This is a genomic window from Roseovarius confluentis, assembly GCF_002917925.1.
GTDB classification, from domain to species: domain Bacteria; phylum Pseudomonadota; class Alphaproteobacteria; order Rhodobacterales; family Rhodobacteraceae; genus Roseovarius; species Roseovarius confluentis.
Genome location: NZ_PPFE01000003.1, coordinates 283,645 through 338,036 on the forward strand (window position 1 = coordinate 283,645; position 54,392 = coordinate 338,036).

Here is a 54,392-nt window from a genome sequence, read left to right on the forward strand (position 1 = left end):
GAGTGCGCGGCGGATCCGGGCGATTGCCGCAGAACTGGCGCGTGTGGCTTTCGAAGAAGAAATCGTGCTGGACCGCGAATGGACGGATTTCCGGGGCGAGACCCACAAGACGATGGTGGGCCGCCCGGTCAGTTTCCACGCGATGCGGGGGATCAGCGCCCATTCCAACGGGTTTCAGACCTGCCGCGCGCTGCACCTGTTGCAGATCCTTCTGGGCAGCGTTGAAGTGCCGGGTGGCTTCCGCTTCAAGCCACCTTATCCGAAACCGGTCAGCATCCATCCGACGCCGCATAGCAAGGTGACGCCGCATCGTCCGCTGGACGGGCCGCATCTGGGCTTCGTGCGGGGGCCAGAGGACCTGGCGCTGAAGGAAGATGGCAGCCCGGCGCGGATCGACAAGGCGTTCACCTGGGAAAATCCCATGAGTTCGCACGGGTTGATGCACATGGTCATCAGTAATGCCCACGCGGGCGACCCGTACAAGATCGACACGCTTTTCATGTACATGGCGAACATGTCCTGGAACTCTTCGATGAACACGCGCGGCGTGATCGACATGCTGACGGACAAGGACGAGGCTGGCGAGTATGTCATCCCACGTATCATATATTCGGATGCGTATAGTTCCGAGATGGTCGCCTATTCCGACCTGATCCTGCCTGACACGACCTATCTGGAGCGGCATGACTGCATCAGCCTGCTGGACCGCCCGATTTGTGAGGCGGATGCGGCGGCCGATGCCATCCGCTGGCCCGTCGTGGAGCCGGACCGGGATGTGAAAGGGTTTCAGACGGCGCTGATTTTGTTGGCCAACAAGATGGGGCTGCCGGGATTCACCAACGAGGATGGCAGCGCCAAGTGGGCGGATTATGCCGATTACATGGTCAACCACGAGCGCAAACCGGGTGTCGGGCCGCTGGCCGGGTGGCGGATGGGGGAGGATGGGCCGCAGCATGGCCGCGGTGCGCCGAACGCCTCACAGCTTGATAATTATATCGAGAATGGCGGGTTCTTCGTCAGCCATATCGCCGAAGAACATGCTTATATGAAACCGTGGAACATGGGCTACCAGGAGTGGGCCGTCGGCATGGGGTTATATGACAGCCCGCAGCCTTTCATTTTCGATGTCTATGTGGAAACGATGAGGAAATTTCAGCTGGCCGCCGAGGGACATGGGGAACGGCAACCGCCCGAGCATCTGCGCGAACGGATCAGGGCGACGCTGGACCCGCTGCCGATCTGGTATCCGCCGTTCGAGGACGGGCATGTGGACCCGGTGGAATACCCTGTGCACGCCCTGACACAGCGACCGATGGCGATGTATCACTCGTGGGGTTCGCAGAATGCGTGGCTGCGGCAAATTCATGGGCGCAATCCGCTCTACCTGCCGACCAAGATATGGGAGGCGAACGGGTTTGCCGATGGCGACTGGGCCAAGGTTACGTCGACGCATGGCGAGATCACGGTGCCTGTGGCGCATATGGCCGCGCTCAACGAGAACACGGTCTGGACATGGAACGCGATCGGCAAGCGCAAGGGCGCCTGGGCGCTGGAAAAGGACGCGCCAGAGGCCACGAAGGGGTTTCTGCTCAATCACCTCATTCATGAGTTGTTGCCGCCCAAGGGTGACGGGCTGCGCTGGGCGAACAGCGACCCGGTGACGGGGCAGGCGGCGTGGTTCGACCTGCGGGTTAAGATCGAGAAGACGGCGGCGCCCGAGGAGGTGCACCCGACATTCGCGCCGATCCGGTCGCCGGTGGGGACCGGGCCGGACGAGCTGCGCTGGAAGGTGGGCAAATGAGCGCGGGAATTTTCTTACAAGAAAATTGGCAAGACTTTTCGAAAAGTCTTGGGCGGAAAATGCGTATTTTCCGGCCCATTTTCCGCGCGGAAAATGGGTGCGCGGAGGGGCGGCGGTGAGCGGTAGGGCCCTGACATTGATCGCCATACTGGCGTTCGTGATCTTCGTGGTCGGGACCTTCGTGTGGTTCGTCGGCAAATGGAATTCGAGCGAGGACGCGCCCCAAAGCGGTGGCGTCCCAGCCAAGACAGAGGAGCGGCAAGCATGACGACGCTTCCCGAAACGACGCAGCGCAAGATGGGGCTGGTGATCGACCTGGATACCTGCGTCGGCTGCCACGCCTGCGTGGTGAGCTGCAAGGGATGGAACACCGAGAATTACGGCGCGCCGCTGAGTGACCAGGACCCATATGGCGACGACCCGCGCGGGACGTTCCTGAACCGGGTGCATTCCTATGAGGTGCAGCCCCTGGCCGAGAGCGGGATGCCGCATCCGGCGGCGCAGCTCATTCACTTCCCGAAATCCTGCCTGCATTGCGAAGATGCACCATGCGTTACGGTATGCCCGACCGGCGCCAGCTATAAGCGGGTCGAGGACGGGATCGTTCTGGTGAACGAGAGCGATTGCATCGGCTGCGGTCTGTGTGCCTGGGCCTGTCCCTATGGCGCGCGGGAGATGGACGCGGCGGAAGGCGTTATGAAGAAATGCACGCTGTGCGTCGACCGGATCTACAACGACAACCTGCCCGAGGAGGACCGGGTGCCGGTCTGCGTGCGGACCTGCCCGGCAGGGGCGCGGCATTTCGGCGATCTGGGCGATCCGGAGAGCGACGTGTCGAAACTGGTCGAGGAGCGCGGCGGCATGGACCTGATGCCCGAGCAGGGCACGAAGCCGGTGAACCAGTACCTGCCGCCGCGGCCCAAGGACCAGGTGATGGCGGCCCCGGAGGCGCAGATCGACGTTCTGGCGCCGCTGCTGGCCCCCGTGGCTGAGGAGCCGAAGGGGTTTATCGGCTGGCTTGATAAAGCGCTGGAGAAGATCTGATGCATCCTGCACCGTCCGTTATCGTATTCACCACGCTGTCGGGCCTTGGGTTCGGCCTGTTGTTCTGGCTGGGGCTCGGGGTCATCGTGCCCACCGGATGGGTCGCGTTCACGTTCTTCGTGATTGCCTACCTGCTGGCGGTGGGAGGGCTGATGGCCTCGACCTTTCACCTGGGACACCCGGAGCGGGCGTTGAAGGCGTTCACGCAGTGGCGGTCGTCATGGTTGAGCCGTGAGGGTGTGTCCTCGGTCGCGGCGCTGGTGGTGATGGCGGTCTATGGCGCGGGGCTGGTGTTTTTCGACACGGCCTGGATGTTGGTGGGGGTGATCGGAGCCGTGCTGTCGGCGGTGACGGTGTTCACCACCTCGATGATCTACACGCAGATGAAAACCGTGCCGCGCTGGAACACGCCGCTGACGCCGCTGTTGTTCATGGCGATTGCGCTGGCGGGTGGCGCGCTCTTGGCCGGGCAGGTGGCGATTGCGCTGATCCTGATGCCGGTGGCTGCCGCCGTGCAGGTCATCTGGTGGCTGCGCGGGGACAAGGCGCTGGCGCAGAGCGGGACGGACATGGCCACCGCGACGGGGCTGGGGAGCATCGGCACGGTGCGGGCGTTCGAGCCGCCGCATACGGGCAACAATTATCTGCTAAGGGAATTTGTCTACGTGGTAGGGCGCAAGCACGCGCAGAAGCTGCGGTTGATTGCGCTCTTGTTCGGCTACACGGTGCCGTTCGTCCTGCTGCTGGTGCCGTTTTCGCATATCGCGGCGCTGGTGGCCGTGCTGGCGCATCTGGGCGGTATCGCGGCGTCGCGCTGGCTGTTCTTTGCGGAGGCCGAGCACGTGGTGGGGCTCTACTACGGCAAGCGCTAGGCTTACAGGCGGTCGCGGCCCGGCTGCGGATCGGTCAGGCCCCATTCGTCCGTGGTGGGGTCGATCCGGCGTTCGCGGAAGCGCACCCAGCGGGCGCGGATGGCCCAGACGAGGGCGGCCAGCAGCGTCAGGAAGATGATGTTGAACCACGGGATGATGGTGACGTCGGGGCCGTCGACACGTTCGATCGAGATGGCGTTGGGGAAGATCGAGAAGAATTCGTTGCGCCAGCCGTAATGGGTGATCGACACCCATTTGGGGGATTCGGAGGTGGAGCGCAGGTCGGCGGCCTCGGCCTGAAGGTTCGACGTGTCGAACTTGAAATAGGGCGGCCAGCCCCAGCCGGTATCCTCGTTGCGGTAGACCATGACGCCGCCATCGGCGAGCCGGGTCTGGATGAAGAAGATATCGCGGTTGGCCGTGCCCTCGGCGTCGCCGCTGCCCACGTTCGACCAGAAGATCGAGTTCTCACCGAAATCGATGCGTTTCTCGTAAGTGTCGGTGACGCGCGCGATGTCGTGCTGTGGCAGGGTGTAGTGCAGGAAGCCCGCGACCAGCAGCCAGAAGGCGGCAACGAAAATCCATTTGATATAGTGCATGATCGTTCGCTCCTTGATGCCGGGGCGGGCGCGGCAAGGACGCCGCGCGAAGGACCGCCCCCGAGTGCGTCGATCCGTGTTATCCTGTGGATCGGGACCGAACACAACCAACAGGAGTCGAGATAATGTGTGATATCTGCGTGATGCAAGCGGTGAAGGAAAAGATGTTGTCACGCCGACAGTTGTTCGGCGTCGGTGCGGCGGCCGGGGCCGCGGCTGCGCTGGGCACTTTCGGTGCGCCGCGGGCGATGGCGTCGGGGCATGATGCGGTCGAGGATCTGACTCATGCCTACGGGCCGGATTTTCCGACCTATTTCGGGGCGCCCGGGATCTCGATGGAGCAGAAGTTCAATTTCGCCGACAACGGCTTCAACCTGATGGAACTGACGGTGAACGAGCATACCGGCACGCATGTGGACGCACCGCTGCACTTTTCGGAGGATGGTGCGTCGGTGGACGAGATCCCTGTGGGAAGCCTTGTGGCGCCGCTTTGCGTGATCGATATTGCCTCCAAGGCAGAGGAGGACGCGGATGCGCAGGTGACGCCGGATGACCTGCGCGCCTGGATCGAGGCGAACGGCGAAATACCGGATAATGCCTGTGTCGCGCTCTATTCGGGATGGGGCGCGAAGGCCGGATCGGACGCGTTCCGGGGCTTTGATGGCGACAAAATGCACTTCCCGGGATTCCACGTGGAGGCGGCGCAAATGCTGGTCGAGGAAACGGGGGCGCAATCCATCGCGTCCGACACGCTGTCGCTGGATCACGGGCCGTCGGCGGATTTCGCGGCACATTACGCCTGGCTGCCGACCGGGCGCTTCGGGATCGAATGCATTGCCAATCTCGACAAGGTGCCTGCCAGCGGGGCCACGATCGTGATCGGTGCGCCGAAGCACATGGGCGGCACCGGGGGGCCGGCGCGGATCTTCGCGTTGATCTGAAATGAAGATGCCCCGGCGGTAGGGCCGGGGCGCTTGGTTCAGCCCACGACGTTGAACTCCGGCCCGTAGGGATAGCCGGTGATGTTCTCATGCCCGTCCTCGGTGATGACCAGCACGTCGTGTTCTCGGTATCCGCCGGCGCCGGTCTGGCCTTCGGGGATGGTCAGCATCGGCTCCATCGAGATGACCATGCCGGGTTTCAGCACGGTGTCGATATCCTCGCGCAGTTCCAGCCCGGCCTCGCGGCCGTAGTAATGCGACAGGATGCCGAAGCTGTGGCCATAGCCGAAGGTGCGATATTGCAGAAGGTCACGCTCGGCCAGGAAGGCGTTGATCTTGTGCGTGACCTCGGCGCAGGAGATGCCGGGCTTCAGCAGGGACATGCCGTATTCGTGGGTGGCGACGTTGGCCTGCCAGATGGCGAGCGAGGCGGCGTCGACCTCGCCTGCGAACATGGTGCGTTCGAGGGCCACGTAATAGGCCGAGACCATCGGGAAGGTGTTGAGCGAAAGGATATCGCCGCTTTGGAGCTGCCGGGCCGTGACGGGGTTGTGGGCACCGTCGGTGTTGAGGCCGGACTGGAACCAGACCCAGCTGTCGCGGTATTCGGCATCGGGGAAGCGGCGGGCGATTTCCAGTTCCATCGCGTCGCGCCCCGCCATGGCGACGTCGATTTCGCGGGTGCCGATGCGGACCGCGTCGCGGATGGCATGGCCGCCGGCATCGGCGATGGCGGTGCATTGGCGAATGAGGGCGATCTCGGCGGGGGACTTGGCCATGCGCTGGGTCATGGTGTGACCCGCGATGTCGATCATGTCGCTGGGGACAAGGTAGTGGCCGAGCTTCTCTCGCTGTTGGAGTGTCAGGTGATCGGATTCGTAGCCGATCACCCCGCCGGTGCCGGTGACGGAGCGGATTGCGCGCCAGTAATTGTCGCGCTGCCAGTCGGTGTAGGTGATGTTATCACCGTAACAGCGCCGCCAGGGCTGGCCTGCGTCGATGCCGGCCGAGATGGTGACGCTGTCGGTCGCCGTGACGACAAGGCCGTAGGGCCGCCCGAAGGCGCAGTAGAGGAAGCCAGAGTAATAGGCGATGTTGTGCATCGAGGTGAAGACGGCGGCGGTGACGCCGGATTCGGCAATGATGCGGCGCAGGCCGGCGAGGCGCTGGTCATACTCTGACGCGGAGAAAGGCAGCGGGGCCTTTTCGCCGTTGTGGAAACGGTAGAATTCGGGGCGGGTGCCCGTGACGTCGGTCTGGGTTTGGGAAGCAGTCATTGTGTGACCCTCCTTGAGCAAGAAAGGTCCCGGCGTTCAGGACTGTTGGGATATGAGACCCGGGTTTGGGGCGACGCCATCGCCCGCGGGTCTGACGCTGTTCTTGCAGAGCGGGGCAGGTCTGGCAAGATGGTCTGCGACAAAAAGAGGACGGGAACGGACCATGACGGCAAGACCGGGAAAGCGGAACCTGATCACGGATGTGCCGGGAATACTGGTGGGGCAGGCCGACGATGCGGCGGTGAAGACCGGGGTGAGCGTTGTCGTGGGAGACGAACCTTTTACAGCTGGTGTGCACGTCATGGGCGGGGCGCCGGGCACGCGGGAGACAGATTTGCTGGCGCCGGACAAGGTGGTGGAAGCGGTCGATGCGCTGGTTTTGTCGGGCGGGTCGGCCTTTGGACTGGATGCGGCGTCGGGGGTGGCGGACGGGTTGCGTGACGCGGGGCGGGGCTTTGCCGTGGGGGACCAGCGCGTGCCGATCGTGCCGGGGGCAATCCTGTTCGATCTGCTGAATGGCGGGAGCAAGGACTGGGCCGAGAACCCGTACAAGCGGCTGGGGCGGGAGGCGCTGGCGGCCCGGGGAGAGGCTTTCGAGATTGGGAGTTTCGGGGCCGGAGCGGGTGCGGTGACAGCGGATTTCAAGGGGGGCTTGGGCTCGGCCTCGGTCGTGCTGGCGTCGGGTGTGACGGTGGGGGCCTTGGTGGCGGTCAACGCGCTGGGGTCGGCCGTGGCCGGCGAGCGCGGCGAGTTCTGGGCGGCGCCGTTCGAGATGGGCGACGAGTTTGGCGGGCTGGGCGTGGCGCGTGATTTCGGGGATGTGCATGAACCGAGGACGAAGCTGGGACAGCATGCGGCAACGACGATTGGAGTCGTGGCGACGGATGCGAGCCTGACGCAGGCGCAGTGCTCGCGGATGGCGGTGGCCGCGCATGATGGGTATGCCCGGGCGCTGGTGCCGTCGCACACGCCTATGGACGGGGATCTGATCTTTGCCGCGGCCACGGGACGGGCCGAGGCGCCGGACGTGGCGGGGCAGTTGGCGCTGGGCCATGCGGCGGCAACCTGCGTGGCGCGGGCGATTGCGCGGGCGGTTTTCGCGGCGCGTCCCGCCGAGGGTGATGTGGTGCCGTGTTGGGCGGAGCAGTTCGGACAGGGATGAGACGCTGGGGCGCGTGGGTTTTCACCCACCCTACGCAGGGCCCTCGCGTGGGGCTCGTGGCGCGCGGCGGGTTTTGAGTATTTTCGGCAAGAAAAAGCCGGGGCTGGTCAGCCGAGGATATCGCGCATCAGGGGGCTTACCGGGTCCTTGAGAGCGTCGATGATGTCGAAGTGGTGACGGCCCTTGTCGATGCGGAGGGGACAGGACCAGGCGTCGGCCTGCCAACGGGCCTGATCGAGGAAAACGGGGCGTTCGTCGGCGCCGACCCAGATGTGAGTGGGGATATCGAGGCGTTCTGTCATGAGCGCGGGGCTTTCGGCGGTGGCGGTGTCTTCGGTCAGCTGGAACTGGGCGTTCATCGCGGTGTGCAGGAGCGGGCGCAGGTCGGAGACCGGGGAGATCGGGGTGATGGTAGTGATCCGATCTGTGACATCGATGGGCAGTAGGCCGGGTTGGATCATGCGCGAGACGAGGTGACCGCCGGCGGAGTGGCCGGCGAGGGCGAGGGGACCGGGCTCACTTTCGGCGATATTCTGGATGGCGCGGGCAATCTGGGTGGTGATGTCGGCGATGCGGACGTCGGGGCAGAGGTCGTAGGAGGGCATGGCGACGGACCAGCCGCGGGCCAGAGCGCCGGTGGCGAGGTGGGACCAATAGCTGCGGTCGAAGCGGAGCCAGTAGCCGCCGTGGACGAAGACGAGGGTGCCTTTCGGCGCCGTTTCGGGGCGGAAGAGGTCGTAGGCCTGGCGCGGGGTATCGCCGTAGGAAACGCCGAGATCGTTGCGGTCTGTTGTGCGTGCCTCGCGGAAGGCTGCCGCCTCGGCGGCCCAGCGGGGCGGGTAGCTTTCGCCGTCCGGGATGTGGGGGACGTTGGCGTAGGCGTCGTCGTAATCCATGATCTGCTCCTTCGGGCTGGCCCTAGACATTTTCTGCCCCAGATGCTTTGCCAAGACGAGACGTTTTTGCCGGAGGATGCGCCATGCTCGATACTGCCACCAACCTGAAATCGCTTTTGAAGGACCCCGATCTGCTGGCCGAGAGGGCCTATGCCGGGGGTAAGTGGATCGATGGTGCGGACGGCGCCACGTTCGAGGTTGTGAACCCGGCGCGGGGCGACGTGATCGCCAATGTTGCGGACCTGGACCGCAAACAGGTGGCCGACGTCATTGCAGGCGCGGCCAAGGCGCAGAAGGAATGGGCCAAGTGGACGGGCAAGGAGCGGGCCGCGGTGCTGCGCAAGTGGTTCGACCTGATGATGGAGCACCAGGACGACCTGGGCACGATCCTGACCGCAGAGCAGGGCAAGCCGCTGGCCGAGGCGAAGGGTGAGATCGCCTATGGTGCGTCCTTCATCGAGTTCTTCGGCGAGGAGGCCAAGCGGGTTTATGGTGAGATGATCCCCGGCCACCAGCGCGACAAGCGGATCATGGTGCTGAAACAGCCGATCGGGGTGGCCGCATCCATTACGCCCTGGAACTTCCCCAACGCGATGATCACGCGCAAGGCGGCGCCTGCGCTGGCGGCGGGCTGCGCCTTCGTCGGTCGTCCGGCCGCCGAGACGCCGTTGTCGGCCACGGCGATGGGTGTGCTGGCCGAGCGGGCGGGCATTCCGGCGGGGGTGTTCAACATCGTGACCTCTTCGCGGTCGAGCGATATAGGCAAGGAGTTCTGCGAGAACCCGAACGTGCGCAAGCTGACCTTTACCGGATCGACCGAGGTGGGGCGTATCCTGCTGCGGCAGGCCGCCGACCAGGTGATGAAATGCTCGATGGAGCTGGGCGGGAACGCGCCGTTCATCGTGTTCGACGACGCCGATGTGGATGCCGCCGTGGAAGGCGCGATCATGTGCAAGTTCCGCAACAACGGGCAGACCTGTGTCTGTGCCAACCGGATCTATGTGCAGGCAGGGGTGTATGATGCCTTTGCCGAGAAGCTGAAGAACCGGGTGAGCCAGATGAAGGTGGGCGACGGGCTGGAGGACGGCACCGAGCTGGGGCCGCTGATCAACCCGGAGGCGTCCGAGAAGGTGGTCGAGCATATCGAGGATGCGAAATCCAAGGGAGGCACTGTCATCCTTGGGGGCGCGGATGGCGAGATGGATGGCAATTTCTTCAAGCCGACGATCCTGACGGGTGTGACGCAGGATATGAAGGTGAGCCAGGAAGAGACGTTCGGGCCGCTGGCGCCCTTGTTCAAGTTCGAGGACGAGGATGACGTGATCGCCATGGCGAACGACACGATCTTTGGCCTTGCGAGTTATTTCTACGCCAAGGACCTGAGCCGCGTCTACAAGGTGGCCGAGGCGCTGGAATACGGGATCGTGGGGGTGAATACCGGTATTATTTCGACGGAGGTCGCCCCGTTCGGCGGCGTGAAGCAGTCGGGCCTTGGCCGGGAAGGCAGCCATCACGGGATCGAGGATTTCCTGGAGTTGAAATATGTCTGCATGAGCGTGTGAGGCGCGGCATGGAGGACGGGTTTCACGGGGTCTTTCCTTACCTGGTGTCGCCGCTGGATGGCGAGGGCCGCGTCAATCGCGCGGTGCTGACGCGGTTGTGTGACGACCTGATCGACGCGGGCGTGCATGGTCTGACGCCGCTGGGCTCGACGGGGGAGTTCGCCTATCTGAGCTGGGAGCAGAAGCGCGACATCGTCGAGACGGTGGTGGCGGCCGCCAAGGGCCGGGTGCCGGTGGTGGCGGGTGTCGCGGCGACGACGACCCACGAGGCCGAGCGGCAGGCGCGGGAATTCGCGGCCATGGGCTGTGACGGGATCCTCGCGGTGCTGGAGGCGTATTTTCCGGTAAGTGATCGGGGCATCAAGGACTATTTCACCGCCATCGCCGCGGCGGTGGAATTGCCGATCGTGATCTACACCAACCCGAATTTCCAGCGCAGTGATCTGAGCGTTCCATTGATCGCGGAATTGGCGGAGGTGGAGAATATCCGCTGTCTGAAGGATGCGTCGAGCAATACGGGGCGGCTGTTGTCGATCATGGACCGGGTGGGGGACAAGCTCGATATCTTTGCGGCGTCGGCGCATATCCCGGCCTGCGTGATGCTGATCGGGGGCAAGGGCTGGATGGCCGGTCCCGCCTGCATCGTGCCGAAGCAGAGCGTGAAACTGTATGAATTGTGCAAGGTCGGACAGTACCAGGCGGCGATGGAGTTGCAGCGCGATTTGTGGGCGCTGAACCAGGCGTTCGCGAAGTACAACCTTGCGGCCTGCGTCAAGGGCGGGCTGGAATTGCAGGGGTATGAGGTGGGCGAACCGCTGCCGCCGCAGGACGGTCTGAGCGACGAAGGCCGAGCCGAGTTGAAGGCGGTGCTGGAGCGGGTCGGGGCTCTGTAGGGGGCGCGACACGTCGGATGAGATCCCGTCACGGTGGGATGAAATCCCACCCTACGCGCGCATTGATGGTGCGAAATTTTTTTCGCGGGCCGCCAAGGATTGACGACCGGGCAGCGTCCTACAATCGTGATGCGCATGACTGTCAGTGACGAAACCCTGGCCACAGCTGCCGCCGATGGCGATGCGGCGGCCTTCTCGGCTTTGGTCGAGCGGCACTACGATGCCGTGTTCCGGCTGTCCTTTCGGCTGACCGGCGCGAGGGCGGAGGCGGAGGACCTGACGCAGGATGTGTGCGCGGCGCTGCCGGGGAAGCTGGGCGGTTTTCGTGGTGCGTCGAGGTTTACCACTTGGCTGTGGCGGGTGGTGGTGAACGCGGCCCATGACCGGCGGCGCAGGGCGGCGGTGCGAGCGAGATACGCGGAAGGTTGGGGCGACTGGGAAGTGGACCGGCGGGCCGCGGACGCGGAGGTGGCCGAGGCCGTCGATTGGCTGACGCAAGCGATGCGCGCCCTGCCGGAAGAGTTACGGGACACGCTGGCGCTGGTACTGGACGACATGAGCCATGCCGAGGCGGGCGAGGTGCTGGGCATCTCGGGCGGCACGGTGGGGTGGCGCGTGTCGGAGGCCAAGAAACAGTTGCGCGCGATGCGCGCGAGAGAGGAGGACGCATGAGCGACGACCTCGATGACCTGAAGGCCATGATGCAGGCCGCGACACCGAAGCCGGATGCCGAGAAGAAGGCGGCGGACATCGCTCTGGCGCGGAAAAACTTTGCCGATCTCCAAGAGGCGCGGGATGGCGCGCGTCAAACTTCTGATCGCCCGAAAGCGGGCCTGTTCAGAGGAGTGACGGACATGTTGATGCGGATGAATACGCGCGGAGCGCTGACGGCGACAACGGCGCTGGTGGCGCTGGGGATGGTCGTGGTGGTGCCGGATTGGCAGAACGCGCCGGCGCTGCGGGGAACGCAGCCTGTGGTGACCGAAGCGGATGACGGTTTGGCGGACGCGGGCCTGCGCAGGGAAGCGCCGGTGCCGAATGCCGCAGAGGAACTGACGTTGGATGCCGCCCCCGCGGAGCCTGCACCGACCGCCGAAGCACCGAGGCCTGCGCCGGAGCCGCAGATGGCAAAACCCGAGTTGGGCGCAGAGACGCGGCGGCAGGCGGCACCATCTGCGGCGCAGTCCATAGCACCGCGCGAGCTTGAGGGATATGCCGGAGGGGCGGCCAACACCACCACGGTCGGACGGATCGCGCAGCCGGATGCCGATGCTGCGACGGCTCTGCCTGAAAGCGATACCGAAGCGTTTCCCGAGGCGGAGCCGAACGCGCTGAAAATCACGGCGGAAGAACCGGTTTCGACATTCTCGATCGACGTAGATACGGCATCGTATGGTGTGGTGCGTTCGTCCTTGCGAGCGGGAACCCTGCCGCCGAAGGAAGCGGTGCGGATCGAGGAGATGGTGAACTACTTCCCCTATGACTACGCCGCGCCCGAAGGCGATGCGCCTTTCGCGCCCACGGTGAGCGTGACGGACACCCCTTGGAACCCGGACACGCAGCTGGTGCATATCGCGATCCAGGGAGAGATGCCCCCCGTAGAGGATCGTCCGCCATTGAACATCGTGTTTCTGATCGACACGAGCGGGTCGATGCAGGCGGCGAACAAGCTGCCTCTGTTGAAGCAATCGCTGGCGCTGATGCTGCCGCAGTTGACCGAGCGGGACAGCGTGGCGATTGTCACCTACGCGGGCAGTGCGGGGCAGGCGCTGGCGCCGACGGTGGCGACGGAGCGGGAGACGATCCTGGGCGCGCTGGACCGGTTGGAGGCCGGGGGCTCGACCGCCGGGCAGGCGGGCCTGCAACAGGCCTATGCGCTGGCCGGGGAAATGCGCGGCGAGGGGGACGTGTCGCGGGTGATCCTGGCGACGGACGGGGATTTCAATGTCGGGATCAGCGACCCGGAGGCGCTGAAGGAGTATATCGCGCAAGAGCGCGAGAGCGGCACCTACCTGTCTGTAATGGGCTTTGGGCGCGGCAACCTGGATGATGCGACGATGCAGGCGCTGGCGCAGAACGGGAACGGTCAGGCGGCCTATATCGACACGCTGTCCGAGGCGCAGAAGGTGATGGTCGATCAGGTGAGCGGGGCGCTGTACCCGATTGCCGATGACGTGAAGATCCAGGTGGAGTTCAACCCGGCGGCCGTGGTCGAGTACCGGCTGATCGGGTACGAGACCCGTGCCTTGCGGCGCGAGGATTTCAACAACGACCGGGTGGATGCGGGCGATATCGGGGCCGGTCACCAGGTGACGGCGCTTTACGAGATCACGCCGGTCGGATCGCCCGCGCAGATGGGTGACCCGCTGCGTTATGGCGCGGCGGAGACGGTGCGCGCAGAGGCTGACGAGCTTGGGTATTTCAAGCTGCGGTACAAGGCGCCCGGCCAGGATGACAGCCAGCTGATCGAGCAACCTATTGTCGAGAGTGGCGAGGCCGTGACGGAAGCGCGCTTTGCGGCGGCGATTGCCGGGTTCGGGCAGTTGTTGCGCGATGAGACGTATCTTGGCGATTGGGGCTATGCGGAGGCGATTGCGCTGGCCAACGGCGCGAAGGGCGAAGACCCGTTCGGCTATCGTGCCGAGGCGGTGCAGCTGATGCGGTTGGCGGAGAGCCTTTCGCGGTGATCAGCGTTGCGCGGAATCAAGGCCGCAGGCCGCCGCGCTATCGCCGCCCCCCCCCACCCAAGGGACGGCGATTTTGCTGTGCTTTGCCCTTCGCTCGACTGTCCGGCGGATTTTGCTGCGATAAAGTGCGTGGAACGAGTGACGGATCGCCACCCCGGGGTTCGACGACAGCGCGGCCTCAAACGAAAAACGCCCCGTGGCAACCACGGGGCGTTTCGCGTTCTAGGATTTGTCGTTCAGTTGACCGTCTCGGCGTCAACGACATCCTTGTGGGTGGATGTGCCGCTGGCGATCTCGATGCGGCGGGGCTTCAGCCGCTCGGGCACTTCGCGCACCAGCTCGATATGCAGCATTCCGTCGGTATGCGTCGCACCGGTGACCTTGACGTGGTCGGCCAGCTGGAACTTGCGTTCGAACGCGCGGGTGGCGATGCCACGGTGCAGGTAGGTGCGGTCACCTTCCTCTTCGGCCTTGCGGGCCGAGACGATCAGGGCGCCTTCGCGCAGTTCGACGGATAGCTCGTCGTCGCTGAACCCTGCGACGGCGATGGAGATGCGGTAGGCATCATCAGCCGTCTTTTCGATATTGTAAGGGGGGTAGGTGGGATGATTGACGTCACCGGCGAGGACGCGGTCCATCATGTCGGCAATCTGGTCAAACCCGATGGATGCCCGGTAGAGCGGGGCAAGATCAAAGTTACGCATTGGAATCCTCCGTTGAGCGATACCTATGTGGATGCCTTCCCAAACGGGACAGGCGGATGCTTCCGACCCGCGATGCGGCGTCGGACAACGCTTATTTGGGAAGCGGAAAAACCGGTTTCAAGACCTGTTTGACGCTTTCAAACGCTAAGGCTTCGCGAATTTCGGACCGGGATGTGTGCCCGGGGTGGGTTGGTCACTGGTGCCATTGGGCGGAAAAAGCGCGGTCTCCGCACTGTTGCGGCGTATGCCTGTGGTTCTTGGAAAGGTGCTGGGCATCGCGCGCAGCTTGCGTTTCAGCGCCGCGACCGCCTCGGGCAACTCCATGCCATAGGCGACGGTGGTGCCGTGCTCGGTCTTGTGGCCGCCGACGACGAGGCTGACGATGCGGGCGCGGTAGCCGCCGTCGGAGAAGACCGGCGCGCCGGAAGAGCCGAAGGTCACGTTGCAGTTGAAGGAGATCAGCCCCTGCCCGCGGCCGAGCACGTCACATTCACGCTCCCATGAGAGCGCATCGTCGCGTTGCCTGCCGTAGGACACGACGCTGACGTCATCGCCGCGGGTGGGATTGTGGTGCAGCGCGAAGGGGCTGGCGGTGGCGGTGGGGATGGGCGTGTCGAGTTCCAGCAAGGCCACGTCGCGGCGGACATTGTCGGCGGACATTCCGTCGGAGGGTGCGTAGCCGTCGGCCACCACGAAGCGGCGGACGTTCCGCGCGGCGATGGCGGCCCCGTCGCGCAGGCCGGCGCGAAACACGATGCGCTCGGGCAGAAGCGGTGCGCTTCGCTTGTCAAAGACGCAATGGGCCGCCGTCAGCACGAGGTTGTCGGCAATCAGCGTGCCGGTGCAATAGCTGTCCTGGCCGAGGTCGATGCGGCCCACGGCCTCCCACCCCAGAAGGTCATCGCGGTTGGTCAGGCGGATCAGGTCGCTGGCGGTGGCCAGCGTCGGCAGGATGAGGCCCGCGAGAAGCCCGCAGAGCGACATCAGGCGGCGCATCATGTCAGTCCAGGTCCGGTGAGGCGAATTTCGCGCCGGTGTCACGGTTCTGGCCGGTCGAGAAAAGGTCGATGCGCGCCTGATCCCGAAGGCTGCCTCCGTTTTCCATAGCGTCCCGCATCAGGGCGAGGGGACGGTCGAGCGAGGCGCCAAGGGCGACTTTCTTGCCGTTGATCTCGGCCATGGCGGAGACGACCGAGACGATACGCGGGGCGCCGTCCTCGAAGGTGAAGACCGGCGCGCCGGAGGCGCCGTAATCGACGTCACAGGACATCACGAGAAGCCCGCTGCGCTGTTCCAGAACCTGGCACATGTCCTGCAGCGAGGGCGCCTCGGAGCGTTCGCGGGCATAGCTGACCAGCCCGATGCGTGTATGTTTGCGCGGCTGGGTATCGGTGTGGAACGGGACGACGCCGGACTTGGCGATGGGGTGGTGCAGTTCCAGAAGTGCGATGTCGTTGCGCACGCGGGCGGCGTCGATCCTGTTGGAATAATCGTATTCGGGATGCACCACCGCGCGGCGGACCCAGCGATAGGCGGTGGCGCGGCCATTGCGCCAGCCGGCGAGAAACTCGATCTGCTGGGTGTCGACCGCCTTGCCCGTGGTGGCGTCGTACAGGCAGTGCGCGGCGGTCAGTACGAGGTCGGGCGCGATCAGGGCGCCGGTGCAAAAGCCGCTTCCGCCGATGTCGATACGCCCCACGGCCTGCCACTGGCGGCCGTCATCGGTGGTATCCAGACGTTGAAGCGCCGTATCCTGCGCGGATACCGACGTGACCCAACACAACAGGGCCGCAACAAGCCCTGTGAATCGCATGCTCTTGAACAAACCGGGTGCCTCGCTTGATTTCCCAAGCTCGTACCGGCGCAATATGTCGAAAATAGGGCCGGGCCGGATTACTCCCGCAGCGCCGGCGGTTTCGGTCCGCCGGTGGCCCAATCGAGCAGTTCGACAGTGTGCACGACCGGCACCCCGGTGCCCGAGCCGATCTGCATCATGCAGCCGATATTGCCGGTGGCGATGATGTCGGGCGACTTGGCTTCGAGCGTCTGAACCTTGCGCGTTTTCAACTGCTTGGAGATCGCGGGCTGCATCAGGTTGTAGGTGCCAGCCGAGCCGCAGCAGAGGTGTGCGTCGGCCGGTTCGACCACCTCGAACCCGGCGTTTTTCAGCAGGGTCTTTGGGTGGGTCTTGATCTGCTGGCCGTGCTGCAGTGAGCAGGCGGCATGGTATGCGACGCGGGTGTCCTTGGGCGTGCCCTCGGGCAGGTCGAGCTGCATCAGGAGTTCCGAGACATCCATTGCAATATCCGAGACGCGGGCGGCATCCTCGGCCAGCGCCTCGGTGCGGAATATGTGGCCGTAATCCTTGACCGTCGTGCCGCAGCCGGAGGTGTTGATGACGATGGCATCGAGCCCGTCGCCATCCATCTCGGCGGTCCAGGCGCGGATATTGTGGGCCGCCGTGGCGTGGCTTTCGGTCGTCTTGCCCATGTGGTGAGTCAGCGCCCCGCAACAGCCGGCGCCCTTGGCCACCACCACTTCGCAGCCCAAACGGGTGAGCAGGCGGATGGTGGCGTCGTTGATGTCGGTGTTCAGCGCCTTTTGCGCGCAGCCGGTCATCAGGGCGACGCGTTTGACAGGCTTTTCCCTGGCCGGGAAGGTTTGCGGGTCGTCATTGCGGCTGACCGGGGGGATAGTCTTGGGGGCCATCTCGACCATGGCGCGCAGGCGGGCGTCGGGCAGGGCCCATTTGAACGGTTTGGCGATCTTGGCGCCCAGCATGGCAACGCGGAAACGGTTCGGGTAGGGCAGGATGCGCGCCAGCGTCCAGCGCAGGACACGCTCGAACAATGGGCGCTGGTAGCGATCCTCGATGTATTCGCGGGCGTGGTCGACGAGGTGCATGTAGTGCACGTCGGACGGACAGGTCGTCATGCAGGCGAGGCACGAGAGGCAGCGGTCGATATGCTTGACCGTTTCCGGATCCGGGTCGCGGTCGTTCTCCAGCATGTCCTTGATCAGGTAGATCCGGCCGCGGGGGCTGTCGAGTTCGTCGCCGAGCACCTGGTAGGTGGGGCACGTCGCGGTGCAGAATCCGCAATGCACACAGGAGCGCAGGATCTCGTTCGAGCGCTGGATCGCGGGGGATTTGAGCTGGTCTTCGGTAAAGTCTGTTTTCATTCAGTCGGCAACCATCTGTGCGGTGTAAAGCCCGAACCAGGGCAGGGGGTGGCGGCGGCGGCGGTTGCGCCGTAGGCCGCGGGGCGGGTGTGAGGTGACAGTGTACGGGTACGTATGGCCATCACCCGGAAGACGGTCGGCCCGGCCAGAAACCCGATGGCGAAGAGCAGTGCATCGATCATGCAGCGCGGCCCATCAGGCCGGGGTTCAGGATGCCGCGCGGATCGAACCGGGCGCGCAGCCCGTCCTGAAGTGCTGCGATGGGCGGGGAAAGCGGTTGGAAGACACCGCCCGCGCGGTTGCCGCGGATCAGCGTGGCATGGCCGCCGGCGGCGTTGACGGCGGCGCGGATGGTGTCGGCTTGGGTGTCCTGCGGCACGCGCAGCCATACGAGGCCGCCGCCCCAGTCGTAAAGCGCCTCGGCCCCGTCGACCTGAGCTTTGATCCCGGGCGCGTCGGAAGGCTTCACGGACAGCCGCCAGACATCCCCCGGCCCGTCATGGAAACAGGCGACGTCGCGGATGTCCTGCCAGAGGGTCGCGTTGATGTCCGGGTCGGTTTCGATGTCGGCGGCGCCGAGATCGGCCAGAAGGGTCTGGAGTTGACCCGCGCGGTAGGCCACGGATTTTTCGAAGCCCTCGATGCGCAGGCAGGTCTGCGGGCCGTCCTCGGTCTGGCGATGCGCCGCGCCGGTGATCTCGAATGGCGAGCCGAGCGCGCGCGAGAGGGCGGCGACGGCGGTGGTGTCGTCGAGCCCCGAGAGCGTGATCGTGGCCGTTTGGTGGGACGCGGGCAAAACCTTGAGCGCCAGTTCGGTGAGTACTCCAAGGGTGCCGTAGCTGCCCGCCATCAGCTTGACGAGGTCGTAGCCGGTGACGTTCTTCATCACACGCCCGCCGTTGCGGGTGACCTGGCCCTGTCCGTCGACGAAGCGCACGCCCAGCAGGAAGTCGCGCGCGGCCCCGGCCTGGATACGGCGGGGACCAGAGACATTGGCGGCGAAGACGCCGCCGATGGTGGGCTCGCCGGTCGTGCCCAGCAGGCCGCGATGGTCCATCGGTTCGAACGCGAGGCGCTGGCCCTCCTTGGCCAGGGTCTTGCGCACTTCTTCCACCGGGGTGCCGGCCTGGACCACCAGCGTCAGTGCGCCGGGCTCATAGAGGTTTACGCCGGAGAGGCCCGAGGTTGTCAGCGGCTGGCCGTTGACCGGCACGCCGATGGGGCGTGTGCCGCCGCCCATGACGCGCAGAGGCTCGGACGCGGAGGCGACCATATCGGCCAGTTCGGCCTCGGAGGTGGGGGCAAGGGCTTTCATTGTTCCAAAAATACTCCGGGGTCCGGGGCAGCGCCCCGGAATGGTCATTCAGCGGCGATCCGGCGGGTGTCGGAGGACGCGAGCGGGAACACCTTGGCCGGGTTGAGCAGCCACTTGGGGTCGAACACGTCCTTGACGGCCATCTGGATTTCCAGGTCGGGCGGGTCGTATTGGTGCAGCATCAGGTCGCGCTTTTCGATGCCGACGCCATGCTCGCCCGTGAGGCAGCCGCCGACTTCGACGCAGAGCCTCAGGATATCGGCGCCCAGATCCTCGCAGAGTTCAAGGTCGCCCTCCTTGTTGGCATCGAACAGGATCAGCGGGTGCATGTTGCCGTCGCCCGCGTGAAAGACGTTGGCGACGTCGAGGCCGTATTCCTTGGACATCTCGCCGATGCGTTTCAGCACATAGGGCAGTTCGTTGACCGGGATCGTGCCGTCGAGGCACATGTAGTCGTTGATCTTGCCCATCGCGCCGAAAGCGGATTTGCGGCCGAGCCAGATGCGCTTGCTCTCGTCGTCGGACGAAGATTGGCGCAGTTCGACGGGGTCGTGCTTGCGGGCGATGTCCATGATGGTTTCGAGTTGTTCGTCGATCTCGGCGTCGGAGCCTTCGACCTCGACGATCAGCAGCGCCTCGCAATCGGGGTAGCCGGCGCCGGCGAAGGCCTCAGTCGCGCGGATGCAGGGGCGGTCCATGAATTCGATCGCCACGGGCAGGACGCCGGCCTTGATGATGTCCGACACGCACTGGCCCGCGATCTCGGAGGAATCGAAGCCGATCAGGACGGGGCGCGCGCCTTCGGGTTTGTGCAGGATGCGCAGGGTCGCCTCGGTCACGATGCCGAGCTGGCCTTCGGAACCGCAGATCAGGCCCAGCAGGTCGAGCCCTTCGGCATCGAGATGCGCGCCGCCGATTTCGGTCACGGTGCCGTCCATCAGAACCATGGTCACGCCCATCAGGTTGTTGGTGGTCACACCGTACTTCAGGCAATGCGCGCCGCCCGAGTTCATCGCGATATTGCCCGAGATGGCGCAGGCCAGTTGGCTGGAGGGGTCGGGGGCGTAGAAAAAGCCGTCTTCCTCGACCGCGCCGGTGACGGAGAGGTTGGTGCGCCCGGTTTGCACGCGGATGACGCGGTTCTCGTAATCGGTTTCCAGCACTTCGTTCATGCGGGCGACACCGATGATGACGCTGTCCTCGGTCGGGAGCGCGCCGCCGGCGAGCGAGGTGCCTGCGCCGCGCGGCACCACGGGCACGCACATGTCATTACAGATCTTGAGGGTCTCGGAGACCTCGGCGGTGGAGGCGGGCAGGACCACGGCGAGCGGCGGGCACTTGTAGGCGGTCAGCCCGTCGCATTCATAGGCGCGGGTCTCGGCGGGGTCGTGAATGAGCGCCTCGCGCGGCAGGAAAGATGCCAGCCGGTCGAGCAGTTGCGACTTGCGGGCAAGGATGGTCGGGTTCGGTTTTGGCATTTCCATGGCGGCTCTCCGAAGATTGGTAAGATAATATAACCAATTTGCGTCAGTCGCAAGTGCGGCATGCGCGACGCAATGACAAGAAGAATTCTGTCAGCACGCGGTTGTGAGTGCATCAGTCGTGACGCTCACCTATATTGTCAGACATGAAAAGACTTGCTGCATTTTTCGTGGCCGCGCTGCTGGCCGCACCTGCCTTCGGCGACGAGCCGCAGGTATTGGACGTGACCGTCGAAAAGGCGGGCATGGTGTGGAATATCCACGTGACGATTCGCCATCCGGACACCGGGTGGGACCATTATGCCGACGGCTGGGAAGTGCTGGACGCGGCAGGCAGCCGGCTGGGGTATCGCGAGCTGATGCACCCGCACGTGAACGAGCAGCCTTTCACCCGCTCGTTGAGCGGTGTGGTGATCCCGGACGGGACGCGCGAGATCTTCGTGCGGCCGCGTTGTTCGGTCGATGGCTGGTCCGGATCGCAGAAACGCGTGGCGCTGCAACCCTGATAAAAGGAACGCGCCCTTGGGCGCGTGCAGGTTTGTCTCGGAGTCGGACTGGGGTCCGACGCCTCGGCGGCCTGTGCCGGTGTGACGCGGTTATCCGCGCGTGGCGCGTGTGGCCGGTGTTGGAGCCTCCGGCGGGGATATTTTGGGCCAGAGGACGCCGGGCGGGACTACTGACGTCCTTCGCGGAGCCAGCCGCCGACGATGAGGGATGCGGCGAGCAGAAGGACCAGCCAGGCGGGCAGGAGCGGCGTCTGGGTGACCGAGCGAGTCTGGTAGGCGTTGCGATCCAAAAGGCCGATCCAGCCGCGGCCGGCCATGGCGCGGCCTTCGCGTACGGTGCGCACGCGGGGCGGGCCGTCGGCCAGCGGGTGGATGCCGCCGCCGGTCTGGGACACGTAAGGTTCCAGCGTTTCGGTGTCGGCGATGGTGTTCTCGAATTCCACCGGGGAGGCGGGGCCGAGGCCGATGACGGCGGTGTGCTCGCCGTTTTCCAGCCGGTAAAGGCCGATGGTGGGGCCGTCGAAGAGCGCTTCGAACCGGCCGGGAGAGACCTCTTCGAGGTCCATCTCGATCTGTTCGTCCTCGGGCGTGGTAATCGTGACCGGGCCGACGGTATCTTCGAGCGAGCGGCGGATGATGCGCATCTGTTGTCCGGTCGCCTCGGCCCAGAGTGCCTCTTCTTCCAGTTCCGGTTCCTTCATCATCCAGTGGGCGAGACGGCGCAGCAGTTCCAGTTGCGGCCCGCCGCCCTCGAACCCGCGGTTCCATAGCCAGGCGTGGTCGGAGGCGAGAAGCGCCACGCGGCCTTCGCCGACGCGGTCGAGGGTCAAAAGGGGCCGGTCGCCGACGCCGGTCATTACGGTGTCGCCGGAGGTTTCCTCGACCTCGATCTGGCGCATCCAGCGGCCCCATTCGCCGCCGAATTCCTGTTCCAGCCCGGAGGTGACCGGGTGGCGCTGGCCCAGGTCGGTGATCGAGGGGCTGTAGCGTTCCTCGAGCACGCGGGCGGTGGGGCGGCCGGGCAGGATCGCCTCGAGCGGGGTGCGATAGAGGCTGTCGGCGGCGGCATAATCGGGGCCAGCGGCGATGAGGACCGCGCCACCGCCTTCGACGTAGCTGCGCACGTTGTCGAGGTAGAGCGACGGCAGGATGCCGCGGCGCTTGTAGCGGTCGAAGATGATGAGGTCGAAATCCTCGATCTTTTCGAGGAAGAGCTCGCGGGTGGGGAAGGCGATGAGGGAAAGCTCGCGCACCGGCACGCCGTCCTGCTTTTCCGGGGGGCGCAGGATGGTGAAGTGGACGAGGTCGACGGAGCTGTCGGATTTCAGCAGGTTGCGCCAGGTGCGGCCTCCGGCGTGCGGCTCGCCCGACACCAGGAGCACGCTGAGCCGGTCGCGGACGCCGTTGATCTGGACAAGCGCGGTGTTGTTGCGGTCCGTCAGTTCGCCGTCGACGGCGGGGGTGGAGAATTGCAGCACGTTGCGGCCGCCATGGGGCAGGCGCAGGGGCAGGTCGATATCCTCGTTCAGGGGGACGTTGAAGCGCTGTGGTTCCTCGCCGTCTACCGAGACGTCTACGGGCACGGTGGAGGTGCCTTCGGGGGCGGCGCCGTCATCGGTGACGCGCAGGGTCATCTGGATTTCCTCGCCCAGGATGGCGAAGGCCGGGGCGTTTTCGACCACCAGCTTGCGGTCCCAGTCGTCTTCGCGCCCGGTGTGCATCAGGTGGATGGGCGCGGGCATGTCGGGGGCGCGGTCGAGGTCGTGCAGGCGCCCGTCGGACAGGAGAATCGCGCCGGCGATGCGGGCGCGGGGTTCTTCGGCCAAGGCCTCTGACAAGGCGGTCATCAGCTGGGTGCCGGTGTTGTCGGCGCCGTCGGGGACGGTGATGCGGCGCAGTTCGGTGTTGTCGCGCGCGGCTATGCGGGCGGCGAGGTCGTCGGCGGAGGTTTCCGTGAGGGACGCACGGTCGCCGAGAGTCTGGCTGGCGCTTTCATCCTCGATCATCAGGACGATATCGGAGAGCGGTTCGCGGTCCTCGGCCTGGTAGACGGGACCGAGGAGCGCGGCGAGGACCACCAGACCGGCCAGCGCGCGGAACGGCCAGCCGGAGAGGCCGCGCCAGATGGCGAGCGCAGTTCCCGTCATCATCATGCCGGCAAGCGCCGCGATGAGCCACGGGTTGAGGAGGGGTTCGAAGACGATGCTGCCGGTCATTGGCCAAGCCTGTCGAGAAGCGCGGGCACGTGCACCTGGTCGGATTTGTAGTTGCCTGTCAGCACGTGCATCACGAGGTTCACGCCGAAGCGGTAGGCCAGTTCGCGCTGGCGTTCGCCGGCAAAGCCGCGGCCCACGGGAAAGAGCGGGTTGCCGCGGTCGTCCATCGCCCAGGCGGCGGCCCAGTCATTGCCGCCGATCACAACGGGCGTGACGTTGTCGTTGAGGTTGCGGAAGGGCATGCCCTCGACCTGTTCGGCGTCGGGGGGCGCGGATTCGACCCAGACGGAGCGGCCGGTGTGGCGGCCCGGGAAGTCCTGCAGCAGGTAGAAGGTGCGCGTGAGCACGTGGTCCTCGGGAATGGGTTCCAGCGGGGGAATGTCGAGCGGGCGGGCGAGGCGTTGCAGCTTGCGACCCGCCGGAGAGGAGGCGCCGAAGCCCGCGACATTGGCGTCGCGCGTGTCGAAGAGGATCATGCCGCCTGTGCGCAGGTATTCGTTGAGCTTGACGTAGGCTTCCTCGGACGGGATCGGCTGATCGGGAGAGATGGGCCAGTAGAGGAACGGATAGACCGAGAGGTCGTCGGTTTCGAGGTTCACGCTGACGGGGTCTGCCGGTTCGACCGAGGTGCGGAAGAAGAGCGTTTCGCCCAAGCCGCGCAGGCCCGCCTGGGCGGCGTTGTCGAGGCTGCGGTCGCCGGTGATGACGTGGCCCAGCACGACCTCGGACGCGGCCATGAGGGCCTTTTCGTCGGCCTCGGACATGCTGCTGTCCTGCGCGTCGGCCATTTGCGGGCTGAGCAGGAGCGCCAGAAGGAGGGCGGACATCGTGGCGCGGGCGGGCAGCAGGCGGCCAGAGAGGCCCAGAGAAGCGAGGATGTCGGCCATCAGGATCAAGAGCGCCCCGGCGAGGAACCAGCCGCCGAGCGCGGCCTCTGGCGGGCGGTCGAGGCCCAGAACGGGTAGGTCGGCGGGCCAGCTGACAGGTGTCAGAGTGGTGTCAGAGGGCAGAACGTTGAGCGCGAGCCGCCGGTCGGGGCCGTCGTAGAGGCCGGGGCGGAAATCGGGGCCGGGGACATCCTCGACAAAGCGGGTGCCGTCGACGCCGGGCAGGGTGCCGGCATCTTCCAGGATGCCCGAGCCCGAAAGGACCTGCGCGGGCTGCCAGGTAGTGCCTTCAAGTTCGGCCAGGTCGGGCAGGGCGAGGCTGGAGGATATCGCCAGCCGTTCGAGCATCTGCACGAAGAGGCCCGAAAGCGGCAGGGTGGACCACTCGGCGTTGGCGGTGACGTGAAAAAGGACGACCTGGCCCTGTCCGATGCGTTTGCGGGTGACAAGCGGCGTGCCGTCGCTGAGTTGCGCGATGACGCGGTCGGCCAGCGTGGGGTCGGGCTGGGCCATCACCTGAGCGGTGACGGTGACGTCGGAGGGCACGTCGAGGCCGAAGAAAGGGCTCGATTCGGGGAAGGGGGCGAGTTCCTTGGGTTCGCCCCAGCTCATGGCGCCGCCGACGGAGCGGCCACCGGCGCGCAGGCGGACGGGCATCAGCGGGGCTTCGTCGCTGCGCGAAACGTCCGAGGCGGCGAGACGCGGTCCGGCGAATCGCAGGAGCATGCCGCCGCGATCGGTCCAGTCGAGCAGATCGGCCTGTTCGGCACCCGAGAGCGTGGCGACATCGGCCAGCACGACAACATCGGGGTTGGCGGGCAGGACGTCGCTGAGGCTGCCGTCGAGCAGGTCGGCAGTGGGTTCGAGCGCCTGTTCGAGATAGTGGAGCGGCGACAGAAGTTCGAGGCCTTCGCGGTCTTCGCGGCCGGCGATGAGCGCGACCTCGCGGCGCTTGAGGCTGTCGTCGGTCAGGGTGACGGCGCCGGCATGGGACTGGCCGGCGATCTCGAACCGGGTGAGGCGGGCGCGAAGTTCGGCGGGCAAGGACAGAAGCGTCGTGGCCTCTTTCGCGCTGGCCTCGAACGTCATGTCCTGCGTCGCCAGCAGGCGCTGGGCGCCGGAGGGGTCGCGGCCATGCGCCTCGACCGTGATATCGCGGGCGGGGCCGGGATTTGCGCGCGTGGCGGTGAGGCGCAGGGCGTCGTCCTCTACTACAGCCGGTGTCAGCGCGTAGATTGGCACGGCGCTTTCGTGGATGGTGACGGGGCCACGATCCTGCAGGGCGTCGAGCAGGGTTTGCCGGCCGTCGCGGGCGAGACCGTCGGAGAACCAGCGGGTTTCAAAATTCTCGTCGCCGAGCAAGTTGGCGGCGTCCTCGAAGGCGTCGGGTTGCGGAGACCAGGCCGAGGGGGCGAGGCCGGTGAGGCGGGTGCGCCACGTCTCGGCGGCCTGGAAGACCGGGGTTTCTGGGTCCGAGAGTTGCAGGATGCCGACGGGGCGGGCATTGCGCCCGGCCTCGGCCAATAGGGAATCGAGCAGGTCTTCCTGTGCGGGCCAGTCGCGGGCGCTGGCCCAGCTGGAATCGAGCACGATCAACATCGGGCCGGTGCGGTTGGCCTGCGCCTCGTCCTGCGGATTGAGGATGGGGCCGGCGAGCCCGATGATGACGGCGGCGACGGCCAGCATCCGCAACAGCAGCAGCCACCAGGGCGTGCGGTCCGACACGCTGTCGTCGTCGCGAAGGCCCAGAAGAAGCGCCACGCCGGGAAAGCGGCGGCGGATGGGCGCGGGTGGCACGGCGCGCAGGATCAGCCACAGGATGGGCAAAGCGGCCAGCGCCACCAGAAGCCAGGGCGCGGCGAAACCGATGGGGCCGATGGTCATCGTCCGTGCCCCCCGTCGAACGCGTTATAAAGCCACAGGAGCGCGGATTGCGCGGAGTCCGACGTGTGATGCGTGCCGTAGAGCCAGCCGGTGGTGGCGCAGAGGTGGCGCAGGTCATCCTTGCGGGCGGCGAGGCGTTCCAGGTAGCGGTCGCGCAGTTCCGAGGCCTTGAGCGTTTCGTGCACCATCGTGCCGCCCACCGATTCGAAGATCGTGCGGCCGCGATAGGGGAAGCTCTCTTCGGCCGGGTCGAGAACCTGGTAGAGGACGCCGCGCACGCCCCGATCGGCGGCGGACGTGAGCGCCTCGCGCACGGGGTCGAGATCGCCAAGAAAGTCCGACAGGAACAGGGCGCGTCCGTGCGAGAGCATCCCGGTGGTCTGGGGCGCGCCGTAATCGTCGGGGCCGTCCTGGCCGAGGGCCATGGCGAGCCGCTCGATCTGGGCGTCGCCCCTGCGGGGCGGCAGGTCGGCGCCGGACAGGCCGATGCGCTCGCCTGCACGGTTCAGCAGGATGGCGATGGCCAGCGACAGGAGCCGGGCGCGGTCCGCTTTTTGCGGCAGGGTGTCGCCGGAGGCGAAACGCATGGAGGCCGCGCCGTCGACCCAGAGCGTGACGCTCTGGGCGATCTGCCACTCGCGCTGGCGCAGGAACTGCGTGTCCGAGCGGGCGGAGCGGCGCCAGTCGATGTGGCGCAGTTCATCCCCGGCCTGCACCGGGCGGTATTGCCAGAAATCGTCGCCCATGCCCGCGCGGCGGCGGCCATGCTCGCCCAGTAGGACGGTCCCCGCCAAGTGCTCTGCCCGGGCCAGAAGCGCGGGAAAGCGGGCGGCCTCGGCCTCGGACCGGGCGCGGAGAGGGGCGATTTGGGTCAAGCGGCGGCCTCGGTCCTCGTCACTTGGGCGACGGTGGCGGCGATGAGGTCGTCGAGGTTTTCACCCCGGGCACGCGCGGCGAAGTTGAGCGCCATGCGGTGCGTCAGAACCGGCTGCGCCATGGCGGCGATATCGTCCGAATCGGGGGCCAGGCGGCCCTGGATCATGGCACGGGCGCGGACGGTCAGCATGAGCGCCTGCGCGGCGCGGGGGCCGGGGCCCCAGGCGACGTTTTCGCGCACCGTCTCGGACGATGTGGGGTCATCGGGGCGGAAGGCGCGGACAAGGTCGATGATCTGTTCCATCACGGCCTCGCCCACGGGCATCCGGCGCAGGAGGGACTGCGCGGCGATGAGTTCCTCGGCGGTGAAGACCTGGTGCGCCTCTTCCTCGGTGGCGCCGGTGGTGGCGAGCAGGATCGCGCGTTCGGTGTCGCGGTCGGGGTGGGGCACGTCGATCTGCACGAGGAAGCGGTCAAGCTGGGCCTCTGGCAGGGGGTAGGTGCCTTCCTGTTCGATGGGGTTCTGCGTGGCCAGCACGTGGAAGGGCGGGGTCAGCGGGCGGTCCTCGCCCGCGACCGAGACCTGCCGTTCCTGCATGGCCTGCAAGAGCGCGGATTGGGTGCGGGGGCTGGCGCGGTTGATCTCGTCGGCCATCAGAAGCTGGCAGAAGATCGGGCCGGGAATGAACTTGAACGCGCGGGTGCCGTCGGCGCCGGTTTCCAGCACCTCGGAGCCCAGAATGTCGGCGGGCATCAGGTCGGGCGTGAACTGCACACGGTTCGAATCGAGGCCCATGACGATGCTCAGCGTTTCCACCAGACGGGTCTTGCCGAGGCCGGGCAGGCCCACCAGCAGGCCGTGGCCGCCACAGAGCAACGCCGAGAGCGACAGGTCGACGACCCGTTCCTGCCCGATGAAGCGGCGGGTGATCGAGGCGCGGGCCTGGGCCAGCTTGTCTTCGAGGGCTTCGATCCCGGCCAGCAGGTCGGCGTCGTCGGTCATGGCAAAACTCCGGTATGGGCTATATCGCTTGGGTAGAGTGTATCGCGCGCAAGCAAAATGGCAAAAGCAATGAGCAATAAATCGGTCACAACCCCGTCAGCGGAAAGCCTTGCCGAAATGGCACGCAAGGAAAGCGGCAAGGGCTTGCCGCCTGTGCATTTGTGGAACCCGGAGTTCACCGGCGAGATCGACATGCGGATCGCGCGGGATGGCACGTGGTACCACGAAGGCACGGTCATCGAGCGTGAAGGACTGGTGCGGCTGTTCTCGACCATCCTGAAAAAGGAAGGTGACCGCCATTTCCTTGTCACGCCGGTGGAAAAGGTCGGCATCGTGGTGGAGGACGCACCTTTCGTCGCGGTGGATTTCGAGTCGGAAGGCGAAGGCGAGGCGCAGATGCTGGTTTTCGTGACCAACGTGGGCGATCACGTGTTGGCGGGGACGGACCATGCGATCCGGGTCGAGCGTGACCCCGAGTCGGGCGAGCCGTCGCCCTACCTGCATGTGCGGGCGGGGCTGGAGGCTCTGATCGATCGCAAGTCGTTCTACCGGCTGGTGGATCTGGGCGAGCACGAGGATGGCTGGTTCGGTGTCCGCTCGGACGGCGCGTTTTTCCCGATGATCCCGTCAGAGGACCTGCCCGCGGACTGACGCAGTCTGACCCTGCAGCCTTCGAGACACAAAAAAACCCGATGCGGGAAGCATCAGGCGGATCAGTCATCGTCTTAAGATAGGTTTCCCGGGTCGAGGCTGACACCCGAAAGTGCCGTGCCCCGACCCGGGGATACGTCGAAGATTAGTACTTCGTCGTTACGGGCTCAGGCTCAACCGGAACCACGACTTCTTCTTGTTGTTGCTGTGCGCAGGCGGCCAGGCCGACGGTTGCGATGAGAGCAGCAATCATTGCAGTTTTGTTTTTCATGTGAACAAATTCCTTCCATGTCACGCGCCCGATACTGTGTTTGAACGCGAATTGTTGTCAACACAAGAGCTTGCGTAAAAACGCGAATCTCCGGCTGCTATGGCTTCTATGGCAGCATTTTTATCACGTAAATGCCTTTTTCAGCGGGATTCCGCGATTTTCAAAGGGTTTTGCGCTGTTGCAACTGTGCTACTTTTGCACCCCGTCTGGGAAAAGTCGCTTTTCCGATACGTCAATCAGCCTAACGCGCGGGCGCTCGATTCCGCGCGTCCGGGGTTGGTTCCGTGCCTTTGGTGTGCGCTCAGTGCGCTTCGGCCCAATTGTTGCCTTGTCCCGCGTCGACCACGAGCGGCACGTCGAGATGCAGGGCGGGGCGGGCCGCTTGCTCCATAACGTCACGGGCTGTGTCGATGACCTTTTCCTCGGCGCCACCCGAGACCTCGAACAGAAGTTCGTCGTGGACCTGCAGCAGCATTTTGCAGGGCAGGTCCTGGATGGCGGATGGCATGCGAATCATGGCGCGGCGGATGATGTCGGCGGCGGTGCCCTGGATCGGCGCGTTGATCGCCGCCCTGCGGGCAAAGCCGGCGCGAGGGCCCTTGGCGCCGATCTCGGGCGTGTGGATCTTGCGGCCGAAAAGGGTCTGGACGAACCCGTGTTCCTTGGCGAAGGCGACGGTGTCGTCCATGTAGGTGCGGATGCCGGGGAACCGCTCGAAATAGCGGTCGATGAAGGCCTGCGCGTCGGCGCGGGGGATGCGCAGGTTGCGCGCGAGGCCATAGCCCGAGATGCCGTAGATCACGCCGAAGTTGATCGCCTTGGCGCGGCGGCGGATCTCGGGTGTCATGTCGTCCATCGAGACGTCGAACATCTCTGACGCTGTCATGGCATGAATGTCCTGCCCGTCGCGGAACGCCTCCTTGAGCGCCGGGATGTCGGCGATATGGGCGAGGATGCGCAGCTCGATCTGGCTGTAGTCCAGTGCGACGAGCGTGTTGCCGTCCTCGGCCACGAAAGCCTCGCGGATGCGGCGGCCTTCCTCGGTGCGGATGGGGATGTTCTGCAGGTTGGGATCGGTCGAGGCGAGGCGGCCCGTGCTGGCGCCGGTCTGGACATAGGACGTGTGAACGCGGCCCGTGTCGGGGTCGATATGGTCCTGCAGGGCGTCGGTATAGGTCGATTTCAGCTTGCTGACCTGCCGCCAGTCCATCACGCGGGCGGGCAGGTCGTGCTCGGTTGCCAAGTCTTCGAGCACGTCGGCAGGCGTGGAATACTTGCCGTTCTTGCCGCGTTTGCCGCCCTCCAGCCCCATCTTGTCGAAGAGGATGTCGCCCAGCTGCGCCGGGGAGCCGACGTTGAACTTCTCGCCCGCAAGCTCGTGAATCTCGGCCTCGAGCCCGGCCATTTTCTGGGCGAAGGCGGCGGACATGCGGGAGAGCGTGTCCTTGTCGACCTTGATGCCGTTGCGTTCCATCTGCGCCAGCACGGGTACCAGTGGGCGTTCGAGCGTCTCGTAGACGGTGGTGACCTTCGCGCGGTGCAGTTGCGGCTTGAAGGTGTGCCAGAGGCGCAGGGTGATGTCGGCGTCCTCGGCGGCGTATTTCACCGCCTCGTCGATGGGCACGCGGTCGAAGGTGATGGCGGCTTTGCCCGTGCCCAACAGGTCCTTGATCGGGATCGGGGTGTGCGACAGGTAGCGTTCGGCGAGCGTGTCCATGCCGTGGCCGTGCATCCCGGAATAGAGCGCGTAGGACATCAGCATCGTGTCGTCGATCGGGGCCATGGCAATGTCGTAATTGGCCATGATCTTGGTGTCATATTTCATGTTTTGCCCGATCTTGAGGATCGACGGATCCTCGAGCACGGGTTTCAGGGCGTCGAGCGCGTCCTGCATCGGGATCTGGCCGTCGAGCAGGGCGTCGGAGCCGAAGAGGTCATCCGCGTTGCCGTCCTTGTGGCCGAGCGGGATGTAGCACGCCTCGCCCGGATCGATCGACAGGCAGATGCCGACGAGATCGGCCTGCATCTCGTTGAGCGAGGTGGTCTCGGTGTCGACGGCGACGTAGCCGCGGGCGGTGATGCGGTCGATCCAGCTTTGCAGCGCGTCCATGTCCGAGACACGTTCGTATTTCGCAGGGTCGATGGCGGGCCAGTCGGGTGCGCCGTCCTCTGCCGATTCGGGTGCGGTGGGCTCGGGGATGGCCGGGGCCTCGACGTCCAGCGCGTCGGCGATGCGCTTGGTGAGGGTGCGGAACTCCATCTCGGTCAGGAAGGCCAGCAGGGTGTCGGGATCGGGGTCGCGCACCTCGAGGTCGTCGAGGGTGAAATCGAGTGGCGTTTCGCAGTCGAGTTGCACGAGCTTTTTCGACAGCTCGATCTGTTCGCGCTTTTCGATCAGGGTTTCGCGGCGCTTGGGCTGCTTGATTTCCTCGGCGCGGTCGAGAAGTTCCTCGAGGCTGCCGTATTCGTTGATCAGGAGCGCCGCGGTCTTGATGCCGATGCCGGGCGCACCGGGCACGTTGTCGACGCTGTCGCCGGCGAGAGCCTGCACGTCCACGACGCGCTCGGGTCCGACGCCAAATTTCTCCTCGACGCCTTCGCGGTCGATGCGGCGGTTCTTCATGGCGTCCAGCATTTCGACGCCGCCGCCGACAAGCTGCATCAGGTCCTTGTCCGAGCTGATGATGGTCACGCGCCCACCCGCGTCACGGGCCTGCACGGCTAGGGTGGCGATCATGTCGTCGGCCTCGTATCCTTCCATTTCCTTGCAGGCGATGTTGAACGCCTCGGTCGCGCGGCGGGTCAGCGGGATCTGCGGGCGCAGATCCTCAGGCATCTCGTCGCGGTTCGCCTTGTACTCGGGGTACATGTCGTTGCGGAAGGTGTGGCTGCCCTTGTCGAAGATCACGGCGACATGGGTGGGGGCGTCGGCGCCGGTGCTGTCCTCGACATATTTCTGCAGCATGTTGCAAAAGCCCGACACGGCGCCGATGGGCAGACCGTCGGATTTGCGCGTCAAAGGCGGCAGGGCGTGGTAGGCGCGGAAGATGAAGGCCGACCCGTCGATCAGGTGCAGGTGATGTCCCTTGCCGAATGCCATGTGCCGCGCCCTTCCTTGCTGTCGGATTACATATCTCACGCCCGTCATGGCAGTTCCAGCCTGACTTTTTCTTGCTGGAAATACTCTCGGGGAGTTTGAGGGGTGAAACCCCTCATCCTGGAAAACCTGTGCGCCGCAGGCGCCCCGTTGGGTCAGACTGGCCGTGAAAGCATGCGGAGGGTTACAGGGTCTTGCCGCGATACGTCCGGACCCGGATTTGGAACGGGATCACGCCGGTGGGCTGTCGGACCTCAGACCTTGCCCTCGAAATCGCGGTGCACCAGTTTGGCGTCGCAATAGGGGCATTCGACGAAGCCGATGTCTTGCGGGATGGTCAGCCACACGCGCGGGTGGCCCAATGCGCCTTCGCCGCCATCACAGGCCACGCGGTAGCTGTCGACGATCCGGGTCTCGGGGGCTTCGGTCACCATTGACGGCGTTCCTTTTGGCTGCAAGTAGGTCCGGGCAGACTATATCCGAGAGACACCCGGGGACAAGAGCCGCCATGCCGACAAATGCAATCGAAGTGAGAGGCCTGGAAAAGGTTTATGGTGGCGGCAAGCACGGCATGTCAAAACCTGCGCTGACGGGCGTGGACCTTGACGTGCCCAAGGGATCGGTCTTTGGCCTTTTGGGGCCGAATGGCGCGGGCAAGTCGACGTTGATCAATATCCTGGCCGGGCTGGTGACCAAGACCAAGGGGCAGGTGAAGATCTGGGGCTTCGACCAGGACGTGAACCCGCGGCAAAGCCGGGCCTCGATTGGCGTGATGCCGCAGGAATTGAACCTTGATCCGTTCTTTGCGCCGCGCGCGGCCCTGGAGGTGCAGGCGGGTCTGTACGGTGTGCCGAAGAAGGACCGGCGCAGCGACGAGATTTTGGAACTGGTAGGTCTGAGCGACAAGGCCGAGGCCTATGCGCGGACCCTGTCGGGCGGGATGCGACGGCGGCTGCTTCTGGCGAAGGCGTTGGTGCATCACCCGCATATCCTGGTGCTGGACGAGCCGACGGCGGGCGTGGATATCGAACTGCGCCAGATGCTGTGGCAGAACGTGCGCAAGCTGAACGAGCAGGGGATGACGATCATCCTGACGACGCATTACCTGGAGGAAGCCGAGGAGATGTGCGACGAGATCGCCATCATCAACGAAGGCTCGGTCGTGGCGCGGGACAGCACGGCGCACCTGCTGAGCCAGATGGACCGGCGCACCATGGTGATCGAGCCAGAGGCAGACCCGGTGGCCTTGCCCGAGGGCGAGGGGTTGACGGTGGAGACGCGGCCCGGTGGGCAGGTGGCGATCAGCTATCGCTCGACCAAGATGTCGGCCGAAGCGGTGCTGGAGGCGGTGCGCGCCTCGGGGATGCGCATCCGGGACGTGCGAACCGAGCAGGCGGACCTTGAGGAAGTGTTCCTGGAGCTGACCCGTTCGCGCTGAGGGCGCTTACTTGTCCTTCAGCGTGTCCTCGATGGATTTCAGGCGTTGCAGCACCTCGTCGCGGTAGGTGTCGGTGCGTTCCTCGGCTTCGAGGTTATGCGCGTCCTGCATCGAGTTCACGATCAGGCCCACGACAAGGTTCACCACCGCGAAGGTGGTTACAAGGATGAACGGCACGAAGAAGGCCCAGGCGTAGGGATAGACCTCCATCACCGGGCGGACGATGCCCATCGACCATGATTCCAGCGTCATGATCTGGAAGAGGGAATAGCCGGAGCGACCGATCGTGCCGAACCATTCGTCGAACAGCACGGCCTCTTCGGGGGTGCAGGCAGGGCATCCGCCGCCGAACAGCTTGGTCGCCATGACCGAGCCGATGTAGAAGATGATCCCCATCAGCAGAAAGACCGAGCCCATGCCGGGCAGGGCGTTCATCAACCCCTCGACCACGCGGCGCAGGGACGGGGTGACCGACAGCACCCGCAACAGACGCAGGATGCGCAGGGCGCGCAGCACCGACAGGCCCTGAGTGGAGGGGATGAGCGAGATTCCGACGATCACGAAGTCGAAGACGTTCCAGCCGTTGCGGAAGAACGCCGTGCCGCGGGCAAAGAGCTTCAGCGCGATTTCGACCACGAAGATCGCGAGACAGATCTTGTCGAGCAAGACGATCAGCGGACCCGCCGCCGCCATCGCCGTCTGCGACGTTTCCAGCCCCAGCACCACGGCGTTGAAAAGGATCACCGCGAGGATGAAATTCTGAAAGCTCGTCCGGCTGACGAGCGTCTCGACGCGGGCGCGCAGGCTTTTGGGACTGGCTTGGGTTGTCTGGCTCATGGCGCTGGATATGGGGCAAGCTGCGCTGGGGCGCAAGGCACGGTTCGGATCAGGTGTCGGCCTTGGCCAGCATCCGCCCGAGGCCGCGACCGCCAAGGATATGAAGGTGGTAATGCGGCACTTCCTGCACGCCGGCCTCGCCCGCGTTTGAAATGGTGCGGTAGCCCGGATAACCGTCGCCCGGCGAGACGCTGGTCATGGCGCAAACCTGCGCGGTGACGCGCATGAAATCCACCAGTTCCGCCTCGGATGCCTCGGCGGCAAAGTGATCGTGGCAGACGTACGGTCCCTTGGGGATCACCAGAACGTGCACCGGCGCCTGTGGTTGGATGTCGTTGAACGCGAGCGTGTGCTCGGTTTCCAGCACCGTGTCGTTGGGGATTTCGCCGCGCAGGATCTTGGCGAATATATTCTGGTCGTCATAGGAAAAAGACATGTTGGGTGGCCTCAGTCGGCATACAGGTGGTCGGTTTGCGCAACCTCTAGCGCCTTGTCGGGCGCGATATCAAGGAAGCGGGCGATGAGGTCGGCGTTATCCTCGGGGTCGTTGGATTGTTTCATGATGCTGTGATTCTCGAACTCGGCGTCGCGGATGCGATCGGATTCGAAGTTGATGTCGCCGCGGATCGTGGGCAGCAGGCGTTCCAGCGTTTCCCTGGGCGTCTGGGTGCCGGCCAGCCCGACGCGGCGGGCATGGCCGGCCAAGTAGGCGTCGGAGAACTCGCACTGGATTTCCAGAAGTTTGGTGGTGGAGCGGTCGTTGCAAAAATCCTCGAGCAGGTCGATATTGCCGGGATCCATGCAGACGATCAGGCGGTCGGTCTCGAAATAGTCGAACAGCATCCGCATAAGCGCCCGGCGGTGGCGGGTGCGTTTGCCCAGCGTCGCCTGGATGCCGCCCAGGTCGGGCAGGTGGGTGTTTTCCTCGTTGAAGAGGTATTCGATGGCCGGCACGTTCGTGACCTGGCGGATGGTGTCGATCATCCGCTTGGCGACGTGCCACTTCTTGCAGATGATGATCATGAGCTCGCGTTCGCGCCCCAGCGTGCTTTCGGTTTCCCAGAAGCGCAGGGCGAAGCGGCGTCCTATGCGGCCGCGGCCGGTCAGGAACTTGAAGAGGCTGCGCCCCTCATCGGAAATGTTGAAGCGGGCGTCTTCATCGGCGTAAAGCGCGCCGAGGCGGGTTTTGAGCTCGGTCGCTTCGGAGCTTATCTTGCGGGCAAAGAGGGCGTCCTGGCTGAGCAGCAGGTCGTAGTGGTCGTTGTAGAAGGTCACCGGCATGCCGTAATCGGTGAACATCAGGAAGGTCAGGGTCTGGGTCCGGATCTCGCTTTCCGGGACGAGATGGCGCACGAGGGTCTGAAAGAAGGTCTCGTCGGGAATCCAGGTGGTGCGGAAGAAACGCATCACGTCGCGGCGCTTGCGGGTGAAATCGAGAATCCACTCGATGGTGCGGCGGCGCAGGCACCACCACTGGCTGCCGATCTGGATTTGCAGGTCGGCGGGGATCTCGCGGGTGAGGCGCAGCTTTTTCTGGATGTTGAACGAGGCGTAGAACAGCCGGCTATGACTCCGTTCGTTGAAGAAATGGCGGTAGATCAGCCGCTCTTCCTTCATGCCGGTCTTGATCCAGTCGGATGCAAAATAGTCGAAGCTTTCGATGTAATCGACATCGTGGGCGTCGAGAAAATCGTGGGCGTAGCGCGCCGACTTGATGGCGGCGCAGTCACCCGACAGCATGTAGAAATGGGTGGCGCGGGGGAACGCGTCGACCGCGGCCTCGATGGCGTGGAGCGTGGCCTGCACCAACGACCACTCGCCCCAGCCGCACTTGATGCGCTTGCGGGCGAAAGTGACGTTCGGGTTGTCGGCCAGCGCCGCGCGGATCTTGCGGTAATGTTCGGGCTTGGCGCGGGCGTCGAAGTGGATCGACATATAGTCGCCCGCCGCAGTCAGCATGTTCGCCTGTCCGATGATCGCATCGGGGTCCTTGTGGCACAGCAGAATGAAGGCGATCCTGGCCATAGGCGAAACGATTTACCTGCTCTTTCGTCAATTGTTTATAGTGATAGAGATGAACAGCCGTTGAATAAACAGGCTTTCGTTGGTTTTTTTAACGGGCTAAACACGAATTGACCCAAGAAGAACCAGGACAACGGGGTTGGAGGCAGGCAAATGGGCTTTCCCGGTACATGGATGACGGAAAGCGAGAGCATGGTCTATCGCGTGGTGCCGAAATGCGCCTGCTCAACCATTGGGCAGATCATGTACTACTCGGACCATGGTGAATTCTTTGACGGTGACATCCACGATGCGACCGAAGGTTTGCACAAGTGGGCCCGCGACGAAAGCCAGCCCTTGATCAAGGCGAACGTCAAGACGCATACGTCCTATGCCTTTACCTGCGTGCGCAACCCCTACACGCGCATCCTGTCGTCCTTTTTCGACAAGATCTGCGGCATCCAGCGCAACGGCAAGCGCTATCGCGGCAAGCTGGTACCGCTGTTGATCCAGAAATACGGCATCGAGGTTGGCGGCGAGGACGGCAAGCAGGAATTCGACCAGATCAAGAGTTTCCGCCGGTTCCTGCTGTTCACGCGCGACACCATCCGCTGGAAACGCCCGATGGAGCCGGACATCCACTGGTCGTCGATGGCGGGGCACGTTTCGACCTTCATCGTCAATGGCGGCACGTATGACAGGATCTTCTGGACGGAATCGTTCAACGACGGGATGGCGGATGTCCTGAAGGCGACGAAGACGCCGAACAAGGTGGACCTAAAAGAGATCCCGCGTTTCAACGAGAGCGAGGGCCACGGGCCGAAACGGGCGCACCCGGTCGAGGATTATTTCGACGACCTGTCGATGCACCTGGTGAAAGAGATCTATCACCGGGATTTCGAGCTGTTCAAATACGATTTCGACGATCCGTCGAACAAGATGCCCATCGGCGAGATCGACCTGGACGAGGTACACGCCAAGCTGGGCGAGTAGGCGGAGTGCGCGGGCCGCGCACGCTCGCTTGTCTCGTCGTCGTGCCTCCTCCTCGGGCATGTGGCAGTCGCGACGCTCTCGTCCGGCCATCGGCAAGACTGAGAGCGCGGTGATTTGAGTATTTAGGCAAGAAAAAGCCGCGAACGTTTTCTTAACGATGCCTCGTCATGATCGTGGTGCGGTACAGGCTGGAGAGCCGATGACCGTGCAAGGAAAAGCCGCGTCCGGGTTTCGGGTCTGCATCGGCGCCGCGCCGAACGACGCCCGACCCGGACGCGCATCCACGGCTTTTTCTTGCCTCAAATACTCAAATGGTCCGACGCGGACCATTCGCACCGACGCGGATCAACCGCGCCGCTCGTCGGAACCTAAGCGGAAAATCCCATTTTCCGACCCATTTTCTTTGAACGAAAATGGCGCCGGTCAGATCAGCCCTTCAGCCTTGAAAAGCGCTTTCACATCGGTTTCCGGGCGAGCGCCGTAGTGGCTGATCACTTCGGCCCCGGCGATGCAACCCATGCGGCCGGCCACGTCCAGCGAGGCGCCGGTCGCAAGACCGTAAAGGAAGCCCGCTGCAAACTGGTCGCCCGCGCCGGTCGTGTCGACGGGCGTGATAGAAGCCACCGGCACGGTCACGGTTTCGTCGCCGCGCACGATCACCACGTCATGGCCAGAGCGGGTGCAGACGATCAGGCCGCTTTCAGCCGCGGCCTGTTCCAACGCGGCACCCAGGTCTTCGGTCTCGTAGAGGGCGCACCATTCGTGCTCGTTGCCGATGACGTAGTCAAGCTCGGTCACCAGCTTGCGGAAATCGGCGCGGTGCCGGTCGACGCAGAACGGGTCCGACAGGGTGATGCCGGCCATGCCACCCGCCTCGCGGCAGGCGCGGGCGGCGGCGAGGAAGGCGGCCTTGCCCTTGTCCTTGTCGAACAGGTAGCCCTCGAGAAACAGCAGCCCGGCGCCGCCCGCGACGGTCTCGTCGACATCGTCGGGGCCGAGTTCGGTGGAGATGCCAAGGTAAGTGTTCATCGACCGCTCGCCGTCGGGCGACACGAAGATCATTGACCGGGAGGTCGGCAGTTCGCCGTCGCTTGCGGGCGCGTTGACGAAATCGACGCCGACATCTGCCATCTCGCGGGCGTAATCATGACCCAGCGCATCATCCGAGACCCGGCCGATGAAGGCGGCGCCGAGGCCCAGCGCGCCCAGTCCGGCGATTGTATTGGCGACCGAGCCGCCGGCCATTTGGGTGCGGTTCTGCATGTTGTCGTAAAGGTGTTCGGCTCGATCCTGTTCGATCAGTTGCATGATGCCTTTTTCGATGCCCATGCGGGACAGAAACCCGTCATCGGCTTGCGAGATGACATCGACGACGGCGTTACCGATGCCGACAGCTTGGTACTTGGTCACAGTCTTTTTTCCTCGAATTGGCAGAGTTCACGGATGATGCAGGTCTGGCACATCGGGGCGCGGGCCTTGCAGTGGTAGCGTCCGTGCAGGATAAGCCAGTGGTGGGCGTGCTGCTGGAAGTCCACCGGCACGTTGTCTTCGATGGCGCGCTCGACGGCGTCCACGTCCTTGCCCGGCGCGATGCCGGTGCGGTTGGCTACGCGGAAGATATGGGTGTCGACCGCTTGCGCGGGATAGCTCCACCACATGTTCAGCACCACGTTGGCGGTCTTGCGCCCCACGCCCGGGAGCGATTGCAGCGCGGCGCGCGAATTGGGCACCTGGCCGTCGTACTTGTCGATCAGGATGCGCGACAGCTTCATCACGTTCTTGGCCTTGTTGCGGTAAAGGCCGATCGTCTTGATGTGTTCGATCAGCTCTTCCTCACCCAGAGCCAGCATCTTTTCAGGTGTGTCGGCGATCTTGAACAGCTCGCGCGTGGCGCGGTTGACGCCGGCATCGGTGGCCTGCGCAGAAAGGGCGACGGCGACGAGAAGCGTGTAGGCGTTCACGTGGTCGAGTTCGCCCTTTGGCTCTGCGGAGGCTTCCTGAAACCGGGTGAATATCTCGCGGATCGTTTTGTAGTCGAGTTGCTTGGCCATGGCTGTCCTTGTGCCCGCTTTGGGGCGGATGCGCAACATTCGGGTCGCCGAGGGGCGAGCGTGCGCGTACATTCATTGCATTGAATGGAGACGACACATGAACGCCGGGATCAACACCGAAATCCGCGATGGGTATCATTTCAACGTCATGCGCCGGGCCATCGACCTGATTGACGCGGGCGGGGCGGGCGTCAGCCTGTCGGATCTGGCACGCGGCATGAATATGAGCCCGTCGCATTTTCAGCGGTTGTTCACGCAGTGGGTGGGCGTCAGCCCGAAGCGGTATCAGCAATACCTCGCCCTGGGGCAGGCCAAGGATCTGCTGGCCGAGCGGTTCACCACGCTGGACACGGCACATGAGCTGGGGCTGTCGGGGACGGGGCGGCTACATGATCTTTTCCTGCGGTGGGAGGCGATGAGCCCCGGCGAGTTCGCGCGGCGGGGCGCGGGGATGAAGATCTATTGGGGATGGTTCGACAGCCCGTTCGGTTTGGCACTGGTCATGGGCACGGAGAAGGGCATATGCGGTATCGGGTTCGCCAGCGAAACCGGCGAAGAGGCGGCGATGGCGGACATGATTTCCCGCTGGCCCAACGCGGAATTCGTGGAAGATCCGATGATGCTGCGCCCGTGGGTGTTGCAAGCCTTCGGTGCGGGCGGCCAGGCGGGCGATAAAGTGCCGCTGTACATGATCGGCGCGCCCTTTCAGATCAAGGTGTGGGAGGCGCTTATGCAGATCCCGTCGGGCCATGTGACAACCTATTCGGAAATCGCGCAATCCATCGGCAATCCGCGGGCCGTACGCTCTGTTGGGACGGCGGTGGGGCGTAACCCGGTCAGTTTCCTGATCCCGTGCCACAGGGCGCTGCGCAAATCGGGCGGTCTGGGCGGCTATCACTGGGGACTGCCGGTGAAACGGGCGATCCTGGCATGGGAAAGTGCGCGGGTCGAGGCCGGGTGAGCCCTTTTTCTGGGCAGAAAATTGGGCCGGGAATGCGCATTTCCGGCCGGTTTCGTGGCGTGGGGAAAGGCCGTTCTGGGCGGATCCTCGCCGAATTCCCCGCAGAATATGCTTGGGCATTGGCCGAAAATTGCTTAGAATCGCGATCAGACCCGGCAAACGGGCGTTTGGAACATGAGGCATCAGGATGAGCATTTCACACAAAACAGTCACTATCATTGCAGGTCTGTCGATGTTGGGGGCCACGGCCTGTACCAGCCCGGCCTACCTCGACGACACCGCCGTTGACCGGAACCAGAAGGCCAAGCAAGGCGCACTGCTGGGCGGGCTGCTGGGTGCGGGCGCGGGGGCGCTCGTGGCCGACAAGAAGGTCAAGGGCGCGCTGATCGGCGGCGCCGTCGGCGCGGCGGGCGGTGCCGTGGCCGGCAACATGCTGGACCGGCAGGAAGCCGAACTGCGCAACAACATTGGCAACGACAATGTCGATATCCAGAACACCGGCGACCGCCTGATCGTGACGCTGCCGCAGGATATCCTGTTTGACGTGGACAGCGCAGCGGTGCGTCCGGGCCTGCGCAGCGATCTGTCCGCGGTGGCGCAGAACCTTCAGAATTATCCCGACAGCCGGGTACAGATCGTCGGCCATACGGACAATTCCGGCGGTGCCGAACATAACCAGGACCTGTCCGAGCGGCGCGCGAATGCCGTGGCGGACGTGCTGATGAACGGTGGCGTTGCCTTCAGCCGGATCGACGCGTTCGGCCGCGGCGAAGATGCGCCGGTGGCCTCGAACCTGACCGAGGACGGCAAGGCGCAGAACCGGCGGGTGGAAATCGTCATCCTGCCCAACGCGGCCTGACGCCGGCGAAGATTATTCGCAGAATAATCTGGCGCTGAAACGAAACGCCCCGCCGGAGGACCCGGCGGGGCGTTTGCGTTGCAAGCGTTGCGTTCAACCGAAGACGCGCCCCAGGGCCTCGTCGACCGAGGCGACGATCTGGTCGATGTCGTCCTTGGTCGAAATGAGCGCGGGCGAGAAGCACAGCGTGTTGTTGAAGCCCGGGATTGAGCGGTTGGTCACACCGATGATCGTGCCCTGCGCCATGCAGTCGGCGACGACGGCCTGTGCCTGTTTCTCGGGCACCGGTTCCTTGCTGGCGCGGTCTGACACAAGCTCTGCCCCGAGGAAGAGGCCCTTGCCGCGGACCTGCCCGATGACGGCATGCTTGTCGGCCAGCGCGTTCAGTTGATCCATCATGTAGTCGCCCATCTTCGTGGTGTTTTCCAGCAGGCCTTCCTCTTCGATGATGGCGACGTTTTCCAGCGCCGCGGCGGGGCCGGCGGTGCAGCCGCCAAAGGTGGAAATGTCGCGGAAGTAGTTGAGCGGGTCCTCGATGTCGTCCTTGAACATGTCGAAGACTTTCTCGTTGGTCACGCAGCACGCAATGGCGGCATAGCCCGAGGCGACGCCCTTGGCCATGGTCACGAAATCGGGCTCGACCCCGTAGTGCTGGTAGCCGAACCAGTGGGTCCCAGTGCGGCCCACGCCACAGACGACTTCGTCGATATGCAGCAGGATATCGTATTTGCGGCAGATCTCCTGCACGCGGGGCCAGTAGCCCTCGGGCGGGGTGATGACGCCGCCGCCGGCGGTGACGGGCTCAAGGCAGAGCGCGCCGACGGTGTCGGGCCCTTCGGCAAGGATGACTTCCTCGATCGCGTTGGCGGCGGCGATGCCGTACTCCTCGCCGGTCAGGTCCCATTGCGCGCGGTATTCAAGGCAGTGCGGCACGCGCACGAAACCGGGTGCGAAGGGGCCGTACTGCGCGTTGCGCTCGTCCTGACCGCCCGCCGACATCGTGCCGATGGTCGAGCCGTGATAGTCGCGCTCGCGGTAGAGGATCTTGTATTTCTTGCCGCCATAGCGCTTGTGCGCGATCTGCCGGACCATCTTGAAGGCTTTCTCGTTCGCCTCGGAGCCGGAATTGGTGAAATAGACGCGGCTCATGCCCGGCATCTTGGAAATCAGCTTTTCCGAGAACATCGCGCCGGGGATCGAGCCGGCGGAGCCCGCGAAATAGGGCAGCTTGATCAGCTGGTCGCGAATGGCGTTGGCAATGCGTTCGCGGCCGTAGCCTACGTTCACCGTCCAGACACCGCCGGATACGGCGTCTATGTGTTCCTTGCCGTGCTGGTCCCAGACGCGCATGCCCTTGCCCTCGACGATGATCTTGGGGGCGCCGGTCTGAAACGGCTGGTGTTGAATCAGGTGGTGCCAGACATGGGCGCGGTCGGCGTCCACGACTTTTTCGATATCGTTCAGCAGGTTGCCATCCATCGGAAACTCCATCAGGTCAAGCCCGGCACGGTGGCCGGGGGCGCAGAAGTGCACAGCGGTGCCATTGGCGTATAATCAGCCTCGAATCCGGTTCTGTCGATAGGGCCAACTGGGCTCATTGTTTAAGTCCAGTAATGGCCGGTTTGCCCCCGGTAATCCGGTGATTTGGTGCTATTCTGCTGATTTCTGAGACGGTTTTTCCGAAACTTCGGTTCGGAAAGGTGGAAGAAGCCCTGTTTGCCAGACAAAATCATTGATCGGAATCGTAAATTCGGCTCGGATGAGGCCGCATCTGCCATCGGGGCAGCGCGGCGGAAAAGTTTCTGCCGTGTGGACAAAGGCCCCGGCAAGGATGGCGCGACATAAAAGAAACGAAACTCCAGGGAGACAAGAACCTATGACACTCAAGTCAAAACTCATGGCAGCCACCACCGGCGCGGGCCTTTTGGCGGGCGCTTCGGCATCGGCGCAGGAAATCACGGTCGGCTATTTCCTCGAATGGCCGATGCCGTTCCAGTACGCCAAGGCCGAAGGTATGTATGACGAGGCGATGGGCATGACGGTGAACTGGGTCAGCTTCGACACCGGCACCGCCATGAGCGCCGCGATGGCGTCGGGTGACGTGCAACTGGTGGTCAGCCAGGGCGTGCCGCCCTTCGTGGTGGCCACCAGCGCGGGCCAGGATTTGCAGATCGTCGACGTGGCCGTCTCTTATTCGGACAACGACAACTGCGTCGTGTCGGCGGCGTTGGAGATCGACAAGGACAGCGCGGGCGAACTGGCCGGCAAGAAGGTCGCCGTGCCGCTGGGCACCGCGGCGCATTACGGCTTTCTGAAGCAGATGGACCATTTCGGCGTGTCGCTGGACAGCCTGACGGTCGTGGACATGGCCCCTGCCGAAGGGCAGGCCGCGCTGGCGCAAGGCGCCGTCGACATGGCCTGTGGCTGGGGCGGTGCGCTGCGCCGCATGAAGGAAAGCGGCAACGTCCTGCTGACCGGCGCCGAGAAGGAAGAGCTGGGCATCCTCGTGTTCGACGTGACCTCTGGCCCGGCGTCGTTCATCGCCGAGAACCCGGACGTGGTGTCGAGCTTCCTCAAGGTGACGGCGGACGCCAACGCAATGTGGGCGGACGAGGCCAACCACGACAAGATGCTGCCGGTGATCGCCGAGGACGCTGGCATGTCAGAAGAAGACACGATGGCCACCATCGAGACTTTCGTGTTTCCGCCAGCGGATGAGCAACTGACCGAGAAATGGCTGGGCGGCGGCGCGCAGGAATTCATGAAGGGTGTCGCGGACGTCTTCGTGGAAGCCGGTTCGATCGACGCGTCAAAAGCCTCTTACGAGACGAATGTGAACACCGGCCCGCTCGAAGCCGCCATTCAGTAAGGTTTTTCGCAAGACGCCCGCGGGCCGCATGCCCGGCCCGTGGGACCGCACCAACACCAATAATCCGAAAACGGAAGGGGGCAGGAATGTCGACATTGAAAATCGACAATCTTTCCATGCGCTTCGATCTGCCGAATGGCGGGCATGTGCAGGCGCTCAAGGACGTCTCGCTGGAGCTGCAGAGCGGCGAATTGATGAGCGTGCTGGGGCCGTCGGGCTGTGGCAAGACCACGCTTTTGAACATCGTCGCCGGGTTTCTGGCGCCGACCGAAGGGCAGATCGTGCTGAACGATCACAAGGTCACCGGCCCGGATGCCGAGCGCGGCATGGTGTTCCAGCAGGGCGCGCTGTTCGAATGGATGAGCGTGCGCGACAACGTGAGCTTTGGCCCCCGGATGAAGGGCGAGAGCAAGAAGACCTACACGCCGACCGTCGATCACCTGCTGGAAGTGGTGGGCCTGAAGGATTTCAAGGATAAGGCGATTTACGAATTGTCTGGCGGGATGCAGCAGCGTGTGGCGCTTGCCCGCTGCCTGGCCAACGATCCCGACGTGATCCTGATGGACGAACCCTTGGGGGCGCTCGATGCGCTGACGCGGGAAAAGATGCAGGGACTTGTACTGAAGCTCTGGAAGGAAACGGGCAAGACGATCATCCTGATCACTCACTCGGTCGAAGAGGCGCTGCTCTTGGGTGAGCGGCTGCTGGTGATGGCGCCGCGGCCGGGGCGCATTCACAAGGAATATCGCCTGCCTTTTGCCGATCTGGGTGTGGGCAAGGACCTGCGCGAGGTGAAAAAACATCCCGAGTTCAGTCAGCGGCGTGAGGAAATCCTCGAAATGATTTGGAACATGGAAGAAGAGATCATGGGCCGCGTGGAGGAAAGCGCATGACCGGGTTCATCGTTCTCGCGCTCTATGTGGGCGCGTTTTTCATTGCCTATCTCGCGGTTTCGGCACTGTACCGGGCCTTCTTTGCGCGGATCGACTATACCGCGCTGAAAACCGTGACCTTCGGTGACGAAAGCGCCGTGCGCCCCAATCGGGCGGCCAGCGTGCTGTCGGTGATCACGATCTTCCTGCTGTGGGTGGCCTTCACGAACTCTACCCTGCCATTGCCGCAGGCGTCCTCGCCTTATCTGGGCGAGGTAACGTTCACCTATACGTCCACGTTGCCGGACGGACGGGCGGACGATGCCGAGGTGACCGTGCTGGTCTACCGCGAGGATATCAGCCAGACGGTGGACGCAGAGGGCAACCCGGGCCGCATTCCGGCGGCGCCCGAGGTGGAGCCGGGCGAGGGGTTCGCCAAGAACGACAGCCTTGTGGTGCCGCGATACGGCTACAAGGTGATCAACGTGTTCGGCAATGACGATCTGGGCCGGGGCGAGGACGCCGTCATCACCGCGCTGAACGGGACCGAGGTGCAGGCGGGGGAAACGCTCAAGCTGCCGGAAGGCGACCTTGGGTTGACCGACAAGGGGACGCCGACCTTCTCGCCCTCGACCGGCAACCGGATGCAGCGGCTGTACCTGCCCGCGCCCGAGGTGACGGTCGAGCGGTTCTTCGAACTGAACGAAGAGGGGTATCGCAATTATACCCTGTGGCAGCATACGTGGATCTCGCTGCAACGGGTCTTGCTGGGCTTCTTCTTCGGGGCGCTGGTGGGGATACCGCTGGGCTATGCGATGGGCCTGACCAACTGGGCACGCGGCTGGTTCGACCCGATCGTGGAGTTCATGCGGCCGGTGCCGCCGCTGGCGCTGATCCCGCTGATGATTATCTGGTTCGGTATCGGTGAGCAGTCCAAGGTGATCCTGTTGTTCCTGGCCGCGCTTTGGATCATGGCGATCGCGGCACGGGCCGGGGTGTCCGGAGTGGCGATATCCAAGGTGCACGCGGCCTATTCGCTGGGGGCCAGCAAGTCGCAGGTGTTGACCAAGGTGATCATTCCCAACAGCCTGCCGGAGATTTTCACCGGCGCTCGGGTTGCCATGGGTGTCTGCTGGGGCACCGTCGTGGCCGCCGAACTTGTGGCGGCCGAGCGGGGCCTTGGCATGATGATCATGGTCGCGTCGAAATTCCAGCTGACCGATATCGTGATCGTCGGGATCATCCTGATCGGGATCATCGGTTTCCTGATCGACGTGGGCATCCGGATGCTGGAGAAATGGCTGGTGCCGTGGAAAGGGCGCGTCTGACGGCGACGAGAATTGCGAAACGCCCGGTCCTCGTGCCGGGCGTTTTTCGTTATGGCGAGTTGATGCGGATCAAGGAAGAATGCACGCGCGACCGTGCAGGGTGACGCCATGGAAATTGCCGAGCTTTTGATGGCCCTCGGGGTCCTTTTCCTGGCCGGGCTGGTGGCGGACCAGGCGGGACGTTTCACGCGTCTGCCACGGGTGACGATGCTGTTGCTGCTGGGGCTGGTCGCCGGGCAGGCCGGGCTGGACCTGATCCCCGGTGACCTGATCGCGTGGTTCGAGGTCTTGTCCATTGTCGCGCTGACCATGGTCGCCTTTCTATTGGGCGGGACTCTGACCCGCGAGATATTGGCGCGGCGTGGGCGGGCCATCCTGATCCTGTCATTGGTCATCGCGCTGGGCACGGCGGGTGTCGTCGTGGCCGGGTTGGTGCTGATCGGCCTGGATTGGCAGTTGGCGCTGGTGCTGGGCGCGATTGCCACGGCGACGGACCCGGCGGCGATGACGGATGTGATCCGGCAGACGGGGGTGAAGAGCGCATTCACCGACACGTTGAAGGGGATCGTGGCCATAGACGACGTCTGGGGCCTGATCCTGTTCAGTCTTGTGCTTGCGGTGGTCAGCCAGTCCAGCGGACTTGCCGAGATCCTGGGCGGCGCGGCGCATGACATCCTGGGTGGTGTCGCCCTGGGCGTGGCGCTGGGCGTGCCGGCGGCGCTGTTGACCGGGCGGCTGACCCCGGGAGAGCCGCAGCAGGCCGAGGCGATCGGGATCGTGTTCCTGACCGCGGGCCTTGCGCTGTGGCTCGAGGTGTCCTTCCTGATCGCGGGGATGACAGCCGGCGCGGTGGTGGTGAATTTCGCGCAGCACCACGAGCGCGCCTTTCACGAGATCGAACATGTTCAGTGGCCCTTCATGATCCTGTTCTTTCTGCTGGCCGGGGCGACACTGGAATTGGACGCACTTTTGGGGCTTGGTTGGGCCGGGGTGCTTTACCTTGGCTTGCGGATACTGGCGCGGATCTGGGGCGGGTTCGCCGGGGGCTGGCTGGCCGGGGCCAGCGCGGCAGAGCGGCGGTGGTATGGCCCGGCGCTCTTGCCGCAGGCGGGCGTCGCGGTCGGCATCGCGCTGGTCGCGGGCGAGGCGCTGCCGGACTGGTCGGGAACGATCATGGCGCTGACCATTGCCAGCACTGTAGTGTTCGAGATCATAGGCCCGCCCCTGACCCTGCTGGCAATCCGGCGGGTGACCCGGCAGGACGGTTAGGCCCGCATGTCCTTGGGCGAGCCCATCACCACGAAGGATGTTATGGCGTTGACCTGCGGCAGCGTGCCGATGACATCGGTGTGGAACGCCTTGTAGGCGGGCAGGTCGGCCACCTCGATCCGAAGCAGGTATTCGACCGACCCGGTGATGTTGTGGCACTCGACCACTTCGGGTGCTGTGGCCATGGCGCGTTCGAAGGCGATCTGGCTGTCCTTGGTGTGGGAGTTCAGTCCAACCGTGGCATAGGCGATGAACCCGACGCCCAGCTTGGAGCGGTCGAGCACGGCGCGGAAGCCGGTGATGATGCCGCGGCGTTCTAGATCCTGCACCCGGCGCAGGCAGGCGGAGGGCGAAAGGCCGACTCTCTCTGCCAAATCGAGGTTACTGATCCGACCGTCGCGCTGGAGCTCGTGCAATATTTTGTCGTTTATGTGATCCATAGGCGCAAATAATTGCATAAAACCAAATCATACGCAAAGGAACGCAATTTCACTGCGCTACTTACGCCATATGTTGCGTTCATGACATTCCAGCTGCTGACCCTTCTTACCGGCTTTGCTTTCACAACGGTGATCACGCCGGGGCCCAACAACCTGATGCTGATGGCCTCGGGCGCGAACTTCGGCTTTCGCCGGACCGTGCCGCACATGTTGGGAATAACGCTGGGATTTCCCTGCATGATCGTGCTGGTGGGGCTGGGGGTTATGCAGTTGTTCGACCTGTGGCCGCCGGCCTACACGATCCTGATGGTGCTGAGTGTCGCGTACCTTTTGTACCTTGCGTGGAAGATCGCCAATGCCGCCCCGCCGAGGGAGGCCAGGGCGGAAGGCAAGCCGCTGACCTTCCTGCAATCGGCAGCTTTCCAGTGGGTAAATCCCAAAGCATGGAGCATGGCGCTGTCGGCGATCACGCTTTACGCGACGAGCCGCGACCTTGACGCGATCTTGTGGGTGGCCGGGGTTTACGTGGTCGCGTCGGTTGTCAGCACCACGAGCTGGACGGTGCTGGGCCAGCAGATGCGCCGCTTTCTGAACAGCCCAAAGCGGTTGCGGGTGTTCAACCGGATGATGGCGGCACTGCTGGTGCTGACGCTGGTCCTGGTCTTGCGACAGCAGGGCGCGGGATAGGCCGGGACTTGCGCCATGACGGGGATGCTGCGATGACGGCAGGCATGACAATCACCTTGCTGCATACGGCCGAGGCGCACCGGGTTCGGTTCGACAACATCCGGGACCGGATCAATCCGGATATGACGTTGAAGCACGTTGTGCGTCCGCGATGGCTGAAAAAGGCGCAGGACGACGGCGCTGCGGCGCTGGAAGACGAAATCGCAGGCGTGATCGCCCGTGCGCCGGGGCCGGTGCTGTGTACCTGCACGACGCTGGGGCCAGTGGCCGAGAGCGCGGGGGCTATGCGCGTGGACTGGCCGATGATGCGCGCGGCGGCGCAGGCGCAGGGGCCGGTGCTGATGGCGTTCTGCCTGGAGAGTACCTATGCGCCCAGCCTTGCGCTGCTGGAACGCGCGCTGGCCGAGGACGGCACGCCGCAAAAGGTCTATCCCCTGCCGATGCCGCAATACTGGCCGCTGTTCGAGGCAGGCGAGACAGAGGCCTTTGATGCCGTGATCGCTGGCGAGGTGCGGCAAGCGGTCGAGACGCAGGGCGACGTGGCAGCGGTGGTGCTGGCGCAAGCCTCGATGGATGGCGCGGCGGCGCGGCTGGAGGATCTGAACGTGCCGGTTCTGAGTTCGCCGGAACTGGCGCTGCGAGCGGTGCTTGACGTCGCGCGCGGCTAAAGCCGTTTGTACATGTAGGTCGTGGAATGGAGCGTCCGTCCGTCGGGATCGAGCGCGAAATCGGGAATGATGCCCGCCACTTCGAACCCCACCGAGGCGTAAAGTGATTGCGAGACATCGCCGCTGCGGGTGTCGAGGGTCACGTTGGTCTTGCCCAAGGTTCGGGCATGATCCAGCGCGGCCCGCAGCAGCGCGTGCCCCAGACCGCGGCGTCGGGCGGTGGGGTGGACCATCATCTTGGCGATCTCGGCCCGGTGCGGCTGGTTCTGCGGCATGGCGGTGATCAGTTGCACCGTTCCGACAAGCGTATCACCCAGGTGGGCGGTGAGCAGGCAGCGGCGGTTGGCGGTAACCTCGGGGAAGACGTCGGCTTGCCAGAAGGCACGGGCCGTCTCGGGCGCGAGTGGATCCAGGAAGCTGACGGCAGCGCCCTCGGTCACTGTGTCGATCAGCAGGCGAGTGAGGCCGTCGAGGTTCCGATCCAGCTCGGGGCCGGTCAGATTGATGATGCGCGGCGCGGTCATGCCAGCGCCAGCAGGTAGCGGGCGCCGTCCGGCCCGGCGCGGAACTCCGACACGCCGTTCAGGCGGTAGCGCAGGCAGTCGCCGGGGCAAAGGCTGTGGGTCTGGCTGTCGACAGTGATGTACAACGCGCCTTCGAGCAATACGAAATGATGCTCGTGCCCGGGAACGCTGGGATGGTCGTAGGAGATCGTCGCCTCCGGTTCGAGCGTGGCCTCGACGATCTCGAGTTGCAGGCCGGCACTGGGGGGCGAGACGTTTCGGCGTTGAAAGCCGTGGCTGGCGTCGTGGTAGACTTGCTGGGCAGAGCGGGGCACGAAGGCCTGGAGCCGGCTTTCCAGCGGTGAGATCAATTGCGAGATCGGCAGGCGCAGGGCGGTCGAGAGCTTGGCAAGCGTGTCGGCCGTGGGGCTGACCTCGCCATTCTCGATCCGAGAGAGGCTCGCTCGGCTGACGGAACTGGCCTTGGCCAGATCGGCCAGCGTGAGGTTGCGCGACTGGCGCAGGTCGCGGATGTGTCGGGCCAGCGTGGGCGGTGAGGCAGTAAATGATTCCATAAGTGGAAATTTATCCCATATAAGAGATTCGCGCAATGCCCGCATGATGCGAAGTCTGTTGAACCCTCCGACCTTTTCCATATATCCCGTAGGCCAAACAGGAGCATGGGCATGACCAATTACCTCGACTTTGAAAAGTCCCTGGCGGAAATCGAAGGCAAGGCGGAAGAGCTGCGCGCGATGGCGCGGACGACCGAGGGGATGGATGTCGAGGACGAGGCCGGGGCGCTGGACAAGAAAGCCGCTGCCATGCTGACCGACCTTTACAAGGACCTGACGCCATGGCGGAAATGCCAGGTGGCGCGGCATCCTAACCGGCCCCATTGCAAGGATTACATCGAGGCGCTGTTCGAGGAATACACGCCGCTGGCGGGCGACCGGAATTTTGCCGATGATCAGGCCGTGATGGGCGGGCTGGCGCGGTTCGGCGACACGCCGGTGGTTGTGATCGGGCATGAGAAGGGCAACGATACCAAGTCCCGGATCGAGCGGAATTTCGGCATGGCGCGGCCCGAGGGCTATCGCAAGGCGATCCGGCTGATGGACATGGCGGACCGGTTCAACCTGCCGGTTATCACGCTGGTGGACACGCCCGGCGCCTATCCGGGCAAGGGCGCCGAAGAGCGCGGCCAGAGCGAGGCGATTGCCCGCTCGACCGAGATGTGCCTGAAGGCCGGTGTGCCGCTGGTCAGTGTCATTATCGGCGAGGGCGGATCGGGTGGTGCGGTGGCGTTCGCCTCGGCCAACCGCGTGGCGATGCTGGAGCATTCCGTCTATTCGGTGATCAGCCCCGAGGGCTGTGCCAGCATCCTGTGGAAGGATTCCGAGAAGATGCGCGAGGCTGCAGAGGCGCTGCGGCTGACCGCGCAGGACCTTATCAAGTTGGGCGTGATCGATCGCGTGATCGACGAGCCCAAAGGCGGCGCGCATCGTGATCCGACGGGCGCGATGGCGTCGGTGAGTGATGCGATCCGGGCGATGTTGGACGGGTTGAAGGACCTGTCGCGCGAGGAACTGGTGCGTGACCGGCGCGAGAAGTTCCTGAAGATGGGATCGACTGGCCTGGCGGCCTAGAGAATTACGCCGAGCCGGATGAGGGCCCATGCCGCGCCCGCGATGTGGGCCAGCGTGATCATCACCGAGCCAAGATGCAGCAGCTTGAACCGTTTGGAGTGGCCGGCATCGGTGGCGGCGTTTATCGTCGGCATGAGAGATTGCCGCGCGTAGAGCGTGGTGAGCGAGATCACGGCGAGGATCGCCATGGACAGCAGGTCGGCGAAGGCGGCGCAGACTGCGGCGAGGCCAGACGTTCCCAGCACGAACAGGTAGAAATGTGGAAAGGCGCGGCGGATCAGGGTGCGCGCTGTCTCTTCCGGCAGGGCGCGCAGCACGAAGGCCGCGAAGCCGAAAGCATAGAGCGTCATGCCGCCGAAGAGGAGCGCGGTCAGAAGCAGGGCGAGGATCGTCATGTTGTGGCCTCCGGTTTCAGGGCGGTTCCGATATAGATCACTTGCTTGAAAGGCAGCACGCCGAACCTGAAATCCAGCCGTCGGGTCAGGCCGGTCGGGCCAAGCCCCGTTATCTTGCCGGGGATCAGTCCGGCAACCTGCAACCCGTCCGTCAGTTCGGCTGGCTTGATGAACATCGCGGGGTCATGGGTCCCCTTGGGCAGCAGGCCAAGGATATCTTCGGCCATGGTGATGGTGGCCAGCCGGGCGATGATGTTGCGGTTGATGGTGTCGAACAGGAACAGTCCGCCAGGTTTCAGCACGCGGGCGACCTCGTGCAGGACCTGCCTCAGATCCGAGACATGCTCCAGGACGTCGACGCAGACGAGGGCATCGAAGGCCGCATCTTCATAGGGTAGCGCCTCGCCCACGCCGGTGTCGTAGCGGATGTCGTGGCCGGATTGTGCGGCATGGGACCGGGCCGCGGCGATGGCCTCCTTCGCGGGGTCGATGCCGGTGACCTGCGCGCCGCGCCCGGCGATGGCTTCGGCCATGAAGCCGCCTGCGCAGCCAAGGTCGAGCACCGTTTTGCCTGCCCAGTCGATGTGCCGGTCGAAGTACTTCAGGCGGGCGGGCACAAGGTTTTTCAGCGTGCGCACCCAGCGGAGGTCGTCCGACCACCATTGCGCGGCGGCATTGTCGTAGATCTCTTGCTTGTTGCGGTTTTTTTCAGCCATGCGGCGGAGATAGGCCGCTTGCCACGGGCATCCAGAGGCGGCGTCAGGCCAACAGCATCTTCAGCCCTTGGGTCACGTCGGAGCGGACGGCAAGGCGCAGCCCCGGTTCGTCCCCGGCCTTGAGCGCCGAGATGATCAGGCGGTGGTAACGCGGCGGCTCTTTCTGCTGCAGTTTGCCGTAAAGCGCGCGCATCGTGGGGCCGAGTTGCAGCCAGACGGTTTCGGCCATGGCCAGCATCGCGGGCGCCTGGGCGCGCAGGTAGAGCGTGCGGTGAAATTCGAGGTTCGAGCGGATATAGCCGACCGCGTCCTGGTGGGCGATGTGATCGGTGATCCGCGTGTTGATGGATTGCAGGCGGTCGATCAGGGCCATGTGGGCGCGGGGCAGGGCGCGGCTGGCCAGTTCGACCTCGATCAGGGCGCGCAGCGCGGCCAGTTCCTCGATTCGTTCGTTGCCAAGCTCGGGCGCGGCAAGGCGGCCAGAGCTGCTGACCGTCAGGGCACCCTCGGCCGACAAGCGGCGGACGGCCTCGCGGGCAGGGGTCATGGAAACATTGTATTCCGCGCCGACGCCGCGCAGGGTCAGGGCCTGTCCGGGTCGCAACTCGCCATGCATGATACGACTGCGCAATCCACGATAGACGCGGTCATGGGCCGACCCGGTGGGGGCGGCGCCGGTGGCCGAGGCAAGCCCGGCTTCGGAGCGCGGCGGAAAGTTCATGGGGCATTTGTGATCACAGTTTGCCGCGCGGTCAATCCTGTTGCGTCAGTCGAAGCGATAGCGGTGAAGTTCCGCACCGTTTTCACGCAGCCAGCGGCGCGGCGTGTCATAGCCGGGGCAGATCCGATCGACGATGCTCCAGAAGGCGCGCGAATGGTTCATTTCAACGAGATGCGCGACCTCGTGCGCGGCGACGTAATCGAGAACGTCGCGGGGCGCGAGGATGAGCCGCCAGGAATACATCAACCCTGCGTCTTGGGTGCACGAGCCCCAGCGCGAGCGGGTGTCGCGCAGGGTCAGACGGGCGTACTTGCGGCCAACCGCCTGCGCATAATGATCCGAGGCGGTGGCAAGCTGGTCGCGGGCGCGAGTCTTCAGCCAAGCCTGGACCCGCCGGGGCGCGGTTTCGGGCGGGCCGGGCACGGTGAGCGTGTCGTCCGCAAGCTCGATCCGCCGGCCCGAACCGGGCAAGAGACGGCGCGGGCGGCCCTCGACAGGCAGGTCCGAGCCGATTCGTACCTCGGTCAGATCGGGTTGACGTGAAAGTTGCGCCCTCAGCCACGCGGCCTTTTCATTGGCGAAGTCCAGCGCCGTGCGCTCTGCCACGCCTGGGGGCATGGTCAGCGTCACGCGCCCGTCAACACCCGACACCCTAAGCGAAATCCGCCGCGCCCGCGCCGAGCGGCGCAGGGTCACTTCGACCGGGGGGTTGCCGGGCAGAACGTAATGCCCCATATGCCGCTCACCTCTTGCAGCGCTGCGCCGCGCTTTATGCCTTTGACACCTGATACGTCTTATGGCAGGGGACGTCGAACGCCTGCAAGTCCACAGACACCGAAAGGGATAAGGATGCCCAAGGAAGAATGGGGTGTGAAGCGCGTCTGCCCGACGACGGGCAAACGGTTTTACGACCTGAACAAAGATCCGATCGTCAGCCCCTACACGGGCGAGGTTGTCGAGCTGCATTCCGGCAAGAGCCGGTCGATCACCGCGGACGCGGAAGATGCCGAGACCAAGAAGATGAAGGGCAACGAAGTCGACGAGGAAGTCATCGAGGATGATGATGATGTCGATGTGGACCTGGGCGACGATGTTCTGGACGACGACGACGACGATGATAACGTCTCGCTCGATGATATCGCGGACGTTGCGTCGGACGACGACGAAAGCTGAACCAAGTTGTGAGAGGGCGGGATTTTCCACTTGATCCCGCCTGCCGCTTTACCTAGAACGCGGCAAATGACGGCCCGGCGACGGGCCATCGGTTCGGGGCCTTAGCTCAGCTGGGAGAGCGCCTGCATGGCATGCAGGAGGTCAGCGGTTCGATCCC

At 64.5% G+C, this 54,392-nt stretch carries 54 protein-coding genes and 1 tRNA gene (2 of these 55 only partly in view); 25 read left to right on the top strand and 30 right to left on the bottom strand.

Translation table 11 applies throughout. The features are described 5' to 3' along the window. From C2I35_RS09355 to C2I35_RS09365, 4 genes are all read left to right on the top strand, one after another. Positions 1 to 1,801: the 3' portion of a molybdopterin oxidoreductase family protein gene (locus C2I35_RS09355; RefSeq protein WP_103762770.1), read on the top strand. Its footprint begins 1,025 nt before the window's first position; the window shows 1,801 of its 2,826 coding nt (coding positions 1,026-2,826); the start codon falls outside the window, past its left edge; it ends in the stop codon at positions 1,799 to 1,801. 115 nt (positions 1,802 to 1,916) lie between these two features. Beyond that, positions 1,917 to 2,069: a hypothetical protein gene (locus tag C2I35_RS22130; protein ID WP_170067169.1), complete on the top strand. Its 153-nt coding sequence runs from the start codon at positions 1,917 to 1,919 to the stop codon at positions 2,067 to 2,069. After that, entirely contained in the window at positions 2,066 to 2,845 is a 780-nt protein-coding gene (locus C2I35_RS09360) for a 4Fe-4S dicluster domain-containing protein (protein ID WP_103762771.1), read from the top strand. Before C2I35_RS22130 ends, C2I35_RS09360 begins: the two co-directional genes overlap by 4 nt. Then, a complete protein-coding gene (locus C2I35_RS09365; protein WP_103762772.1) occupies positions 2,845 to 3,717 on the top strand; it encodes a dimethyl sulfoxide reductase anchor subunit family protein in 873 nt (290 codons plus the stop codon). The genes C2I35_RS09360 and C2I35_RS09365 overlap by 1 nt, the downstream gene beginning before the upstream one ends. 2 nt (positions 3,718 to 3,719) lie before the next feature. Here C2I35_RS09365 and C2I35_RS09370 read toward each other — a convergent pair whose 3' ends face one another. Beyond that, the gene (locus C2I35_RS09370; RefSeq protein WP_103762773.1) at positions 3,720 to 4,316 is read right to left on the bottom strand and encodes a DUF1523 family protein; all 597 of its coding nucleotides are present in this window, start codon (positions 4,314 to 4,316) and stop codon (positions 3,720 to 3,722) included. A 125-nt stretch (positions 4,317 to 4,441) separates the two neighbouring features. Here C2I35_RS09370 and C2I35_RS09375 point away from each other — a divergent pair, with 125 nt between their 5' ends. Next, on the top strand, positions 4,442 to 5,257 hold the full coding sequence (locus tag C2I35_RS09375; RefSeq protein WP_103762774.1) for a cyclase family protein: 816 nt from the start codon (positions 4,442 to 4,444) through the stop codon (positions 5,255 to 5,257). Positions 5,258 to 5,295: 38 nt separating this feature from the next. Here C2I35_RS09375 and C2I35_RS09380 read toward each other — a convergent pair whose 3' ends face one another. Then, positions 5,296 to 6,534, bottom strand: coding sequence for a M24 family metallopeptidase (locus C2I35_RS09380; protein WP_103762775.1), 1,239 nt, complete (start codon positions 6,532 to 6,534; stop codon positions 5,296 to 5,298). A gap of 163 nt (positions 6,535 to 6,697) precedes the next feature. Between C2I35_RS09380 and C2I35_RS09385 the strand changes: the two genes are divergently transcribed. Beyond that, a complete protein-coding gene (locus tag C2I35_RS09385; RefSeq protein WP_103762776.1) occupies positions 6,698 to 7,696 on the top strand; it encodes a P1 family peptidase in 999 nt (332 codons plus the stop codon). Between the two features lie 107 nt (positions 7,697 to 7,803). Here the strand turns inward: C2I35_RS09385 and C2I35_RS09390 are convergent, their stop codons facing one another. After that, on the bottom strand, positions 7,804 to 8,592 hold the full coding sequence (locus tag C2I35_RS09390; protein WP_103762777.1) for a hormone-sensitive lipase: 789 nt from the start codon (positions 8,590 to 8,592) through the stop codon (positions 7,804 to 7,806). An 83-nt stretch (positions 8,593 to 8,675) separates the two neighbouring features. Here C2I35_RS09390 and C2I35_RS09395 point away from each other — a divergent pair, with 83 nt between their 5' ends. The 4 genes from C2I35_RS09395 (at position 8,676) to C2I35_RS09410 (ending at position 13,734) form a co-directional block, all read left to right on the top strand. Beyond that, on the top strand, positions 8,676 to 10,154 hold the full coding sequence (locus tag C2I35_RS09395) for an NAD-dependent succinate-semialdehyde dehydrogenase (RefSeq protein WP_103762778.1): 1,479 nt from the start codon (positions 8,676 to 8,678) through the stop codon (positions 10,152 to 10,154). Between the two features lie 8 nt (positions 10,155 to 10,162). Next, a complete protein-coding gene (locus C2I35_RS09400; RefSeq protein ID WP_103762779.1) occupies positions 10,163 to 11,047 on the top strand; it encodes a dihydrodipicolinate synthase family protein in 885 nt (294 codons plus the stop codon). Between the two features lie 135 nt (positions 11,048 to 11,182). After that, positions 11,183 to 11,719: an RNA polymerase sigma factor gene (locus C2I35_RS09405; RefSeq protein ID WP_103762998.1), complete on the top strand. Its 537-nt coding sequence runs from the start codon at positions 11,183 to 11,185 to the stop codon at positions 11,717 to 11,719. Next, the gene (locus tag C2I35_RS09410) at positions 11,716 to 13,734 is read left to right on the top strand and encodes a vWA domain-containing protein (RefSeq protein WP_103762780.1); all 2,019 of its coding nucleotides are present in this window, start codon (positions 11,716 to 11,718) and stop codon (positions 13,732 to 13,734) included. The genes C2I35_RS09405 and C2I35_RS09410 overlap by 4 nt, the downstream gene beginning before the upstream one ends. A 236-nt stretch (positions 13,735 to 13,970) precedes the next feature. Here the strand turns inward: C2I35_RS09410 and C2I35_RS09415 are convergent, their stop codons facing one another. The 7 genes from C2I35_RS09415 to C2I35_RS09440 form a co-directional block, all read right to left on the bottom strand. Then, complete coding sequence (locus C2I35_RS09415; RefSeq protein WP_103762781.1) at positions 13,971 to 14,438, bottom strand: Hsp20 family protein; 468 nt, start codon at positions 14,436 to 14,438, stop codon at positions 13,971 to 13,973. A 144-nt stretch (positions 14,439 to 14,582) separates the two neighbouring features. Beyond that, the gene (locus C2I35_RS09420) at positions 14,583 to 15,437 is read right to left on the bottom strand and encodes a trypsin-like serine peptidase (RefSeq protein ID WP_245890460.1); all 855 of its coding nucleotides are present in this window, start codon (positions 15,435 to 15,437) and stop codon (positions 14,583 to 14,585) included. A gap of 1 nt (position 15,438) precedes the next feature. Beyond that, on the bottom strand, positions 15,439 to 16,251 hold the full coding sequence (locus C2I35_RS09425) for a trypsin-like serine peptidase (protein WP_103762782.1): 813 nt from the start codon (positions 16,249 to 16,251) through the stop codon (positions 15,439 to 15,441). A gap of 80 nt (positions 16,252 to 16,331) precedes the next feature. After that, positions 16,332 to 17,618 carry a glycolate oxidase subunit GlcF gene (glcF, locus tag C2I35_RS09430; protein ID WP_103762783.1) on the bottom strand — a complete coding sequence of 429 codons (1,287 nt, stop codon included), beginning with the start codon at positions 17,616 to 17,618 and terminating at the stop codon, positions 16,332 to 16,334. Continuing rightward, positions 17,615 to 17,800 carry a hypothetical protein gene (locus C2I35_RS21855; protein WP_146049994.1) on the bottom strand — a complete coding sequence of 62 codons (186 nt, stop codon included), beginning with the start codon at positions 17,798 to 17,800 and terminating at the stop codon, positions 17,615 to 17,617. The genes glcF and C2I35_RS21855 overlap by 4 nt, the downstream gene beginning before the upstream one ends. Beyond that, complete coding sequence (gene glcE, locus C2I35_RS09435) at positions 17,797 to 18,933, bottom strand: glycolate oxidase subunit GlcE (RefSeq protein WP_103762784.1); 1,137 nt, start codon at positions 18,931 to 18,933, stop codon at positions 17,797 to 17,799. Before glcE ends, C2I35_RS21855 begins: the two co-directional genes overlap by 4 nt. A 44-nt stretch (positions 18,934 to 18,977) precedes the next feature. After that, complete coding sequence (locus C2I35_RS09440; protein WP_103762785.1) at positions 18,978 to 20,417, bottom strand: FAD-linked oxidase C-terminal domain-containing protein; 1,440 nt, start codon at positions 20,415 to 20,417, stop codon at positions 18,978 to 18,980. Between the two features lie 143 nt (positions 20,418 to 20,560). Here C2I35_RS09440 and C2I35_RS09445 point away from each other — a divergent pair, with 143 nt between their 5' ends. Beyond that, the gene (locus C2I35_RS09445) at positions 20,561 to 20,920 is read left to right on the top strand and encodes a hypothetical protein (protein WP_103762786.1); all 360 of its coding nucleotides are present in this window, start codon (positions 20,561 to 20,563) and stop codon (positions 20,918 to 20,920) included. A gap of 167 nt (positions 20,921 to 21,087) precedes the next feature. Here the strand turns inward: C2I35_RS09445 and C2I35_RS09450 are convergent, their stop codons facing one another. The 4 genes from C2I35_RS09450 to C2I35_RS09465 are packed head-to-tail and all read right to left on the bottom strand — an operon-like array spanning position 21,088 to position 27,786. Beyond that, a complete protein-coding gene (locus tag C2I35_RS09450; RefSeq protein WP_103762787.1) occupies positions 21,088 to 23,136 on the bottom strand; it encodes a hypothetical protein in 2,049 nt (682 codons plus the stop codon). Further along, on the bottom strand, positions 23,133 to 25,907 hold the full coding sequence (locus C2I35_RS09455) for a DUF4159 domain-containing protein (RefSeq protein WP_103762788.1): 2,775 nt from the start codon (positions 25,905 to 25,907) through the stop codon (positions 23,133 to 23,135). The genes C2I35_RS09450 and C2I35_RS09455 overlap by 4 nt, the downstream gene beginning before the upstream one ends. After that, on the bottom strand, positions 25,904 to 26,782 hold the full coding sequence (locus C2I35_RS09460; RefSeq protein WP_103762789.1) for a DUF58 domain-containing protein: 879 nt from the start codon (positions 26,780 to 26,782) through the stop codon (positions 25,904 to 25,906). Before C2I35_RS09460 ends, C2I35_RS09455 begins: the two co-directional genes overlap by 4 nt. Next, on the bottom strand, positions 26,779 to 27,786 hold the full coding sequence (locus C2I35_RS09465) for an AAA family ATPase (protein WP_103762790.1): 1,008 nt from the start codon (positions 27,784 to 27,786) through the stop codon (positions 26,779 to 26,781). Before C2I35_RS09465 ends, C2I35_RS09460 begins: the two co-directional genes overlap by 4 nt. Positions 27,787 to 27,855: 69 nt before the next feature. Between C2I35_RS09465 and C2I35_RS09470 the strand changes: the two genes are divergently transcribed. Further along, positions 27,856 to 28,437, top strand: coding sequence for a DUF1285 domain-containing protein (locus C2I35_RS09470; protein WP_103762791.1), 582 nt, complete (start codon positions 27,856 to 27,858; stop codon positions 28,435 to 28,437). A 145-nt stretch (positions 28,438 to 28,582) separates the two neighbouring features. Here C2I35_RS09470 and C2I35_RS22610 read toward each other — a convergent pair whose 3' ends face one another. The 3 genes from C2I35_RS22610 to C2I35_RS09480 form a co-directional block, all read right to left on the bottom strand. Next, the gene (locus C2I35_RS22610) at positions 28,583 to 28,708 is read right to left on the bottom strand and encodes a hypothetical protein (RefSeq protein WP_268873914.1); all 126 of its coding nucleotides are present in this window, start codon (positions 28,706 to 28,708) and stop codon (positions 28,583 to 28,585) included. Positions 28,709 to 29,009: 301 nt separating this feature from the next. Next, on the bottom strand, positions 29,010 to 31,808 hold the full coding sequence (gene polA, locus C2I35_RS09475; protein WP_103762792.1) for a DNA polymerase I: 2,799 nt from the start codon (positions 31,806 to 31,808) through the stop codon (positions 29,010 to 29,012). Between the two features lie 251 nt (positions 31,809 to 32,059). Beyond that, on the bottom strand, positions 32,060 to 32,239 hold the full coding sequence (locus C2I35_RS09480) for a zinc-finger domain-containing protein (RefSeq protein WP_103762793.1): 180 nt from the start codon (positions 32,237 to 32,239) through the stop codon (positions 32,060 to 32,062). Between the two features lie 74 nt (positions 32,240 to 32,313). Between C2I35_RS09480 and C2I35_RS09485 the strand changes: the two genes are divergently transcribed. Then, a complete protein-coding gene (locus C2I35_RS09485; RefSeq protein ID WP_103762794.1) occupies positions 32,314 to 33,243 on the top strand; it encodes an ABC transporter ATP-binding protein in 930 nt (309 codons plus the stop codon). Positions 33,244 to 33,249: 6 nt separating this feature from the next. On the opposite strand, the gene C2I35_RS09490 is transcribed toward C2I35_RS09485, so the two are convergent. Genes C2I35_RS09490 through C2I35_RS09500 form a run of 3 tightly spaced genes read right to left on the bottom strand, consistent with a single transcriptional unit; the run spans position 33,250 to position 36,105 of the window. Next, complete coding sequence (locus tag C2I35_RS09490; protein WP_103762795.1) at positions 33,250 to 34,080, bottom strand: ion transporter; 831 nt, start codon at positions 34,078 to 34,080, stop codon at positions 33,250 to 33,252. A gap of 49 nt (positions 34,081 to 34,129) precedes the next feature. After that, entirely contained in the window at positions 34,130 to 34,516 is a 387-nt protein-coding gene (locus C2I35_RS09495; protein ID WP_103762796.1) for an HIT domain-containing protein, read from the bottom strand. Positions 34,517 to 34,527: 11 nt separating this feature from the next. Further along, a complete protein-coding gene (locus tag C2I35_RS09500; protein ID WP_103762797.1) occupies positions 34,528 to 36,105 on the bottom strand; it encodes a DUF5928 domain-containing protein in 1,578 nt (525 codons plus the stop codon). A gap of 150 nt (positions 36,106 to 36,255) precedes the next feature. Between C2I35_RS09500 and C2I35_RS09505 the strand changes: the two genes are divergently transcribed. After that, the gene (locus C2I35_RS09505) at positions 36,256 to 37,074 is read left to right on the top strand and encodes a sulfotransferase family protein (protein ID WP_103762798.1); all 819 of its coding nucleotides are present in this window, start codon (positions 36,256 to 36,258) and stop codon (positions 37,072 to 37,074) included. A gap of 423 nt (positions 37,075 to 37,497) precedes the next feature. Here the strand turns inward: C2I35_RS09505 and C2I35_RS09510 are convergent, their stop codons facing one another. Both C2I35_RS09510 and nth read right to left on the bottom strand, forming a co-directional pair. Further along, positions 37,498 to 38,484: an adenosine kinase gene (locus tag C2I35_RS09510; RefSeq protein ID WP_103762799.1), complete on the bottom strand. Its 987-nt coding sequence runs from the start codon at positions 38,482 to 38,484 to the stop codon at positions 37,498 to 37,500. Then, a complete protein-coding gene (gene nth / locus C2I35_RS09515; RefSeq protein WP_103762800.1) occupies positions 38,481 to 39,125 on the bottom strand; it encodes an endonuclease III in 645 nt (214 codons plus the stop codon). Before nth ends, C2I35_RS09510 begins: the two co-directional genes overlap by 4 nt. A gap of 97 nt (positions 39,126 to 39,222) precedes the next feature. On the opposite strand from nth, the gene C2I35_RS09520 reads away from it, so the two are divergent. Together C2I35_RS09520 and C2I35_RS09525 are read left to right on the top strand one after the other, a co-directional pair. Next, positions 39,223 to 40,086, top strand: a complete 864-nt coding sequence (locus C2I35_RS09520; RefSeq protein ID WP_103762801.1) for a bifunctional helix-turn-helix domain-containing protein/methylated-DNA--[protein]-cysteine S-methyltransferase — start codon at positions 39,223 to 39,225, stop codon at positions 40,084 to 40,086. A gap of 187 nt (positions 40,087 to 40,273) precedes the next feature. Beyond that, positions 40,274 to 40,945 (top strand): YiaD family glycine zipper/OmpA-like lipoprotein, encoded by a 672-nt coding sequence (locus tag C2I35_RS09525; RefSeq protein WP_103762802.1) that lies wholly within the window; start codon positions 40,274 to 40,276, stop codon positions 40,943 to 40,945. A gap of 93 nt (positions 40,946 to 41,038) precedes the next feature. Here the strand turns inward: C2I35_RS09525 and C2I35_RS09530 are convergent, their stop codons facing one another. After that, positions 41,039 to 42,424, bottom strand: coding sequence for an aminotransferase family protein (locus tag C2I35_RS09530; protein ID WP_103763000.1), 1,386 nt, complete (start codon positions 42,422 to 42,424; stop codon positions 41,039 to 41,041). 397 nt (positions 42,425 to 42,821) lie between these two features. On the opposite strand from C2I35_RS09530, the gene C2I35_RS09535 reads away from it, so the two are divergent. The 4 genes from C2I35_RS09535 to C2I35_RS09550 all read left to right on the top strand — a co-directional run bounded on the left by C2I35_RS09535 (position 42,822) and on the right by C2I35_RS09550 (position 47,283). Then, a complete protein-coding gene (locus tag C2I35_RS09535; RefSeq protein WP_103762803.1) occupies positions 42,822 to 43,814 on the top strand; it encodes a taurine ABC transporter substrate-binding protein in 993 nt (330 codons plus the stop codon). An 86-nt stretch (positions 43,815 to 43,900) separates the two neighbouring features. After that, complete coding sequence (locus C2I35_RS09540) at positions 43,901 to 44,707, top strand: taurine ABC transporter ATP-binding protein (RefSeq protein WP_103762804.1); 807 nt, start codon at positions 43,901 to 43,903, stop codon at positions 44,705 to 44,707. Beyond that, positions 44,704 to 46,014, top strand: a complete 1,311-nt coding sequence (locus C2I35_RS09545; RefSeq protein WP_103762805.1) for an ABC transporter permease — start codon at positions 44,704 to 44,706, stop codon at positions 46,012 to 46,014. Before C2I35_RS09540 ends, C2I35_RS09545 begins: the two co-directional genes overlap by 4 nt. Before the next feature lie 108 nt (positions 46,015 to 46,122). Beyond that, a complete protein-coding gene (locus C2I35_RS09550; RefSeq protein WP_103762806.1) occupies positions 46,123 to 47,283 on the top strand; it encodes a cation:proton antiporter in 1,161 nt (386 codons plus the stop codon). On the opposite strand, the gene C2I35_RS09555 is transcribed toward C2I35_RS09550, so the two are convergent. Beyond that, positions 47,280 to 47,723 (bottom strand): Lrp/AsnC family transcriptional regulator, encoded by a 444-nt coding sequence (locus C2I35_RS09555; protein ID WP_103762807.1) that lies wholly within the window; start codon positions 47,721 to 47,723, stop codon positions 47,280 to 47,282. The genes C2I35_RS09550 and C2I35_RS09555 overlap by 4 nt on opposite strands. Positions 47,724 to 47,804: 81 nt before the next feature. Between C2I35_RS09555 and C2I35_RS09560 the strand changes: the two genes are divergently transcribed. Beyond that, complete coding sequence (locus C2I35_RS09560; protein ID WP_103762808.1) at positions 47,805 to 48,410, top strand: LysE family translocator; 606 nt, start codon at positions 47,805 to 47,807, stop codon at positions 48,408 to 48,410. 44 nt (positions 48,411 to 48,454) lie between these two features. After that, positions 48,455 to 49,078 carry a hypothetical protein gene (locus C2I35_RS09565; RefSeq protein WP_103763001.1) on the top strand — a complete coding sequence of 208 codons (624 nt, stop codon included), beginning with the start codon at positions 48,455 to 48,457 and terminating at the stop codon, positions 49,076 to 49,078. On the opposite strand, the gene C2I35_RS09570 is transcribed toward C2I35_RS09565, so the two are convergent. Together C2I35_RS09570 and C2I35_RS09575 are read right to left on the bottom strand one after the other, a co-directional pair. Beyond that, entirely contained in the window at positions 49,075 to 49,602 is a 528-nt protein-coding gene (locus tag C2I35_RS09570; protein WP_103762809.1) for a GNAT family N-acetyltransferase, read from the bottom strand. The genes C2I35_RS09565 and C2I35_RS09570 overlap by 4 nt on opposite strands. Beyond that, positions 49,599 to 50,156, bottom strand: coding sequence for a helix-turn-helix domain-containing protein (locus C2I35_RS09575; protein WP_103762810.1), 558 nt, complete (start codon positions 50,154 to 50,156; stop codon positions 49,599 to 49,601). Before C2I35_RS09575 ends, C2I35_RS09570 begins: the two co-directional genes overlap by 4 nt. Before the next feature lie 111 nt (positions 50,157 to 50,267). On the opposite strand from C2I35_RS09575, the gene C2I35_RS09580 reads away from it, so the two are divergent. Next, complete coding sequence (locus tag C2I35_RS09580; RefSeq protein ID WP_103763002.1) at positions 50,268 to 51,230, top strand: acetyl-CoA carboxylase carboxyltransferase subunit alpha; 963 nt, start codon at positions 50,268 to 50,270, stop codon at positions 51,228 to 51,230. On the opposite strand, the gene C2I35_RS09585 is transcribed toward C2I35_RS09580, so the two are convergent. Genes C2I35_RS09585 through C2I35_RS09600 form a run of 4 tightly spaced genes read right to left on the bottom strand, consistent with a single transcriptional unit; the run spans position 51,227 to position 53,797 of the window. Next, positions 51,227 to 51,625 carry a DUF4149 domain-containing protein gene (locus C2I35_RS09585; protein ID WP_103762811.1) on the bottom strand — a complete coding sequence of 133 codons (399 nt, stop codon included), beginning with the start codon at positions 51,623 to 51,625 and terminating at the stop codon, positions 51,227 to 51,229. The genes C2I35_RS09580 and C2I35_RS09585 overlap by 4 nt on opposite strands. Further along, a complete protein-coding gene (ubiG, locus tag C2I35_RS09590) occupies positions 51,622 to 52,341 on the bottom strand; it encodes a bifunctional 2-polyprenyl-6-hydroxyphenol methylase/3-demethylubiquinol 3-O-methyltransferase UbiG (RefSeq protein WP_103762812.1) in 720 nt (239 codons plus the stop codon). Before ubiG ends, C2I35_RS09585 begins: the two co-directional genes overlap by 4 nt. A gap of 43 nt (positions 52,342 to 52,384) precedes the next feature. Then, positions 52,385 to 53,062 carry a GntR family transcriptional regulator gene (locus tag C2I35_RS09595; protein WP_103762813.1) on the bottom strand — a complete coding sequence of 226 codons (678 nt, stop codon included), beginning with the start codon at positions 53,060 to 53,062 and terminating at the stop codon, positions 52,385 to 52,387. 45 nt (positions 53,063 to 53,107) lie between these two features. Beyond that, positions 53,108 to 53,797, bottom strand: coding sequence for a M48 family metallopeptidase (locus C2I35_RS09600; protein WP_103762814.1), 690 nt, complete (start codon positions 53,795 to 53,797; stop codon positions 53,108 to 53,110). A gap of 114 nt (positions 53,798 to 53,911) precedes the next feature. Between C2I35_RS09600 and C2I35_RS09605 the strand changes: the two genes are divergently transcribed. Both C2I35_RS09605 and C2I35_RS09610 read left to right on the top strand, forming a co-directional pair. Next, complete coding sequence (locus C2I35_RS09605; protein WP_103762815.1) at positions 53,912 to 54,235, top strand: TIGR02300 family protein; 324 nt, start codon at positions 53,912 to 53,914, stop codon at positions 54,233 to 54,235. Positions 54,236 to 54,330: 95 nt separating this feature from the next. Next, positions 54,331 to 54,392, top strand: a tRNA-Ala gene (locus C2I35_RS09610); it runs 14 nt beyond the window's last position.

What these genes read in the sequence shown, in the direction of transcription:
- C2I35_RS09375 (WP_103762774.1), top strand. Translation starts at nt 4,442, where the DNA reads ATGTGTGATATCTGCGTGATGCAAGCGGTGAAGGAAAAGATGTTGTCA.
- C2I35_RS09480 (WP_103762793.1), bottom strand. Translation starts at nt 32,239, where the DNA reads ATGGTGACCGAAGCCCCCGAGACCCGGATCGTCGACAGCTACCGCGTG.
- C2I35_RS09405 (WP_103762998.1), top strand. Translation starts at nt 11,183, where the DNA reads ATGACTGTCAGTGACGAAACCCTGGCCACAGCTGCCGCCGATGGCGAT.
- glcE (WP_103762784.1), bottom strand. Translation starts at nt 18,933, where the DNA reads ATGAAAGCCCTTGCCCCCACCTCCGAGGCCGAACTGGCCGATATGGTC.
- C2I35_RS09505 (WP_103762798.1), top strand. Translation starts at nt 36,256, where the DNA reads ATGGGCTTTCCCGGTACATGGATGACGGAAAGCGAGAGCATGGTCTAT.
- C2I35_RS09445 (WP_103762786.1), top strand. Translation starts at nt 20,561, where the DNA reads ATGAAAAGACTTGCTGCATTTTTCGTGGCCGCGCTGCTGGCCGCACCT.
- C2I35_RS09420 (WP_245890460.1), bottom strand. Translation starts at nt 15,437, where the DNA reads ATGATGCGCCGCCTGATGTCGCTCTGCGGGCTTCTCGCGGGCCTCATC.
- C2I35_RS09495 (WP_103762796.1), bottom strand. Translation starts at nt 34,516, where the DNA reads ATGTCTTTTTCCTATGACGACCAGAATATATTCGCCAAGATCCTGCGC.
- C2I35_RS09465 (WP_103762790.1), bottom strand. Translation starts at nt 27,786, where the DNA reads ATGACCGACGACGCCGACCTGCTGGCCGGGATCGAAGCCCTCGAAGAC.
- C2I35_RS09485 (WP_103762794.1), top strand. Translation starts at nt 32,314, where the DNA reads ATGCCGACAAATGCAATCGAAGTGAGAGGCCTGGAAAAGGTTTATGGT.
- C2I35_RS09560 (WP_103762808.1), top strand. Translation starts at nt 47,805, where the DNA reads ATGACATTCCAGCTGCTGACCCTTCTTACCGGCTTTGCTTTCACAACG.
- C2I35_RS09395 (WP_103762778.1), top strand. Translation starts at nt 8,676, where the DNA reads ATGCTCGATACTGCCACCAACCTGAAATCGCTTTTGAAGGACCCCGAT.
- C2I35_RS09595 (WP_103762813.1), bottom strand. Translation starts at nt 53,062, where the DNA reads ATGAACTTTCCGCCGCGCTCCGAAGCCGGGCTTGCCTCGGCCACCGGC.
- polA (WP_103762792.1), bottom strand. Translation starts at nt 31,808, where the DNA reads ATGGCATTCGGCAAGGGACATCACCTGCACCTGATCGACGGGTCGGCC.
- C2I35_RS09550 (WP_103762806.1), top strand. Translation starts at nt 46,123, where the DNA reads ATGGAAATTGCCGAGCTTTTGATGGCCCTCGGGGTCCTTTTCCTGGCC.
- C2I35_RS09360 (WP_103762771.1), top strand. Translation starts at nt 2,066, where the DNA reads ATGACGACGCTTCCCGAAACGACGCAGCGCAAGATGGGGCTGGTGATC.
- nth (WP_103762800.1), bottom strand. Translation starts at nt 39,125, where the DNA reads ATGGCCAAGCAACTCGACTACAAAACGATCCGCGAGATATTCACCCGG.
- C2I35_RS09450 (WP_103762787.1), bottom strand. Translation starts at nt 23,136, where the DNA reads ATGACCGGCAGCATCGTCTTCGAACCCCTCCTCAACCCGTGGCTCATC.
- C2I35_RS21855 (WP_146049994.1), bottom strand. Translation starts at nt 17,800, where the DNA reads ATGATCGATGCACTGCTCTTCGCCATCGGGTTTCTGGCCGGGCCGACC.
- C2I35_RS22610 (WP_268873914.1), bottom strand. Translation starts at nt 28,708, where the DNA reads ATGAAAAACAAAACTGCAATGATTGCTGCTCTCATCGCAACCGTCGGC.
- C2I35_RS09415 (WP_103762781.1), bottom strand. Translation starts at nt 14,438, where the DNA reads ATGCGTAACTTTGATCTTGCCCCGCTCTACCGGGCATCCATCGGGTTT.
- C2I35_RS09605 (WP_103762815.1), top strand. Translation starts at nt 53,912, where the DNA reads ATGCCCAAGGAAGAATGGGGTGTGAAGCGCGTCTGCCCGACGACGGGC.
- C2I35_RS09565 (WP_103763001.1), top strand. Translation starts at nt 48,455, where the DNA reads ATGACAATCACCTTGCTGCATACGGCCGAGGCGCACCGGGTTCGGTTC.
- C2I35_RS09580 (WP_103763002.1), top strand. Translation starts at nt 50,268, where the DNA reads ATGACCAATTACCTCGACTTTGAAAAGTCCCTGGCGGAAATCGAAGGC.
- C2I35_RS09500 (WP_103762797.1), bottom strand. Translation starts at nt 36,105, where the DNA reads ATGGCCAGGATCGCCTTCATTCTGCTGTGCCACAAGGACCCCGATGCG.
- C2I35_RS09365 (WP_103762772.1), top strand. Translation starts at nt 2,845, where the DNA reads ATGCATCCTGCACCGTCCGTTATCGTATTCACCACGCTGTCGGGCCTT.
- ubiG (WP_103762812.1), bottom strand. Translation starts at nt 52,341, where the DNA reads ATGGCTGAAAAAAACCGCAACAAGCAAGAGATCTACGACAATGCCGCC.
- C2I35_RS09540 (WP_103762804.1), top strand. Translation starts at nt 43,901, where the DNA reads ATGTCGACATTGAAAATCGACAATCTTTCCATGCGCTTCGATCTGCCG.
- C2I35_RS09585 (WP_103762811.1), bottom strand. Translation starts at nt 51,625, where the DNA reads ATGACGATCCTCGCCCTGCTTCTGACCGCGCTCCTCTTCGGCGGCATG.
- C2I35_RS09410 (WP_103762780.1), top strand. Translation starts at nt 11,716, where the DNA reads ATGAGCGACGACCTCGATGACCTGAAGGCCATGATGCAGGCCGCGACA.
- C2I35_RS09530 (WP_103763000.1), bottom strand. Translation starts at nt 42,424, where the DNA reads ATGGATGGCAACCTGCTGAACGATATCGAAAAAGTCGTGGACGCCGAC.
- C2I35_RS09390 (WP_103762777.1), bottom strand. Translation starts at nt 8,592, where the DNA reads ATGGATTACGACGACGCCTACGCCAACGTCCCCCACATCCCGGACGGC.
- C2I35_RS09470 (WP_103762791.1), top strand. Translation starts at nt 27,856, where the DNA reads ATGAGCAATAAATCGGTCACAACCCCGTCAGCGGAAAGCCTTGCCGAA.
- C2I35_RS09575 (WP_103762810.1), bottom strand. Translation starts at nt 50,156, where the DNA reads ATGGAATCATTTACTGCCTCACCGCCCACGCTGGCCCGACACATCCGC.
- C2I35_RS09370 (WP_103762773.1), bottom strand. Translation starts at nt 4,316, where the DNA reads ATGCACTATATCAAATGGATTTTCGTTGCCGCCTTCTGGCTGCTGGTC.
- C2I35_RS09525 (WP_103762802.1), top strand. Translation starts at nt 40,274, where the DNA reads ATGAGCATTTCACACAAAACAGTCACTATCATTGCAGGTCTGTCGATG.
- C2I35_RS09545 (WP_103762805.1), top strand. Translation starts at nt 44,704, where the DNA reads ATGACCGGGTTCATCGTTCTCGCGCTCTATGTGGGCGCGTTTTTCATT.
- C2I35_RS09380 (WP_103762775.1), bottom strand. Translation starts at nt 6,534, where the DNA reads ATGACTGCTTCCCAAACCCAGACCGACGTCACGGGCACCCGCCCCGAA.
- C2I35_RS09425 (WP_103762782.1), bottom strand. Translation starts at nt 16,251, where the DNA reads ATGCGATTCACAGGGCTTGTTGCGGCCCTGTTGTGTTGGGTCACGTCG.
- C2I35_RS09535 (WP_103762803.1), top strand. Translation starts at nt 42,822, where the DNA reads ATGACACTCAAGTCAAAACTCATGGCAGCCACCACCGGCGCGGGCCTT.
- C2I35_RS09440 (WP_103762785.1), bottom strand. Translation starts at nt 20,417, where the DNA reads ATGGAAATGCCAAAACCGAACCCGACCATCCTTGCCCGCAAGTCGCAA.
- C2I35_RS09385 (WP_103762776.1), top strand. Translation starts at nt 6,698, where the DNA reads ATGACGGCAAGACCGGGAAAGCGGAACCTGATCACGGATGTGCCGGGA.
- C2I35_RS09600 (WP_103762814.1), bottom strand. Translation starts at nt 53,797, where the DNA reads ATGGGGCATTACGTTCTGCCCGGCAACCCCCCGGTCGAAGTGACCCTG.
- C2I35_RS09570 (WP_103762809.1), bottom strand. Translation starts at nt 49,602, where the DNA reads ATGACCGCGCCGCGCATCATCAATCTGACCGGCCCCGAGCTGGATCGG.
- C2I35_RS09555 (WP_103762807.1), bottom strand. Translation starts at nt 47,723, where the DNA reads ATGGATCACATAAACGACAAAATATTGCACGAGCTCCAGCGCGACGGT.
- C2I35_RS09400 (WP_103762779.1), top strand. Translation starts at nt 10,163, where the DNA reads ATGGAGGACGGGTTTCACGGGGTCTTTCCTTACCTGGTGTCGCCGCTG.
- C2I35_RS09490 (WP_103762795.1), bottom strand. Translation starts at nt 34,080, where the DNA reads ATGAGCCAGACAACCCAAGCCAGTCCCAAAAGCCTGCGCGCCCGCGTC.
- C2I35_RS09520 (WP_103762801.1), top strand. Translation starts at nt 39,223, where the DNA reads ATGAACGCCGGGATCAACACCGAAATCCGCGATGGGTATCATTTCAAC.
- C2I35_RS09455 (WP_103762788.1), bottom strand. Translation starts at nt 25,907, where the DNA reads ATGACCATCGGCCCCATCGGTTTCGCCGCGCCCTGGCTTCTGGTGGCG.
- glcF (WP_103762783.1), bottom strand. Translation starts at nt 17,618, where the DNA reads ATGAAAACAGACTTTACCGAAGACCAGCTCAAATCCCCCGCGATCCAG.